The organism is Polymorphospora sp. NPDC051019, from assembly GCF_040683055.1.
GTDB classification, from domain to species: domain Bacteria; phylum Actinomycetota; class Actinomycetes; order Mycobacteriales; family Micromonosporaceae; genus Polymorphospora; species Polymorphospora lycopeni.
The window spans coordinates 57672-113542 of record NZ_JBFBCH010000008.1 but is presented as its reverse complement, the minus strand read 5'-3'; the positions used below and the strand labels follow the sequence as shown (position 1 = coordinate 113542).

The window sequence follows — 55871 nt, the reverse complement described above, 5'->3', positions numbered from 1 at the left end:
GGTGTCGATGGCCACCGTGACGTCGCCGAGAACGAGATACCCGAGCACGTCGTCGTCGAGCCGTACGACGGCCACGCCGGCCGACGGGGTGCCGGGGTGGGTCAGGTCGCACCCACGATGCCGGTCCGCGGTGGCACGGATCCCGTCGGCGAGCGCGTCGTCGAGGCGTAGGCGCCGGTCGGCCGCCAGACCGGCGACCGTCGACCCGAGAGACGCGGCGTACCAGGCGACCCCGTGCGAGCAGCCGGTTCCGGTGCGGGCGGTCGCCCCGTCGAGTACGACCATGAACCGGTCGGCCGCAAAGGCCCAGTCCTCGTTCGGGGTTCGGGAGGCGCCTGCCTCCGAGGCGACGTCTACTCGCACAGACAGCATCCTTCGCCGTGACACGACCGGACCACAACCTCAGTGCGGCGCTCACGTCTGAAAGGGGGGTGGGGTCACGGATACCTAATCCGGTCCCGAGGTATACAGGGGACCTTCCCACCCACCCCCCATAGCCGCGCTCTCCACAAGGGTTGCTCAGACCGGCTCACTGTCGACACCGTAGATCAGGGGTACGACAACTCGGCTCCGTCGTGACAGCCCGAGGCAAAATCGGTGGGTCGTCGACCAGAAGTACGTCAGCATGATCAGCCGGCTCGGCCGAGCACGCCCCGACCCGTCACCGACCAAACCGGAAGGTGTGCCCCCTTGTCCACGTTCAGCGTCACCGCCGAACCACTCACCATCCACCCCCACGACAACGCCGACGCCCTCGAACTCGCCCAGGTCGGGCTCTACCGTGCCGTCGTCGCCAAGGGCGCTTACCGGACCGGCGACTACGCCGTCTACATCCCCGAAGCCGCCGTACTCCCCGCGCCGCTGATCGCCGAACTCGGCCTCACCGGGAAACTCGCCGGAGCCAACCACGACCGGGTCAAGGCCGTACGGCTTCGGGGCGAGCTTTCGCAGGGCATCGTCTGCCGCCCCGCCGCGGTCGCCGGCGAGGACCTCGAAGCCCACCACCGCGCCGGCACCGACTTCGCCGACCTGCTCGGGATCACCAAGTACGTACCGTCGATTCCCACGCACATGGCCGGCGAGATGACCGCCGCTTCCGACCTGATCCGCTGGGTCGAGGTCGAGAACATCCGCCGCTACCCGGACATGTTCACGCCCGGCGAACCCGTCGTCGCCACCGAGAAGATCCACGGAACCGCCTGCCTCACCACCGTCACCGCGGCCGGCGCCGCGCACGTCACCTCGAAGGGCTTCGGCCACCAGCACCTCGCCATCGTCGAGTCCGACTCCAACCTCTACTGGCGCGCGGTCCGCGCCCATGCCGTCGCCGAGGTCGCCGCCGACCTGGTCGCGAAGTTCAGCGCGTCCCGGGTCGGCATCTTCGGCGAGGTGTTCGGCAAGGGAGTCCAGGATCTCGGGTACGGAGCCGACGCCGGCCGGGTTCCGGGCTACGCCGCCTTCGACATCGCGGTGGAGACGCCGGGCGACGGCCTCGTGTGGCTCGCCCCGGCCGAGGTCGCCGACCTGCTCGACGGCCGGCTGCCGATGGTGCCGACCCTCTACGCGGGTCCCTACGACGAGGCGGCGCTGATCGCGCTCGCCGACGGGACGACGGTTCTCGGCGACGGCACCCACATCCGGGAGGGGATCGTGGTGCGGCCGGCCGCCCGGCGGGAGTCTGTGTCTTCTCGGATGATCGGCAAGCTGGTGTCGCCGGCGTACCTGACCCGCAAGGGTGGCACGGAATACGAGTAGCGCCGTGGTTGCCGTTCCGGCCGGGGTGGACCGTACGGCTTAGGGTGCGAACATGACCTTGAGCCCTGCCGCCGCCTCGTCCTCGAACGCGAACGCCCTGCTCGCCGAGACCGTGCGGGCGACGGAGGCCGATCCGCTCGACGCCGCGTACCTGGAAGGTCTGTGCCGTGAGATCGACGGCCGGATCACCCGCGGCGACGCGATGATCGGAATCCTGCCGGTCCAGGCGTACGACGTACTGGTCCGTGGCTATGTCGCCGCGGCGCTGGCCGGCCGGACGGAGGTGTGGACGCTGCTGGGGCAGCGGCTGCTCGACCTGCCGTTCGGGCGGCCACCGGCCCTGCCGTCGCCGCACCCGTTCCCGGCCGGCGAGGACGAGATCCTGGACGCCGCCCTGCGTTGCTTCGCCGAGGCCGCCCGGCACGGCAGTCGCCAGGGCGCGTACCGGTTCGCCGCCGCTGGCCGGCCGGCGGTGCGGCGGGTCGGGCCGTACGCGCTGACGCTGCTGGAACCGCTGCTGGCCGACGACCCGACCGGGGAGGCGAGCTACTGGTCCGGCATCACGCACTACCTGCTGGGCAACGGCGGGACCGCGCTCGGGTACCACGAACGGGCCGCCGCCGCCGGAAACGCCGACGCGATGTTCGAACTGCACGTCCTGTACGGAACCGGGGACACGGTGCCGCGCGACGACGTGGCGGCCCGGCAGTGGCTGATGCGGGCCGCCGATCGGGAGCACCCGCGAGCCCTCTACAACATCGCGGCCGGTCATGCCACCGGCCAGGGATTTCCCCGGGATGAGGAGGCCGCGGCCGGCTGGTACGAGCGGGCGGCGATAGCCGGGAGCCCTCGGGCCGCCGCCACCCTGGGCGTGATGTGCCTGCTCGGCTCCGGAGTCACCACCGACCCGGCCCGTGCCGCGAGGTGGCTCGACCAGGCCGAGGAGCAGGGTTTCGACGTCAGCGGCTGGCTGGAACAACTCGGCCTGAGCCGCCCTGCCTGAACGGGAGCGGCTTCCGGGTGCCGGATTCGCCACCGATCGACACGGAGAGGTTTCTTGGGCGAACACCTGCAGGCACGTGACCTGGAGGAAATGGTCAGCCGATCCAACGGTCAGGACTGGTCGGTCTCCTGGCACCCGGGCGCCAGCGCCCCGGCCGGCCGGTCGCACGGCACCGCCGGAATCTGCGTCACCGCGGATGCCCGACTGGTGCTCATCAGCCACGACGGCGCGCACTGGGGCTTTCCCGCCGGTCGACCCGAGGGCGACGAAACTCCACTGGAGACGCTGCGGCGGGAAGTACTCGAGGAGGCCTGCGCCGTGGTCGGAGACGCGCGCCAGCTCGGCTACTCCCGCAGCCGGTGCCTTCGCGGGCACGAGCGAGGGCTGGTGCTGGTCCGGTCGTACTGGTGGGCGGAGGTCGACCTTCTCGCGTGGCGGCCGCGGTTCGAGATCACGCACCGCCGGATCATTCCAGTGACGGAGGCGACGGACGTGGTTCGCGACCCCGACGAGGCGGCCACCCGGATCGCGCTGCGGGCGCTGGACGAAGCCGGCCTCGGGTAGTGCCGCCCTCTTTCGTTCGCGGTCGGTGCCGGGATCGGACGGATCCGAGCAATCGATCATCGGGAGCGTGGTGAGGGCGGTTCGGCCCCACATGGGGTGTCGGCCGGAACTCCCTGTCTTCCACCACGGTCCAGCAGGTCGTACGGTCGGCTCGTGGATGTCTTCCTACTTTGGCATGTTCGACATGCCCCCTTTACCGACGGTAGACCGACTCGGCACCGGGATGAGGACGGACAGTTGGGGTGGGACGAGCAGGATGGCGATGACCTGAAGATGCTCGGCGTCTATTCCACGGAGCAGAAGGCTCAGGAACGCATCGTCCTCGCACGATCACTTCCTGGTTTCCGCGAGGAGCCCAACTGCTTCCTCGTCGACCGGCACACGATCGACGAAGCCCGGTGGGACGATGGCTTCGTCACCGCTCTCCGCAATGAGCGAGATTCAACCGGCATACGGCGATGACTGGTTACAGACGATTCGAACAAACGTGGGGCGGCCCCGATCCAGCTCACATAGATTTGAGCCCGCCCTCTGCCCGCCAGATCTGAATCTGGTAACGCTCCCTGTTCGAGCCAGATGCCGGTACGGCCGTCAGAGTTGATTCATGTGGCTGCGAGGGGTAAGGGTTTCGGTCTCGCCACGATACCCGGCCCTGGTACCAGCCGGGTCCGGCGCCCAGGGCTCCGAGTTCGATCGCGGGCATAGTGGGCTGGTCGATGAAGACCTCGCCACTGGGGCATTCGAGAAGGAAGGTCTGACCGCCATCCCAGTCGGCTCGAACCGGACCATTCTCCGCTGGATCAGAATCCCATACCTGGAACTCCACCTCGACCACGACTTCCGCTTGGGCGCAATACACCAACAACTGCGAGGTGTCGGTCGCGACAATGGACTCTCGAGCATGCCGGAAGAGGGCGTGTGCGGCACTGAGTTCGGGCTCCTGCAGCCAGTCTCGGAGACTGAAGTGCTGGTACAACGGCAGAATCTCATGCCGCACCTGTTGGATTCTTACCGCACTCATGCCCCAACCTCACCACGGATGCCCCAAAGGCTGGCTGCCCGAGGCGGCGACCAGGCACTTCGAGTCGCCGTCGATTTCGGCGAGCCAAAGTTCGTAGGCCTGGGGAGTCATGTCCACGACGACACCCTACTGGTAATGAACTTCGCCGTTGGGTGCCCGTCGCGATCCCGTCGGCTGGTTCCTCATCTGAACGGCCTGTTTCAGCTCACCAGGGGCAATTTAGTTTGCCGAGTCATCACCTGTCCGCTAGCGTCTAGGACGCACCTCCGATACGAAGACCGGAGATACCTATCTGGCACGAAATGTGCCTCGGTCGCTCAGTTCTCGGAGGGGCACGTACGGGGCGCGCTGGCGGCCAGCCTGTGCGCAGGGTGGGGTTACTTCCATTTCAAGGAGGAACTGCGAGTTCGAGTCTCGCCGACTGACCTGGTCAGGCGTAGTTCAAGTGGTAGAACGCCTAACGTACCTCGTCCGCTTGGTTCTCGGCTGGCCCCCAGTGCGCCCCGCACAACGCCTCTCCTCTGCGAAGAGAAGGGGCGCTCTTCATCCGTGAGGACGGCGACCTCTCGCTTGTAAGTTCTGGGTGCGCTGCGTCCGGCCGGCACTGTCCTCGTCCGCAGCCTCTGGGAACGGTCCACCGATGGCTTTCCGAGGCTGTCCTCGTCTTGACGGGTTGCTGTCGGCAGCAACCCGCATACATGAGTGATGCGACGAACCAATCCGGCCACTCCGGCGATGCGCGGGACGTGTTCTCACGGTTCTGTACCGTGATACTTGATCATAAAAAGGGCTCGGGCATACGAGTTCACTGGCCGCCAGGCCATCACGCCTGGCACCGGAGGACTACGAGCGGACCGGAGGGGATTTGAACCCCCGGTGGGGCATGGCACGCCAGCGGCCCCACACGCCTTCGAGCCGCCGCGCGTGCACGGCATCCGGCATCTCAGCGCTGCAATAACCCGACTCTGCCACCGGTCCACCGACAGTCTGCCCTGACACTGTCAGAGGCGGCCACGGTCACTCCTGTCGCGACTGGGGCTCGGACGATCGCCGCCCCCTGCCGGAGTTCTGCACCCTCGGCGGAGTCCAGGGCGCAACCTCCTACATCACCTGCTCGGTCGTGCAGCCGGCCACGGTGTACGTCCTCCGCAGCAATGAGAACATCTTCGGCGGGTACCTTCCCGGTCCAGGGATCTGGTCCCTGACGGCCACTCCATGTTGGGCCACGCATCACTCCCTGGTCTGACCGGATCTTCGGACGGAACGGGCGGCCACCCAGTCGGGTGGCCGCCCACGCGCACGCGGTATGGATTCCGGACCTGCTCGGCACTGTGCGCCGGTCCACGACGTGTTCGGTTCGCGCCTGCATCTGCGTCCGGACGGCCAGTCGTCGTGCCCCGCAGGCAGCCACCTCGATCCACCATCATCAGGTGACGGCCCTGCACCCGTCACTGGCTGCGATCGGGGCGCCGTACGAATGGGGCCAGCCGCTCCCCCTCCTTGAGGTCCTCCCGCCAGTAGCGGTAGACGAGCCCTGTCACGATCCCGACCGAGGCCGCCGCGACGACACAGGGAAGAACTCCATGAGTGCCCTCGGCGTCAACGTCGAACGCCACGACCACCGGTGGTTCCTCACCGACGTAGCGGCGTACGGTCTCACGCTCGTCGGGGGTGGGCTCCCGGAACCGGGGGCCAGAGAAGCGGGTCGGGCAGGCCAGGTAGTCGACGTCCGTGAAGACCAATTCCAGACCGTGGTGGTACGTCAGGTCGTACCCGGCGGCGAGCCGCAACTCCGACCCGTTCCACCCGAGCACCTCCCAGTCCCACCACGAGCCTTCCGGCAACCGCACGACCGTCACGGCCACGATGGTCCCACGGCCCGGAGGTCACCCCCGGCCAGCGACCTGCACCGGGTGGCTGACCTGGACCTGCCTCGGCCACTCGCCTGCCGACTCAGGCAAACCGAGTTCACCGACGGCCAGGACGAGTTGGATTGGGAACTCCGTGTCCCACTGGCCCAGGCCGACGCGGACGTTCGACCGCGGCGGGGTCAGGTGTCGGCGTCCGCAACGAAATCGACCAGGACACCGGCGAGCGGCGGCAGCGTGCCGACCTGGACCGACGAGACCAGCAACCCCACCATTTTCTGGCGCAGACGTACGCTCGCTCTTCAGCTGAGCGCAACCTGCGTGGAGGTCGACCATGAAGCTGCCGCCCGGCGCCACCGGCTTCAATCCGCCACCCGGACAGCGGGCGGACCTCAGGACCTTCACCGCTGTCTGCCACCACGCCGCCCGCACCATCGACGCAGCCGTCACCGGCATCACTGCGGCCGGCGTCACGCCGAACCACCACACGATCACCATCACCCACGGCCAGCACCACATCGCGGTGATGCGGCACCTCACCCTGCCGTTCATCGCCTTCGCCCATCCCCGAGCCAGCGGCGACGCCACCACCACCTTCGTCGACCATCCCGGCCTCGCCGCCGCCATCACCGACCTGACCGACGCCCACGTCCTCACCGGTGAGCAGCTGCGGACTCCACTGTCACAGGTCGACCTGGACGGGCTCGACGCCGGCGAGCACGACCAGATCAGCTACTGGAAGCCGACCACCGTCGGCGAGCTGCTGTTCAACTTCTGGGACTGACCTATTACACCGGACCGCTCCGGCCAGGCTGATTACACCAGCGCCGCCGGCACCCGCACTGCGCCGATAGTAAGGACTAGCCGCCCGAACCAATCGGTCACTGCGATCTCACGCGTACGGCTTCGGCCCGCGAATGCGTAGCCAGGCGTGCACCCTGGTGGCGATCGAGGAACTCGGTGAGGTCGTCCGACGGCGTGACTTCCGCCAGGACAGGGTCTTCAGGCCGCGAGGAGAACGCCGCCAGCAGCGCCGCCCGAAGCTCATCGTCGAGTACCGGCAGGACGTACGGCGCCGAGGTGCTCCGGTCGAACTCCTCGGGACAGGTACCTCGCAGAAACATCAGGTCGAAGACGCGACGAGCGGGACCGTCCGGCTCCGTGACCTCGAAGGTCGTCAGGATCGTGCCGAGGCGAACGCCGGGCGCGGTTTCCGCGAGGTCGTCCAGGATGGGGGTCTCATGGCCGTTCCACCAGCGTCGCACCTCGTCATCAGGAACGTCATCGACGATCGCGACCAGCCACAGATCCTGGACCCATCCATCCACCCGCTCAGTGTGACGAACCGCCGGTTGCCGCAGTCCGCTGCTGCACGGACAGCAAAAGGGCCACCTTCTTCGATGAAAGGTGGCCCTGATCTGCGTGGGGGAACTGACGCCAACCGACTACCGTCAACCCATGCTCGATCCCGCAACGGTCTTCGACGGTTCCGGCCCGCTGGAGGACCCGCTCACCGACGATGTTCTGCGGACGGTGGAAGCACAGCTTGGACGCCATCTACCCACCGCGTACGTCGACCTTGCCCGTCGACACAACGGCGGCTCGTTCGCCCGTGACGCCCACCCTGCACCCAGCCGAACCTCCTGGGCCGAGGACCATGTTGGCGTGTACACACTGGCGGCAATCGGCCGAACCGCTCGGTTCAGTCTTTGCGGCGAGGTCGGCAGCGCGTTCTGGGTAGCGGAATGGGACTACCCCGACATCGGCATCTACATCGCCGACTGCCCGTCGGCGGGTCATGACATGATCGCCCTCGACTACCGCTCGCCCGGTGAGCCGGCCGTCGTACACGTCGACCAGCAGTGGAACTACCAGATCACGATCCTCGCCCCCGACTTCGAGACTTTCGTGACGGGCCTGGTCGACGAATCCGAGTACGACGTTGACAACTGATCGCCGGGTCCACGATGGTGCAGGGGCGTCGGTCAGCCGTTGAGCGGAACCTAGACGGTGGCATAACCTGCAGCGACATGCCCGACCGCTGGTCACGCCCCACCTTCGACTCACGTCACTCGCCGCATCTTGCCGACGTTTCACTCTGTCTTGTGCACCGCGCGTGCCCGGACGACTCCTTTCCCCCCAGGCAACCAGCACCGCTGCGCGAACTGCTGTTCCGTGGCCCTTGACGTGGGGACGCGGGTCCACCGTCGTCCTTGTCTATTCACTGGCGTCCGTACCCGTTGTCACGGGACCTCCGCACGCGAGGCGTGCGACCGGCGCCCTGGATAGACCCTCGCCGGACCCGGATGCACGGGCATGCACCGGATGGGACCTACCCCCTTCGACCTGAAGGAATGATCATGAGCCACCGACTGGCGCCTACCTGGGCTGCGGGCCAAACATTCCGCTCTTGTCCATGAATGTCCGGCACCGTTCGCACCTGTCGTCACCCAACTCGTCGCTCAGCCTTATCGTGACGGTCAGCTTGGGAATGGTGCCTTGCGTCGACCTGGCGAGCGGCTTGGTCTATGCGCTGGGCAGCCGCGCCGCTGGTCGAGCAAGATCGATCGCTGAGGTTTGAACTGTGCCACGTGCCGGTGTTAACCGCTGCATCGGGCACGGCAACCATTACGACGTACGCCGTCAGCCGATGGCCCGATCTCCCAGCCAGGTTCCGACGGTCAGGCACGTAGCCAACTCGGGCGGTATCGTTTCCTGTCTCAGGACCCACTCATCGCCGAACGACGCCACGACCAGGTCGCAGTGGTCGAACCTCAGCAGGACCCCGCCCAAGGCCGGACGCGTCGCGTAGCCCCGGACGAGAGCAGCGTCTAGCAGCCGATGACCCGGCAGCAGCGCCAGCAGGTCTGGCTTCTGCGCCGGCCCAACGCGCGTCTCACCGTACTCTCCCATGTCGTACGCCGCGTACGGCGCGCTGAACTCGAGAAGCAGCAGCTCGCCGCACCCATGCGCCATGAGCGGCGGCACTTCCTGAAAGTGCAGCCAGAAATGCAACAAGCTCTCCGCATCACCGCCACGCCGGCCGTCGTGCCAGTGCCGAGCCTCCGTGACCGCGACTAGGTCACGACCGATGACCCGGTGCATCAACTCGACGGCTCCAACGGGCTCACCCATGCCCAGCACGCTACTGGGCAAGCTCGACCTGCAGACCAGGCACGGAGACCTGTTCGTCCCGAGAGTGATCAGCCGCCGACGAGTTGGGCAAGTAGCCGGGGTGAGCTGCCGGAGCAGTCAACCATCGTCCGTGGGCGTCCGGCGGCGGCCGCCCCGCTCGTCACCCAGTTAGTCACCCAGCAACGCGGCGGCCCTGCGCCCGAACAGAAATATGACCGCCGCCGACAGGAGGAAGGCAGAGGCGACAACAAGCACAAGGAGACCTATGGGGTTGCTGTCCGACACCGAGCCGCCGACGGCTACGGCCGCAAAGCCCAGAGCCGTAAGCAGGTATTGAACGGCCAGCAATCTTGGGTGACGCATCCGGCGTCCGGGCCAGAGAACTACCACTGGGTTGCGGCGGCTCCGGAGAAACAAGACAGCGGCCATACTGCCGTTCAACAGGACGACCAAGCCGAGCACAATGAGTTCCATGGCTCGAAGCGGGGGCATGAGCATGACGTTACAACGCACATCCACCCTGCTCTAGCCGGCGCCAGCAAGGCCCGCGCTCACCTGCCATCCCGTCTGCCGCCGACCCGCCCGTCTGGAGAGCGGGCCGCCGCCGGGTCGCCACGTCAAGCGGACCTTGACGCGCGTACGGACGCTGGCGGGCCGGGCGGTGGTCTGCTCGGCTTGCCCGGGTCGTCGGCTGGCGGGATGGCCCTGCGCACCCACCCACGGACCGCAACGCGCGGACGGAGCCCCGGCCATCCTGGAGTCGTTGCGCGCCCGCCGGAGGCGCAGTGACCGCGCCCCGTCCGCCGCCGCGACCTGCCGCGAGGACCCGGCGTGCCCTTCCCTGCGCCGCGCTGCTCGGGCGCGGCACGACCGCCTGCCGGCCCCCATGAACCTCAACCGTTCTCGGCGCTATCGTCTGCGACGGCTCGGACTTTCCGCTCTCCGCGCCAGCCGCCGGGCGTGTTGCCTGGCGGTGTGGAGCGACAGCGAAGCGTCGGACGCGCGCCCAGGCGGCAGGAATCCGACCTCGCATTCACCACCCGACATGGCACACCGATCGAGCCACGCAACTTCCAGCGTTTCTGGCAGTCGCGGTGCATCAAGGCCGGGCTACGGCCGATCACCGTCCACAAGGCGCGAGGTACCTGCGCGACGCTACTGGCAGACCTCGAAGTGCCCCTCCACAGGCTGCGACTCACAGGCAACTCATGATCTTGCCTGGAGATCAACAAAAGGCCGGTCAGGATCAATCCCGACCGGCCTTTCACCTGCCTATATAGAGTGTGGGCGATACTGGGATCGAACCAGTGACCTCTTCGGTGTGAACGAAGCGCTCTCCCGCTGAGCTAATCGCCCTCAGCGCGCATGACTGTACCCGATGCCGCCACCCCGGCGCACATCCGGGGCGGCGGGTCGTCAGTTGGTCGCGAGGTACTTCAGGACGGTGGCCACCAGGTCGATGCCGAGGCCGAGCTTGACCGACAGCCAGACGACGACGCTGACGAAGAGGAAGCAGGCGAGCGCGATCGCCCCTCTCACCAACAGCGACTGTCGAGTCACCCAGCGCGTCCAGGCGGTGACGTGCCTGCGGGTGAAGGCGAGCAGGCGGCGGGCCCAGTGGAACTCGACGGCCCAGATCGCGAGGCCGCCGATGACGATGAGCCAGCCGGGGCCGGGCAGCGGTACGAGGATCAGCCCGATGATGACCACGATGGCGCCGGTGACGCCGACGCCGATGCGCAGTGCGGCGCGTCCGGTGGGATTGGACCGGATCAGGTCGAGGGTGGTGCGCAGCCGTCCGCGCCGGGCGGGCGGGTCGTCGTCAACGGCGACGGTGGTGGGTTCCGGCGCGACACCGGGTGACGGGGGCGCGCCGCCGGGCTGGCGGTCACCGCCTTCCTGACGCGGCACCGCATACCTCCACTCGTCGTCGTGTCCCACACGTTTCCCCGCGCCGGTCGGGCCGGCACCTTGTACGGGTGACCGATCGGTGATCTGCCCTGGGGTCGTGTGCTCGATCGAGGATTGTTCCGCAGTCATTTCGCTCCCCAGTGCACCACGGCCCGTCACTCAACAGGACAACTGGACGTTACCGGAGTGAGTCGACGTCTGAACCACCCGACGCCGGGCGGGACCGAGTGCTTAGGCAGAACCGGACATCGTACAAGGATTTTCGCATTCTTGTGATATTTCGGAACCGCCTTCCCACTACTGGGTGAGATCAGCGTATGGCGGAGCGTAACCAGGAGTATCACCTGAGTATGGGAAACGCGAGGCACGCGCGCCTCGCAGCGGTGCCGGGGGGAGTTCGTCCATGAGTGTCATCCGACCGACGACCGTCGAGGTCGAAACGTCGTTGCGGCTCGTCGCGCCTGATGCCACCGCATTGCCGGTGCGTGCCAGTCTGCGCTACGACCCAGCGGACCCGTACGCGGTCCACGTCCTGTTCCACGCCGAGTCCGCCGGCGGCGAGGCGGTGAGCTGGTCTTTTGCCCGAGAGTTGCTCGTCACCGGCCTCGACGAGCCGGCCGGGATCGGCGACGTGCGGGTCTGGCCCTGGGCCACCCCGCGGGGTGACTTCGCCGCGCTCGCCCTGTCTTCACCTGATGGGAACGCACTGTTTGAAGTGCCCCGAAGTGTCCTGGTCCGGTTCCTGCGCCGGACGTACGTCGTCGTACCGCGTGGCCGGGAAACCGAGCACCTGGACGTCGACACGGCGGTCAACCGGTTGCTCGCCGGCCGCTGAGCGCACCACCCGGTCCCCGGAAGACCGGACAAACGGAGCGCCGCGCGGATCTGCCGAATCCGTGCGGCGCCTTTCTGCCAGCCAACTGCCAGAAATCCAGCTAACTGCCAGAAATCCAGCAATCGGTCAGAAGAAAATGGTTTGCCCCGTCGGACCACGGGTAATCCGGGCCAGCGACACGGCGGTCCGTCCGCCGGTCGCGACTGGAAACGGGGGTTCGGCGGTGCGCCGTACCCCCGTCTTCCGTTTCCCGGGGTGCGAACCCGCCCTGGTACGGCTACCGTCGGCGAGATGGTCCGTTTCGGTCAGTCCGACGGCGGCACGCGCTCGACCGCCCCGCTCCCCGGCCCGGCCGGGATCACCACAACTACCCTGCGTGAGCTTCGTTCCAACGGGGCGTACCCGCTGCCGGTGCTGCTCGACCGGCACATGCTGACCCTGGTCACGGTCGGCCACGGCAGCCACGACGTCGACTTCGAGACCCACCCCTGCCGGCCGGGCACGCTGCTACTGGCCCGGCCCGGCCAGGTGATCCGCCTCGGCGACCAGCCCGGACTCGACGCGGTCGTCGTCTACTGGCGGGACGGCACGGTCCACGTCGACGACCCGTACGGGCCGAGCCGGTGGCAGCTCGCCGGCGAGGACGAGGACGCGGTGATCAACGAGGTGAGCCAGCTCGTGGTCGACTGCCAGCGCAACCGCTCCGGTGAGCGGGCCGCCGCGCTGCTGCGCCACCAGCTCACCGTGCTGCTGCTGCGGATCGCGCTGCTCCCGACCGGCGGCGACACCGGCCCGGCCGGCACCGTGATCCCGGCGGGCACCGCCGCGCCGGACTGGACCGTGGCGCCGGAGACCGCGGGCGCGGGGACGTTCGAGCGGCTGCGGGCGGAGGTCGAGCGGTCGTACGCGCAGACCCGCCGGGTGGAGGACTACGCCCGGCGGCTGGACTGCTCGGTGCGTACCCTGACCCGGGCCTGCCTGGCGGCGACCGGCCGCAGCGCGAAACAGGTGGTGGACGACCGGGTGGCCCTGGAGGCCCGGCGGCTGCTCGCGGCCACCGACCTGCCGATCGCCGACATCGGCCGGCGGCTCGGTTTTCCGGAGCCGACGAACTTCGGGCGGTTCTTCCAGCGGGAGGTCGGTCGCAGCCCGGGTGTGTTCCGCGGCGGGCTGCGCCGGCCGGCGGCGGTACGGGTGCCGGGGCAGCGTCGACCGCTGTCGGCCGCGACCCGCTGGGATCCCGTGCCGTGACGGGGTGCGGGTAACCGGCATGATGGTCGCGTGCAGATCTCCGCGCGTGGCGACTACGCGGTCAGGGCGGCGCTCGCCCTGGCGGCTGCCCACCCTTCGCTGATGTCCGCCCAGGCAATCGCCCAGGACCAGGACATGCCTCGCAAGTTTCTCGAAGCGGTGCTCGCCGACCTGCGCCGCAGCGGGATCGTGCGGGCCCAGCGGGGCGCCGAGGGCGGCTACACCCTGGCGCACCCTCCGCGTGACATCACCGTCGGCGCGATCCTGCGCGCCGTCGACGGCCCGCTGGCGGGTGTACGCGGGCTACGGCCCGAGGAGACCCGCTACGAGGGGCCGGCCGAGAACCTGCCCCGGCTGTGGGTCGCGGTGCGGGCGGCGATCCGCGAGGTGGTCGACGAGGTCAGCCTCGCCGAGCTGGTCAGCGGCAAGATGCCGGCCCACGTACGCAAGCTCACCACCCGGCCGGACGCCTGGGAGCCCCGCTGACCGACGGCCGCGTCGGTCACAGCAGGTTGACGCCCGGCCCTTCGGCGAGGCTGGCGTATCGCCCGGCGTGGTAGACCAGCGGGTCGCCGTCGAGGTCGTGCCGACCGACGATCGGCTGGGCGACCACGATCGTGTGGTCGCCGGCCGGTATGCGCTGCACCGGGCGGCAGAGCAGCCAGGCCAGCGCGCCGTCGATGATCGGCACGTCGTGCGGCCCGCGGTGCCAGCCGGTGTGGGTGGCGAAGCGGTCGATGCCGCTGGTGGCGAAGATCCGGGCGACCTCCTCCTGTCCCTCGGCGAGCAGGTGCACGGCCAGGTGGCCGGCCCGGTCGACGGTGGGCCAGCTCGACGAGTCGCGGCCGAGGCAGAACGACACCAGGGGCGGGTCGAGGGAGACCGAGGTGAACGAGGTGGCGGTGAATCCGGCGGGTGGGTCGCCGGCGGCCGTCACGACGGTGACGGACGCGGCCTGGCGGCGCAGGACGGAACGGAACAGATCGGCGTCGACGCGAGCGAGGTCGGCAGCGGTCACGGGATCTCCTCTTGTCCAAGGCGGATCATCTCGGCCCGCTGCGGCATGCCACTCATGCTGCCGCCGGCCGACGGGCACCGTCAACGGCCATCCAGATGGTGGGATTCAACTCCATGAGGCGACCATAATCAAGCCCTGACAGGCGACTCATGACCCAATCTCCTACATGCTAGATAGGTTTTGGAATTGATCGATGCCACACTGTCCAGCATGGCGCACGAAGCGGCGTTTGACCGTTCGACCGAAAGGGAAACTTCGATCCAGCCCCGGTTGAGCAGTCGAATCCGAAGGGAGCACAGCCATGGGCCTGATGTTCCGCAAGCGCAAGAAGTACGGACCGATCATTCTCAACTTCACCGAGAACGGCTTCTCGTCGTGGAGCGTCAAGATCGGCCGATGGTCCTGGAACTCCCGGGCCAGGGCACACCGCGTGGACCTGCCCGGCCCGCTGTCCTGGAAGCAGGACAAGGCCCGCAGTAGATGATCGAAGCCCGGTGAACGGGGTGCCGGCGTCCGCCGGCACCCCGTTTCCGTTTCCGCGTACGCGCCGGCCACCGCGACCGACAATCCGGGCATGGCCCCTCGACCACTGCTCACCCACCCCGCGCTCACCTGCGCCCTGATCGTGGCGATCTTCTACCTGGTGCCGGTCGAGCCCGACGCCGGCGGCGCCCGGCTGGTCGTACGCGGCGCCGCGTCGGCGGTCGTCCTGCTGCTGGTGGCCTGGCTCGTCGGAGCGCAGATCCGCCGGCAGATCGCCGACCCGCGACCCGCCGGTGGCGCCGCCGGACTCGCCGTCGCACTCGTCGGTGGCCTGGTGATCTTCGCGCTCGCCGACTACATCATCGCCATCTCCGGCCCCGACCAGTTCGCCAGCCTGCGGACCAAGACCGACGCGCTCTACTTCGCGCTGGCCACCCTCGCCACCGTCGGATACGGCGACGTGCACCCCACCGGCCAACTCGCCCGGGCGGTGGTGATGGTGCAGATGGCGTTCAACCTGGTCGTGCTCGCCACCGGCGCGTCGATCTTCATCGACCTGATCACCGACCGGATCAGGAAGAAGTCGAAATGACCACGTCACCGGCCAGCCGGCCGTCACGCGGCTCGCGGCCGACCGCCCCGGCGGCCAGCAGGTCGGCGAGCACCCGGTCGGTGTCACCGGACCGGTAGATCGTGGCGGTGGCGGTGAACCGGCGCAGGTCGGTGACGCTCGCCCGCCGTACCCGGTCGAGGTGGGCGACCAGCGCGCGGCGCAGTGGCGCCAGGTCCGGGCCGGGCGTGACGTCGACCGGCGCCGCGTCGGGGTCGTCCGGGTCGCGGTAGCGCACCCCGCCGGCCCCGTCGACCGCCCACAACGCCTCCTTGAACGCGTCGAGCGCCCGGCCGAGCCGGGTGGCGTAGACGACGAGCCACCGCCCGTCCCCGTCCGGCGGGACCAACTCGACGGCGGTGACCAGCGGGAAGCCGGCCGCGGCCAGCGCCGCCCGGTGGTCGTACCCGGCGCTGGCCGCCGGGCCGAGGACCATGAGCAGCTCCCCCGGCCGGCCGCCGGCCACCGCGGCGAGCGTCGCCGGCCCGGGCGCCGGCCCGGTCGGGGCGTCCAGGTACGTCAGCACGGGCGCGCCGGCGGCCGCCGCGGCCTTCAGCGCGACCGGCACCCGGTCGGGACCACCAGGTACGCCGTGCACCGCCATCCCGGGCGACGGCGCGTCGAGCCGGGCGACGACGTCGACCGCGTGATCGGCGACCACGACGACGGTGAGCTGCCGGCCACGCAGCAGGTGGGCGGCTTCCCCGCAGGCGCGCAGCGCCGCCTCGGGGGTGCCGTCGGGGTCACCGCCGTACGCCTGCACGAGGGTCGCCCGGCGGGACCGGTGCAGCGCGTCGGGCAGCCAGTGGCCGAGTTGACGGATGAGCAGGTGACCGGTGACGGCGCGAAGCGGCATGCGTCGGTTCTACCCGCCCGGCAGCGGACCCGACCGACGCGGGGTCCGGTGCCGGGCGACGGGCGGTAACGGCGGCGGGCGGCGTCCGGGTCAGGCCGGTACGGAGATGCCGACGCCGCCGCGGGTCTGGCCGCCGTACCGCCGCTTCTCGCGCCCGAGGTCGAGCGGGCGGATCCGCCGGCGGGCGTCGAGGGCCTCCTGGTCGAGCAGGTCCTTCGGGATCAGCCAGACGATCTCGAACTCCAGCCCGTCGGGGTCCTTGCCGTACAGGCTCTTGGTGGTCCCGTGGTCGGAGCTGCCGACCAGGGCGTCCGCCCCGACCAGCCGGACCATGGTGGCCTCGAGCTCGTCGAGGGTGTCGACCTCCCAGGCCAGGTGGTAGAGGCCGACCGTGCCGCGGCCGGCCGGCGACGCGGCGGCGCCCGGCCCGACCTCGAACAGGCCCAGGTCGTGGTCGTTGGTGGAGCCCGGGGCCTGGAGGAAGGCGGCCCCGGCGAACCCGTCCGGGGTCATCGGGACCGGACGGAAGCCGAGCACGTCGCGGTAGAAGGCGACGCTGCGGGAAAGTTCACTGACGAACAGGACGGCGTGGTTGAGACGGTGGATGCCCATGGACTCGACGGTAGCCGAGTTTAGTTGAGAGTTCAATCAGTTCGGGTATGATCGTGGTCATGACCCGCTGGCTGGACCCCGACGAGCAGCGCACCTGGCGCGCGTTCCTCACCGCCTCCCGCGCACTGATGGAAACCCTCGACCGCGAACTGCAGCGCGACGCCGGCATGCCGCACGCGTACTACGAGATCCTGGTCCGACTCTCCGAGGCGCCCGACCGGCGGCTACGGATGAGCGAACTCGCCGACGCCAGCGGCTCGTCCCGCAGCCGGCTTTCGCACGCCGTCGCCAGGCTGGAGGAGGCCGGCTGGGTACGCCGGGACAACTGCCCCACCGACCGGCGCGGACAGATCGCCGTCCTCACCGACCACGGCTTCGAGGTGCTGGCCGCCGCCGCCCACGGCCACGTCGAAGGCGTCCGCACCCACCTGTTCGACCCGCTCACCCCGGCCCAGGTCGACCAGTTGCGCCGGATCAGCGAGGCGCTCATCGACCACCTCCAACCGGATCGGACGGCTTAATGACCAAAGAACCCGCCTTCGCCCCCTTGTACTGAACGTTGCCGTACACGCACGATGGGGCGTGTCAATCGGGCTGGGGGAAATCACCACACGCGCACACGACCTCGTCGCCGCCGGCGACCTGGCCGGCGCCCGGGATCTGCTCGCCGGAGCACTCGTCGGCGCCGATCCCAGCCCCGCCAACGCCTCGGACGACCTGGCCGAGGCCGCCGGCCTGCACGCGCGGCTGCTGCTCACCCTCGGCGACCCGCGCGCCGCCAGGCCGTGGGCCGCGTTCGCGTACGCCGCCGTCGGCCGCCTGCACGGTGCGCACGACGAGCGCACCGTCGGCGCCGCCGCCACCCTGGCCGCCGTACTCCACCGGGTCGGCAGCCAGGCCCGCGCCGCCCACCTCTACCGCGATGTGATCGCCGAACTGACCTCGATCGACGGACCCGAGTCACTGCGGGTGCTGGCCGCCCACGCCGACCTGGCCACCGTCGAATACGCCCGGGGCGAGTGCGAGGTCGCCCGCAACCGCCTCGAGGACGCCTGGTCGCTGCACCGGGAGGTGTACGGCGACACCCACCCGAGCGGGATCAAGATGCTCGCCCGGCTCGGCGCGATGCAGCGCGACTGCGGACGGTTCACCGAGGCCAACGACAACCTCGCCCTGGCCCAGGAACTGTGCCGGGAGAGCCTGCCGCCCGACCATCCGCTCGCCGTGCAGGTGGCGGCCCTGGCCCGGGCCACCGCCACCCCCGACCACCTCTGCGCCACTCCCCCACCCCCACCCTCTCCCCCCGCCCCCGCACCCGCCCCGCCCTCGGGGCGCGATCAAGGACTTGTTGCGGGCGACACGCCGGGAGAGAGCCACGACTCCTCCTTGGTCGACGAGCCGATCCCGACCGGTGGGGATGCCGGGCCGCCGCCGTGGGAGGAACGCCCGGACCCCGGGCCGGATCGGCCGGACACCGGGCAGGACCGGCCGGAGGGGTCCGGTTTCCCGGACGAACCCGACGCCCCGGAACGCCCGGACCTCGCCGACCCGCCGGCCGACCGATGGTGGCCGCCCGAGCCGGGTGAGCCCGACGAGCGCCCGGAGCCGGCAACCGCCGGCACCGACCGGGACCGGGACGACGCCCCGACCGGACCGGCGACCTACGACGACCGGGCCTGGTACCACGACCCGGCCGGCCCGGGGTCGGAGCAGCCCTGGCGCGACGATCCCACCGGTACGGACACCGGCTACGACGACCGGGCCTGGTCCGACGACCCGCTCGGCGCCGGCAACCGGCCCGGCGAGGAAGCCCACGCCAACGGCGTGCACCCCGATCCGCTGTCCGACCGCGGCTGGCCGGACCTCGACCGCCCCGACCCCGACCGGACGGACGCCGGCCACCTCGACCGCGACTGGACGGCCACCGACCCCCTCGACCGGCCTGACCCCGACCGCGCCGCCGCCGGCCGGCCGGCCACCGAACCCACCGACGGTGGCTGGCCGGACGCGAACCACACCGCCCCGGGCTGGCCGGACGCCCGCCACCCCGAGGACGCCTGGGCAGCCACCGACCGTCCCGAACCCGAACGCCCCGGCCCCGACCGCCCCGACTCCACCTGGTCGGACCCCGGCCCCATCAAACCCGACTGGCCCGAAGCCGACCGGTACCAAGCCGACCGGGACGACGCTGCCCCGTACCAAGCCGACCGAGACCAGGCCGACCGGTACGACACCGACCGCCCCGACGACCGGTATCCCGACGCCGACAACCGGGCCGTCCGGTACGACGCCGCGCCTGACCAGCCGTGGAACGCGGAGCAGCCCTGGGACGACCCGGCCGACCGCGGCACCGGGTATCCGGAGCGGGGGTACGCCGAGCCGACGTACCCGGAACCGGACGCGGCCCGGCGCCCGGACCTCACCAAACGGGCCTGGCCGGACCAGGAGCCGGCCTGGCGTGAGCCCGGGCCGACCGGTCAGGAGGCCTGGCCGGAGCGGGAGCCGGCGCTGCCGCCGGACGTGCCCGACTTCGCGCCGACCGGCCCCGACCGCGGACAGTTCACGGCCGGCGGCGCGCCGGCCGGCGACGCCCACCCGGGGGTGCACGAGCTACGCCGTACCCCGACGACCGACCTGGCCGTGCGCCAGCGCGGCGACCTGCCGGTACGTCGCCGCAACGCGCTGCCGGTCCCGGTGCGGCGGCCGCCGGCACCCCCGCCGGACCGGCGTCTGGTGCCGGTGATCCTGGCCGGGCTGGTCGTCGTCGCCCTCGGCGCGGTCGCGGTGATCGCCGGGTTCGCGCTCGCCGACCGTCGTGAGCCGGCCCCGGACGCCGGTGGCCAGCCGGTCCCGCCGGCGACCGGTGCCCCCGGGCCGACGTCGCCGGCCGCGCCGCCGCCGGCCGAGCCCGGTACCCCGCCGGGCGGGGTGACGGTGACCGACAACCGCGACAGCGTGACGCTGACGTGGACGTACCCGCCGGGCGCGGAGGGGCCGGTCGTGGTGTCGGCGGGTCGCACCGGGCAGGAGCCGCGGGCGTTCCAGGATCTGGCGCCGGGCACGTCGAGCTACGTCGTGTACGGGCTGGACTCCAGCGTCGACTACTGCTTCGTGGTCGCGGTCGTCTACTCCACGGACCTGGTCGGGCGCTCCGAGCCGGTCTGCACGGAACGCGGCTGACGGTCAGCCGGGGGCTGCCGGCAGGCGTACCTCGACCCGCAGCCCGGGCCGGGCCGGGTCCGGCCGGGCGTCGGTGAGCCGCACGGTGCCGCCGTGCTGGCGGACGAGTTCGCGCACGATCGCGAGGCCGAGTCCGGCGCCGCCGGCGTCGCGGGCCCGCGCGTCGTCGAGCCGGGTGAACCGGTCGAAGACCCGGTCGCGGTCGGCGGCCGGGATGCCGGGTCCGTCGTCGGTGACCATGACCACCTGGTACGGCGGTTCGGGGTACGCCGACACGACCACCTCGCCGTGGGCGTGCCGTACGGCGTTGTCGACGAGGTTGGCGACGACCCGGCCGAGCTGGTCCGGGGCACCGACCGTCCACAGCGGATCGTCCGGCGGTTCGACCCGGACCGGCGGCGACGGGTGGCGGCCGGCCGCCTCTCCGATCAGTTCGCCGAGTTCGACCGGCCCGACCCGGGCCGGTCGCGGGCCGGCGTCGTCGACGCGGGCCAGCAGCAGCAGGTCGTCGACCAGCCGGCTGAGCCGCTCGGTGTCGGCGAGCAGGTCGTCGGCGACCGCCGGCCAGTCGCTGCGCGGTCCGAGGCGCTGGGCGACCTCGAGCTGGGTGCGCATGTTCGCCAGCGGGCTGCGCAGTTCGTGGGCGGCGTCGGCGACGAAGGCGCGTTGCCGGCCGCGGGCCGCTTCGAGCCGGTCGAGCATCCCGTTGAGGGTCACCGCCAGCCGGTGGATCTCGTCGTGCGACTCCGGCACCGGCAGCTGGCCCGGGCGGGCGCCGCCGGTGATCTCCTCCGCGCCGGCCCGCAGGGCCTCGACCGGGCGCAGGGTCGCCCCGATGACCCGCCAGGCGACGACCGCGAGCAGCGCCAGCAGCAGCGGGAACCCGATCATCAGGCTGGTCTTGAGCAGGTCGACGCTGTGGGCGACGTCGGCCATCGACTTGCCGACCAGCACCGTCTGCGGGTGGTCGGCGGGCCCGGCCCGGATCGCGACGACGCGTACCGGGCCGTGCAGGCCGAGCCGGTCGCCGGGGATGAACACCGGCCCGTCGTCGAGGGCCCGGTCGAGTTCGTCGCCGAACAGCATCGGGACCAGCCGGTCGGCGTCGATCGAGGCGGACCGGACGCGGCGCTGCGGGTCGATGACCTGGACCTTGACGGTGGTGCCGACGACCGGCAGCGGGTCGGGCAGGGCGTCCTCGGTGACCAGCATGGCGACCGCCTCGGCGATGCGGCGGGCCTCGTTGTCGGCGCTGCGTTCCAGGGCGTAGGCCAGCGTGCCGACGAGTGCGATCCCGCCCAGGAGGAGCCCGGCGGTCAGCCCCGCCACGGCGACGACCATGAGGCGGCCGCGCAGGCCGGCCGGCAGCAGGCGGCGCCACCCGCCGCGCGGCGCGGCAGCGGTAGCGGGCGCCCGGCCCGGTGGCGGACCGGCGGTCCCGGCCCCGCCCGCCGGTCCGTCGGGGCCACCGGTCGCCGGCCCGGCCGGTGCCGTGCGGGGCGGGCTGGTGGTCATGTCGCCAGCCGGTAGCCCGCGCCCCGGACGGTCTCCAGCAGGTCCCGGCCGATCTTGCGGCGCAGGTAGCCGACGTAGACCTCGACCGCGTTCGGGGCGGTCTCCACCCCGGCGTCCCACACGTGGTCGAGCAGTTCGGTCTTGGAGACGACCTGCCCGGCCCGGCGCATCAGGTATTCCAGGAGCGCGTACTCGCGGGCGGTCAGCCCGACCTCGGAATCGCCGCGGGTCACCCGGCGGCGGGCCGGGTCGAGGCTGAGTTCACCGGCGGTGAGTACGGCCGGCCGTTGCGGGGCGCCCCGGCGCAGCAGCGCCCGCAGCCGGGCCAGCAGGACGACGTACGAGAAGGGTTTGGTCAGGTAGTCGTCGGCGCCGCAGTCGAGGCCGTCGGCCTGGTCGTACTCGCCGTCCTTGGCCGACAGCATGAGGACCGGCAGCCAGTGCTCCTCGGCGCGCAGTTGCCGGACCACCCGGTAGCCGGACAGGCCGGGCAGCATGACGTCGAGGATCATCGCGTCGTAGCCGCCGTGCCGGGCCAGGTCGAGACCGCTCGGCCCGTCGGCGGCGACGTCGACCACGAACCCCTCGGCCTGCAGGCCACGCTGCAGCGCGGTAGCGAGCCGCGCCTCGTCTTCCACCACCAGCAACCGCACGCCGTCAAGCGTGCCATCCCGGCTCCCGGTCAACCATGCCCCTTCTCAGCCCGGGCACAGCTCGGCGTCCGGTTTCTCAGCCGTCTCACAGGGCATTCGGGGCACGATGGGTGCCAGGAGGTACACAACATGTCACTGTTCCAGTCCCGTCCCGCGCTGCGCTGGCTCGTCCCCACCAGTGCCGCCGTGGTCGTCCTGGGCGGCGGCGCGGCGATCGGCACGCTCGCGGCCGCGTCCGAACCGAACCTGCCGCCACGCGACGCGGCCCAACTCCTGGTCGACCTGCAGACCGCCCGCCTGGACGGCCTGTCCGGCACCGTGCTGCAACGGGCCGACCTCGGCCTGCCGCCGGCGCTGGAGACGCTGGCCGGCAACAGCTCCGAACTCGCGGCGCTGGCGACCGGCCGGCACACGCTGCGGGTCTGGTACGCCGGGCCGGACCAGGCCCGGATCGCCCTGGTCGGCACGCTCGGCGAGACCGACGTGATCCGCAACGGCTCCGACGCCTGGGTCTGGTCGAGCCAGAAGAAGGAGGCCGTCCACTACAAGCTCGACCCGGGCAAGAAGGAGGAGTCGCCGGAGCTGCCCGGCGGGCTGCCGGCCACCCCGGAAGAGGCCGCCGACAAGGCGCTGGCCGCCATCGACCCGACCACCGAGGTACGGGTCGGCCGGTCGGCGACGATCGCCGGGCGGGACGCGTACGAGCTGATTCTCGCCCCGCGCGACAAGGCGTCGCTGGTCGAGGAGATCCGGATCGCGATCGACGCCGAGGAGAAGGTGCCGCTGCGGTTCGAGGTGTTCGCCGAGGGCGTCGAGGAGCCGGCGTTCGAGGTCGCGTTCACCCAGGTCGACTTCAACCGGCCGGCGCCGGAGCAGTTCGTGTTCAACCCGCCGCCGGGCACGAAGGTGACCGAGAGTGACGCCAAGGGTGCCGGCCCGGACGGTGCGCCGTTCGGCGGGCACCGGCCGGACGGCGAGTCCGCCGAACCCGGCACGGCGCCGGAGCAGCGGCCGGAGACCCGTACGGTCGGCACCGGCTGGACGACGGTACTGGTCGGGACCATGCCCGAGTCGGCGCCCGGGGCACCCGGCACGCCCGGCGCGGGCGGCGAGCCCGGCGCCGACCTGGCCCAGCTCGCCGGCATGCTCGACCAGTTCCCGGCGGTCAGCGGTGACTGGGGCAGCGGGCGGCTCTTCTCGACCCACCTGTTCAACGTGCTGCTCACCGACGACGGCCGGGTGATCGGCGGCCTGGTGACGCCGGAACGCCTCTACGAGGTGGCGGCGCAGACGAAGTAGCCCGACCTCGGGGATGGGCACCGGCGGCGCCGGGGGTGCGGTGTGGACCGCGTCCCCGGCGCCGCGGTCGTGTGCGCCCGGCGCCATGCGGCCGGCCGGACCGCCCGGCGGCGTGCCGGCCGGCGGCGTGCCGGCCCGGCCGGTCGCGGGACGACGCCCGGGCTGGTAAACCTGCGGGTATGGCAGACGTCAGTGGCGGCGGGGTCAGCGCCGACGAGGTGCTGCGGCTGGCCGGGGGGCTGGCCGGCGTCGAGCAGCACCAGTCGCGCGACGACGTGGCGTTCCGGGTCCGGGGCAAGGGTTTCGCCTACCTGTCCGACGACGGCGAGACGCTGGTGGTGAAGGCGACCCGCGACGAGCAGGCGGCGCTGGTGCTGGACAACCCGGTGGCGTACGAGCGGTCGCACTGCTCGGGCCGGTTCGGGTGGGTGCTGGTGCGGCTGGCGCACGTGCCACCGGACGAGCTGGCCGAACTGGTCACCGAGGCGTGGCTGCTCACCGCGCCGCGCAAGCTGACCGCCGGCCGGCCGGACGTCGCCGCCGGCTAGGGCCGCCACCGGCCGGGCGTCGCTGGCGGCCAGGGCCGCCCACCAGCCGGCTCAGTCCACCTCGTGTACGGCGTAGCGCGGTTCGTCGTCGGGTTCGAAGCCGGTCACCGCCCGGATCACGGCGAAGACGAAGTCCTCGTCGGGACCCCACTCCGGAAACTCGATCCCTGACTCGACCGGCAGCGGCTCGCCGTCGTCCTGGACCGGCTCGCCGTCCTGGAAGACGATCTGGCGGACGAGTTTCCCGTCCTCGACGTACCAGAAGCCGTAGGTGCTGCTGACGCTGGCGAAGATGACGCCGACGACGCGGGTGCCGGGGGCGGCCAGCCCGTCGCGTCCGGGTTCGGGGGCGAACGGCATCACCCGCAGTTCGGGGTCCCAGAGCTGGGCCCAGCCGGCGTCTTCGCGTACGTAGAGGCGCCCGCCGGGGAATGCGGAGCCCGCCTCGTCCAGGCCGACGAGTTCGCCGGTCGGCCGGTGGCGCAGGTCGTCGGGCGCCAGTTCGAGCAGCCGGTCGGTGGTCCAGCCGGCGGCGAAGATCGCGGTCGTGTTCCAGCCCATCGCGCCATCCTCCCCGGCCGGCGCAAGTCGGTGCTGTTTAGGGCGCCGCCGGCTCTGGGTACGAATGGTCAGGCATCGCCGGACATGACGGTCCAGAGTGGACGCGGCGACTCGTACGACCTGGGAGGCTCTCGTGCGCGGAGGATCGATAGTCGGTGTGCTGCTGCTGATCTGGGTGCTGATCGGCGTGGTGGCGGCTGGTCAGCGCGGCTACTTCGACGGTGACGACGCCAACTGTGCCAAGGCCGGCACGGTGGTGGTCACCGCGATCGCCGGCCCGCTGAACTACATGGGTGCCAACCCGAAGATCGAGTGTGAGGTCCCGCAGCCGTCGCAGTGACGGCGCGACCCCGGCGTACCGGCCCGCACCGCGACCCGCGGTGCGGGCCGGCGCCGGGTGCGGGCCGGCGCCGGGTGCGGGCCGGCGCCGTATGCGGGCCGGCGCCGTATGCGGGCCGGCGTCGGGTGCGGCTACCGGACGGCGTCGGCGAGGTCGGCCAGGGTGAGCCGGGCGTGGACGTACAACAGCCTCTCCAGCGCGCCGACGGTCGGCACCTCGCCGACGACCTCGACCCCCTCGCCGGTGCCGGGCCGCCGGCGGTGCGCCAGCCGGTAGACGTGCCGGCCACGGATCAGCTCGACCGTCACCCGCCACTGCCCGCAGCACCGGCACACCAACCCCGTCACCCGGCCGACGATAGCTCTGACCTGCGGAAACTGCCGCCACTCGGCAAGATCGTCGTGATCAGGGAACGGACACCGGGACACGCTGGCGACACGCGGGGCCTATTCCCTGATCACCGGGATCAGGGAGCGGGACAGGGCGGCGGGCAACTGGCGGCGGCGGTGGATGCCCAGCTTGTGGTACGCCCGCTCCAGCAGGTTCGTGACGGTGCGGACGGAGATGTTCAGGGCCTGCGCGATGGCGGCGTTGGTCAGGCCGGAGGCGGCCAGCTCGCACACCTCCCGCTCCCGGGGCGTCAGCGGGTCGGCCGCCGGCCCGCCGGCCCACGGCGGGTACGGGCCGGCGCTGCGCCGGGCGAGGTCGGCGAGCCGCCGCTCGGCGTCCCGGCCGGCCCGCCCGCCACCGGTCACGGCCGCCGCCGCCTCGTACGCCAGCCCCAGGTAGCCGCGCCCGGCGAACCCGTCGGCGACCTCGCACAGCGCGGGCGCGTCGGCGGCGGCCAGCGCGTCGGCGTGGTCGGCGAACAGGTCGAACAGCGGGCTGTCGCACTGCCGCGCCGCGGCGCGCAGCCGGGCCGCGCCCCGGGTCGACGGGCGCAGCCGGACCTGGAAGTACGCGCACTCGACGGCGGTCGTCAGCCGGGCCGCGTCGAGGTAGCGGTCGGCGAGCCGGTCGGCGAGGTCGGCCGCGTACGCCAGGCGGCCGGAGTGGGCCAGTGCCCGGATCTGGCTGAACTCGACGCGGTCGCGCAGGCCGAGGTCGTCGGGGATGCCGGCCAGGCCACGGTCCAGTTCCCGGTACGCCTCGTCGGGTCGGCCGAGGGTGGCGACGCAGACGGCGTACTCGCAGGACACGAAGACCCGTACCGGGAACGGGGTGTGTTCGTCGGCCAGGGCCCGGGCCTCGCGCAGCGCCGGCAGGGCCTCGGCCGGGCGCCCCGCCCACATCGCGCACAGGCCGCGCGCGTGGCCGACGACGGCGACCTCGACCGGCTGGCCGCGCCGGACCGCCTCGGCGTAGTAGCGGTCGGCGAGCCGGGTCGCCTCGGCCAGCCGGCCGGCGAGGACGAGCGCCTGCACGTGGCAGGCGGCGGCCGAGCCGCGCATCGCCGGCCAGCGGGCCGGCAGGGCGAGGCCGCCGTCGGCGAAGCGGTCGGCGGCCAGGGCCGGCTGGCCACGGAACGTCAGCAGGTAGGCGTTCATCGTCGTCGCGGCGTCGGCGACCAGCGGGTTGAGGGCGCGGGACCGGCCCGCGGCCGGCGCCGGGCCGGCGTCGGAGGCCGGCCGGGGGCGGTCGCCCGGTCCGGCGGCGGTGGCCCGGGTCGCGCCGCGGGTGAACAGCGACACCGCCAGCTCGGCGATCTCGAGATCGTCGCCGGCCGGCCCCGCGGCGGTTCCGGCCGCCACCCGGGCCCGAAGCACCTCGGCGTGGGCGTCGGCCGGGCGGCTGAGTCCCCAGAACAGGTTCAACGACCGGAGCGCGGCCAACTCGGCGTCCCGGTCGACCGCGCCGAGCAGCCGTTCGGTCTCGGTGGCCCGGCCCTGCGCCATCAGGGCCTGGGCGCGCAGTCCGACGCCGCGTGGGCCGGGGACGTGGTGGGCCAGGTCCTCGGCCAGGACCGGATCACCGGCGCCCAGCGCCCGTACGGCGGCGATCCCGGGTCCGATCCCCCGTCGCGGCAGGTCGGCCTCCAGCCGCCACCACACCGCGCTCGCGATGTCGACGCCGCGCGTGCCGGCCCGGCCGGCGGCGCGGACCAGGTCGCGGTACATCTGCCGGCGCCGGAGCTGGCCGAGGCCGGCGAGGGCGAGCTGCCGGTACAGCGGGTGGGCCATCGTCACCGTCCGGGGCCGGGCCCCGGGCTCGACGGCGACGGCACCGGAGGGGACGACCGCGCCGCGACCGGCGACGGCGGCCACCGCGTCGGCGCCGACGAGGTCGACCAGGATCCGTTCCGGCAGCCGGCCGGCGAGCGCGACGTAGCGCAGCGCGGTCAGGTCGGGGCCGTCGAAGGTGCCGAGGTCGGTGCTGGCGAGGTCGCGTACCCGGGGCTCGTCGCCGAGCCGGCCGCGCCAGGACCAGACGCCGTGGGAGCGGGTCAGCCCGCCGGTCTCCAGTCCGATGTCGAGCATCCGCCGCAGCAGTCGGGGGTTGCCCCGGGTGGCCCGCCACAGCAGGTCGGCGGTGCGGCCGTCGACCCGGCCGAGGACGCGGTCGAGCAGTTCGGAGGTGACGGCCCGGCCGAGGCTGGGCAGCTCCAGCCGGGGCAATGGCCGGTCGGTGAGCGCCGCCGGCAGTCCGGTGACCCGGCCGGCGGTCAGCAGCAGCCGTACGTCGGCGACGGCGCGAAGGTCGGCGAGAATCGCGGCGGAGGCGTCGTCGAGGTGGTCGGCGTCGTCGATGCCGACCACGACGGGCCGGTCGTGGGGCAGTTCGTCGCGCAGCCGCCTGCCGGGCGACAGCCAGTCGGGGGCGTCGTGCCGGCGCAGCCCGGCGACGCCGACGCCGGGGATGTGCCGGGTGGCGTCGGCCGCCGCGCCGCGCAGCACCAGCAGGCCGCGGTCGGCGCACCGGTCGAGCAGGAGTTCGGCGAGCCGGGTCTTGCCGACCCCGGGTTCGCCGGTGACGATCAGACCGGGGCCGTCCGGTGCGGTGAGCGTCCGCTCGCCGTACCCGGCCTCGGTGTCGCGGCCGAGGACCGGCCAGTCGGGTCCGGCACCGCCGGTGTCCGTACGCTCAGGCGCGATCACGGTCGGCGACGAAGTCATTGAGTACGAAATACTCATGATCCTCCTTGGAACCGGCAGGGATCGTGTCGTACGAGCGGATGGGCCATGCCAGCCACGACATCAGGTCGGGAAGGAAGCCGGGTGGAAAAGCAATGGAAGCTCCGCTCCGGCTGGCCCTTCGTGGCCCGGGCGGCCGAGGTCGACGCGGCGGCCGCCCGGCTGGCCCGGGTGGGCGAGCCGGGGGTGCTGCTGACCGGCGCGGCCGGCGTCGGCAAGTCCCGGCTGCTGGCCGAGATCGTCGACCGGTGCCGGGCGGACGGGTCGTACGTGCTGGTCGCCGGGGCGGGCGGGCGGCCGTTCCCCCCGGCCGCAGGGTCGGCGGGCGAGACGCCGTGGCCGGCCGGCGCCGACGTGGCGGACACCTTCGGTACGGCTGCCCGGGAGCTGCGCGCCGCCGCGGCCGGCCGCCGCTGCGTGCTGGCGGTCGACGACGTCCACCGGCTCGACGCCACCTCGGTCGCGCTGGTGCAGCACCTGGCGGTCACCGCTGGCGTACGGATCCTGGCCGCGACCCGTACCGGGCACCTGGCGGCCGGCGCCGTGCCGGCGCTGCGGCAGCGGCCGTTCGTGCGGGCCATGACCGTCGGGGCGCTCCCCCGCGACGCGGTCGCCGACTGTGTCGAGCAGGCCCTGGACGGGCCGGTCGACGGGCTGACCACCGACCGGCTGTGGCGGGCCACCCGGGGCAACCCGCTGTTCCTGCGGCACCTGCTGGACACCGGTGTGGCCACCGGGGCGCTGCGGCGTACCGCCGGGGTGTGGCGGTGGGCGGGGGCGATGCGGGCCGGCCGGGAGCTGCGGGACCTGGTGCTCGACCTGCTCGGCGCGTCGTCGCCGGCCGAGGCGGCCGCGCTGGCGTACGTCGCGCACGCCGAGCCGGTCGCTCTCGGGGTGCTGGAGACGCTGGTCGACGCCGCCGTCCTGGAGGAGCTGGAACTGCGGGCCCTGATCGCCGTGGAACGCGACGGCGAACGGCTCGTGGTGCGAATCGGTCACCCACTGTTCGGCGAGGTGCTGCGGGCCGGGGCCGACGCCCCCGCCCGGTCGCGGATCTACCGCGAGCTGGCCCGGGCCGCGCGGGGCCGGGCCACCGGACCGCGGACGGTCGCCTGGCGGCTCGCGGCCGGTGACCGGATCACCGACGCCGAGGTGCTCGGCGCCGCCGAGGACGCCCTGGCCGGCTGCGACGCGGCGCTGGCGGCGACGCTGGCCCGGCACGTCGACGGCCCGGCCGGCGCGGAGCTGCTCGGGCGGGCCCTGGTCGCCCAGGACCGGGCGGTGGAGGCCGAGGAACAGCTCGGCCGCCACCCACTGCCGAACCGTCCTGGCCAGGTGGTGGTCCGGGCACTGAACCTGTTGTGGAACCGGCGCCGGCCGGCCGATGCCGCGAAGCTGGTGCGCGGCTGCACCGGGGACGGAGCCCCGGCGCTGCGGGTCGCACGGCTGGCGATGGCGGCGTTCGGTGGCGCACCGATGCCGGGCCCGGCCGAGATGGCGGACCTGGTGGTCGTCGACCCGGTGGTGGCCAGCGTCGTCGACCCGCTGCGGGCGTTCCTGCTGATCCACGCGGGTCGCCCGGCGTACGTCGCCGACGCCTTCCCCGCCGACCGGGTGGGCGCGCCCCGGCCGTGGTCGTCGATGCGCGGCGCCGCCGTCGCCTGCCGGGTGCAGGCGCTGCAGCTCACCGGCCGGCTCGACGAGGCGACGGACGCCGCCGGCGCCGGCTACCGGGCGGCGGTCGCCGGCGCGGTGCCGGCCGAGGCGGCACTGCTCGCCGCGGAACTGGGTGCGTGCGAGATGTGGGCGGGGCGACCCGGGCGGGCGCTGCCACACCTGCGGGAGGCCCGGGCGCTGCTGGACGAGGACGCGCCGGTCGCGGTGCAGATCCGCGTCCTCGCCGGGTACGCGACCGGCCTGGCCGCCACCGGGCACCCGGACCGGGCCGCCACGGTGCTGGCCGAGGTCGGCCGCCGGGTGCCCACGTCGTCGGCCACCGACGGGGTGCTGCGGCTGGCGGCGGTGCAGGTCGACGCGTGGAGCGGCCGGCGGGCGGCGGCCGAGGAGGCCGCCCGGCTCGGTACGGCGTACCGGCTGGCGGGCCGGCCGACCGAGGCGGCACAGGCGTACTACCTCGCGGCCCGGCTGCGCCCGTCGCCGCTGGTCGCGGCGGCGCTCGCCGAGGTGGTCGCCGGCTGCGACAGCGACCTGTTCCAGGTGTTCGCGCGGCATGCCGACGCCGCCGCGACGGGTGACCTGGACGGGTTGCGGGCGGTCGCCGCCGAGCTGGACGGCCGTGGCTACCGGGGGCTGGCGCTGGAGGCGGTGTCGACCGCGGCGGCGCTGGCCACCGCCGCCGGCCACGGCCGGGTCGCGGCGGGGCTGCGGGCCGAGGTCGGCCGGCTGCACCGGCACTGCGACGGCAACCGTCCACCCTGGACCCAGGTGGCCGGGCCGTCGGCGGCGCTGACCGGCCGGGAACGGCAGACCTGCGAGCTGGCCGCCGCCGGCCTGCCCGACGACGTCATCGCCGGGCGGCTGGGGCTGTCGCGGCGCACCGTCGCCAACCACCTGCACCGCGCGTACGGCAAGCTCGGGGTGCGCGGCCGGCGGGACCTGCCGGCCGCGCTCGGCCTGCCCAGCCCCGGCCTTCGGGTCGACCCGCTCTGGGAGACGGCGGGCTGACCCCGGCCGGCCCCGGGCTGGGCGGCCGGGCGTCGCGGCCCGTGGGAGGTCACGGGCCGCGACGCCGGCATCAGTGACAGCCCACCGGGCCGCCGGCGTCGAGGACCGCGCCGTCGACGTCGACGAACTGCCACGAGTAGCTGTCGACCCCCAGGTCCAGCCTGAGTACGCCGTTGACCCGCAGCCGCACCTCGCTGTTGGCCCGTACGGTGCCGAACTCGCGCGGGGTGGCGCCCCCGGTGCCGACCACGAACTCACGGATTCCCGCCGGCGACCCGACCGCGTCCGGGGTCTGCGGCGCGAACCGCTCGTAGGAGTGGTCGTGCCCGTTGAGGACCACGTCGGCGCCGGCGGCGTGCAGCGCGTCCCAGAACGGCCGCATGTTGGGGAAGTTGCCGTGCGTGCCGCCGGAGCTGAACATGGGCCGGTGCCAGAAGGCGAGCACGCACCGCTTCGTGTTCGCCGCCAGGTCGGCCCGCAGCCAGGCGACCTGCGGGCCGCCGGCCGACCGCTCGTACTCCGAGTTCAGCGACACGACGTGCCAGTTGCCGAGGTCGAAGCTGTACCAGCTGGTGCCGGCCGGCCGGGCCAGGTCGCCGAAGTACTCGAAATAGCCCTGCGCGCCGTCGCCGAGGATGTATTCGTGGTTGCCCGGCGTGGGCCGGGTCCGGTCCTTCAGGCGGCCCCAGCTCGGCTCGTAGTACGCCCGGTACTCCTCGATGGTGCCGTCGTTGTTCTGGTTGTCGCCGAGCACGAGGACGGCGTCCGGGTCGATCGCCAGCGCCCGTTCCGACGTGCGCCAGTGGGCGCACGAGGTGCCGGTGCAGCGGGTGGCGATGTCGCCGGCCGCGACGACGACGTGCCCGCCGCCCGGGCCCGGGTCCGGGTCGGCGACGAGGGCGGCGACCTCGGCCACGCTGGCCCAGCCGTTGCCCTCGGCACTGTTCCACCAGGCCAGCCGTACGAAGCGGGCGCCGGTCGGGGCCGCGAACGGGGAACTCTCGAACCCGGCGGTGGTGCCGGTGCTGCGGCCGGCCCACACCTTGGTGAAGGCGGTGCCGTCGGTGGAGGTGTAGACGGTGAAGTCGTTCCACCGCAGGTCGCCGCGGTGCCAGGCGACCCTGACCCCGCACAGGTCGCGGGCGGCGCCGAGGTCGAGGGTCAGGGCGGCGCCGAAGCCCTGGCCCGACCAGCGGGTGCCGAGGTCGCCGTCGACGGCGTGCGCCGGCGGGTTCGCCGCCTCGTGGGTGCTGGCGGTGGCGGTGGCCGGCACGGCGGTGCCGCAGCCGGGGATGGCCGGCACCACGTCGGACGGTACGTCGGCGGCGGTCGCGGCCCCGCCGACCAGTGCCGTCGCGGCGACCAGGAGCCCGGCGAGCGCGCCCCGGCCGGCCCGGGCCACGCCGGGGTGGCGCCGGGCCGCGCCGCGTCGCGGCCAGGGGGTGTCGGTCGTCCGGGTCATGGGCCGAGCACCGCCGCCTCGGTGATGCTGGCCCAGCCGTTGCCCTCGGCGTTGTTCCACCAGGAGACGCGGACGAACCGGGCGTCGCGCGGGGTGAAACGTTCCGTCTCCGGCGCGGTCGTCGCGCCGGTGCTGCGGCCCTCCCATGCCTTGGTGTAGGTGACGCCGTCGGTGGAGGTGTAGACGGTGTAGTCGTTCCACCGCAGGTCGCCGCGGTGCCAGGCGACGGTGGTGCCACAGAGGCGCCGGACGGTGCCGAGGTCGAGGGTCAGCGCGGCGCCGAAACCGTTCCCCGACCAGCGGGTGCCGAGGCTGCCGTCGACGGCCTGCGCCGGCGGGTTCGCCGCCTCGTGGGTGCTCGCCGAGACCCCGGCGACCGGCACCGCGCCCGCGCAGCCGCCGGACCCGCCGGGGGCCACGTCGGCGTACGTCGCCCGTTCGTCGCCGACGCGTACCTCGTCGTGGAACATGACGCGGCGGTCGACGGTGGAGGCCCGGTCGGAGAAGGCCCAGTCCCACTTGTAGATGCCGAGCTTGAAGTACGGCGATCTCGGGCCGCCGCCGTGCACCGGACCGGTCCGGGAGACCACCTGGACCCCGTCCCGCCACACCTCCAGCAGGCCGGCGCCGTCGGTGCGCCACCGCACGTGGAAGACCCAGTCGGTCCAGCCCCCGGTGCGGTACGGCCCGAGGTCGATGAACTCGCCCTGGAAGTCGATCTGCCAGCGGCCCTTGCCGGTCAGCAGCGCCAGCGGCGGCGATCCGCCGGGGCAGCCGCTGTCGCACTGGTGCCACTGGGTGACGATCTCCGACGAGGTGTCGTACGCCCAGGTCGGGTCGAGGTTGATGCTGAAGCCGTACCAGCGCTCGGCGTTCGCCGGCTGCGCGTCGGGCTGGTTGATCTCGGCGCGCCTGCTGCCCGCGGCCGGGCTCGGGTCGGTGCGGTTCAGTTCGAACCGCACCGCGTGCCCGCCCGCGCGGGCCGGTGCGGTGACCATGGTCGCCCCGTGGTCGGTGACGAACTGCTTGTAGAACCCGGCCGGGGGTGTGGCCGGCAGGGTGCGGTCGGCCGGGTTCTCCCAGTCGAGGGTGCGCAGGACGCCGGCCGGGTCGGCGCCCGCCGGCTGGGCCGCCACCACGGCGACCGCCAGCCCCAGCGCCGCGGCGACCGTGGCGGCCAGGGGTCTGTTACGGATCGATGCCATACGTCGCTCCCGTCGGATCGGCAGGGATCGGCAGGGATCGGGCGGGGCCGGATTTGTCCGGCACCGCCCGAACCCTTGGCAGCGTCGTACAGTGGATCGACAACCGTCATGAGTAACAGATGCTCAGGCCGGCCGCTCTCAGCTCGCGGTGCAGGTCACCGCCGGTACGCCGTTGGTGCCGGTCCAGGAGCCGATGAAGCCGAAGTTGGCCGTGCCACCGGCGGGCAGGCTGCCGTTGTACGCCACGTTGCGGGCGGTCACCGCCGCGCCACTGCTGGTCAGGTTGGTGTTCCAGGACTGGCTGACCGACTGGCCGTCGCCGAACCGCCAGGTGACCGTCCAGCCGGCGATCGGCGCCGCGCCGGCGGTCACCTTCACGTCGCCCTGGAAACCGCCCTGCCACTGCCCGACGATGCTGTAGGCGGCCGTGCAGCTCTTGCCACCCGGCGGCGGGGTGGTCGGCGGAGGCGTGGTCGGCGGCGGGGTCGTGGGCGGAGGCGTCGTCGGCGGAGGCGTCGTGGGCGGCGGCGTGGTCGGCTGGACGCCGCCGTAGACGGTCGCCTCGCGTGACGTGGTCCGGATGCCATTCGCCCCGTTGAAGATCCGCTGCCCCCACGAGGTGAGCGCGTTGACGTTGAAGTTCGTCACCATGTCGAGGTATTCGACGCCGCCCCCGTTGCCGCTCCACGACCAGCCGATGTAGCCGATCCCGTGGGTCGTGGTGTACGACATGATCGTGTCTTCGTCGGGGTTGCCGTCGGAGTGGTTGAACCCGAACTCGCCGACGACGATCGGCAGCCCGGCGGTCCGGAACCGGCCCAGGTAGTCGGTGACCTCGGCGGCGGTGTCGAAGACGCCGTACATGTGCACCGAGAAGACGGTGTTGCGGTCGGGGTCGCTGGCGAAGACCGCCGCCGCGTTGTCGCGCATGGTGAACTGCCAGTCCTGACCCCAGTTCGGGGCGTCGACCATGATCTGGTGGTCGAAGCCGGCGTCGCGCAGCCGGTTGATCGCGCTGGAGGTCGCCTGCACCCAGCCCGGCGTCACCGGGTTGTTGCCGATCGGCTCGTTGCCGATGTTGACGATGATGTACTTCTCCTGGCCGGCCAGCACGTCCCGCAGGCTGATCCAGTAGTCGACCGCCCGGTCCAGGGTCACCGCGCCGGCCTGTTCGCCGTACCCGGTGGTGTCGTGGTTCTCCAGCACGCAGATGAGCTTGTTCTGCTTGCACAGGGCGACCACGTTGGCGACGTCGGCCGGCCCGTTGGCGGCCCAGCGGCCACCGCTGAGGACCACCCGGACGGTGTTGGCACCCAGCGACTTGATGTTGGCGAACGAACTGGTCTGATGCGTGTACCAGGCGTGCGGGTGACTCACGCCCCGCATGATGAACTGGTTGCCGTTGGACTCGTAGATCTTGCCGCCGCTGACGTAGAAGCCGGTGGCGGCGTGCGCGTTCGGCACGAAGACGAACAGGGCGGCGAGGGTGGCGAGCAGCGTCGCACCGGCGACGGTTAGTCGTGTTTTCATGACCTGCCTCAGGAAGTGCCCATGGCGGGCGAAGACGTCGGGACTGGCAGTCGCTGCCCGACAACTGCCAACCGGCTCCCTGCGGCTCGCATCAGACTAGGCACGTACATCAATCAAGTCAACCGGTTAAGTGCCCGTCGACGTTACCCGGACCGCACACCGGGTAAGCCGGCGCGTCCGCGAAGCCCCGGAGGCCAACAGATGCGAGCAGTCACCTGGCACGGCAAGCGCGACGTACGGGTGGAGACGGTGCCCGACCCGGCGATCCAGCAGCCCACCGACGCCATCATCCGGGTCACCTCCACCGGCATCTGCGGCTCCGACCTGCACCTGTACGAGGTCATGGGCCCCTTCATGGGCGAGGGCGACATCCTCGGCCACGAACCGATGGGCGTGGTCGAGGAGGTCGGCGACGAGATCACCAACCTCGCCCCCGGCGACCGGGTGGTCGTCCCGTTCCAGATCGCCTGCGGCCACTGCTACATGTGCGGCCTCGGCCTGCCGACCCAGTGCGAGGTCACCCAGGTCCGCAACACCGGCATGGGCGCCGCCCTCTTCGGCTTCTCCAAGCTCTACGGCGAGATCCCGGGTGGGCAGGCCGAACTACTGCGGGTGCCGCAGGCCCAGTACGGCCCGATCAAGGTCCCCGACGGCCCGCCCGACGACCGGTTCGTCTACCTGTCCGACGTCCTCCCGACCGCCTGGCAGGCGGTCGAGTACGCGGCGATACCGCCCGGCGGCAGCCTCGTCGTGCTCGGCCTCGGCCCGGTCGGCGACATGTGCACCCGCATCGCCCGGCACCGCGGCGCCGGCCAGGTGATCGGCGTCGACCTGGTCCCCGCACGCGTCGACCGGGTCCGCCGCAACGGCATCGACGTACTCGACCTGCAGGACTATGACGAGGGCATCGCCGACGCCATCCGGGAACGCACCGACGGCCGTGGCCCCGACTCGGTCGTCGACGCGGTCGGCATGGAGGCGCACGGCGACCCGATGGGCACGGTCGCCCAGCGGATGTCCGGCACCCTGCCCGACTCGATCGGCTCCCGGCTGATGGCCCGCGCCGGCCGGGACCGGCTCGCCGCCCTGCACCTGGCCAGCGACATCGTCCGGCGCGGCGGCACCATCTCGGTCATCGGCGACTACGGCGGCACCGCCGACCCGCTGCCGCTGCTCACCCTCTTCGACAAGCAGGTGACGCTGCGGATGGGGCAGGCCAACGTGCGGCGCTGGTCCGACGACATCATGCCGCTGGTCACCGCCGACAACGACCCGCTCGGCGTGGACAACTTCGCCACCCACCGGCTGCCCCTGGCCGACGCCCCCAGGGGCTACGAGATGTTCCAGAAGAAGGAGGACGGAGTAGTGAAGGTGTTGTTGCGCCCATGACGACGACGAACCCGCCCGACCCGACCCCGGCGCCGCGTACCGTGCCGCCGCCCGCCCCGGACCGGCCGGTCCGCGCCACGGCCGGGGACCGGCCCGTACGCCGCACGCTGCGCCGCGAGCCCGGCCTGCGCCGGCGCCGGATCTGACAACCCGGGTACGGCGCACAGGTTTGCCACGGCCACGACCGGTTACCACGGTCGGCAAGAATGCCGTGGAAGGGATCCGCATGGTCGCCGTGGGCTACACCCTCATGTCCGAACAGACCGCGCCGAAGCAACTCGTCGACTACGCGGTGCGCAGCGAGCACGCCGGCTTCGACCACGCCGTCGTCTCCGACCACTACTACCCGTGGCTGGAGTCCCAGGGCCACTCACCCTACGCCTGGTCGGTGCTGGGCGCGATCGCCCACGCCACCCAGCGCATCGAACTGATGTCGTTCGTGACCTGCCCGATCCGCCGCTACCACCCGGCGGTCGTGGCGCAGAAGGCGGCGACCGTCGGGGTGCTCTCCGACGGCCGGTTCACCCTCGGGCTCGGCGCCGGCGAGAACCTCAACGAGCACGTCGTCGGGGCGTGGCCGCACGTACGGCAGCGGCACGAGATGTTCGAGGAGGCGTTGCAGATCATCCCGCCGCTACTCGACGGCGAGACGCTGTCGTACTCCGGCGAGTACTACGACGTGCCCGAGGCGTACCTGTGGGACCGGCCGGCGGACCGGGTGCCGATCGCGGTGGCCGCCTCCGGCCCGGCGTCGTGCGAACTCGCCGGCTCGTACGCCGACGGTCTCATCGCCACCGAGCCCGACCCCGAGGTCATCGCCCTGTTCGACGACGCCGGCGGGGCCGGCAAGCCCCGGTACGGGCAGGTCGCGATCTGCTACGGCCCGGACGAGGAGGAGTGCCGCCGGATCGTGCACGACCAGTTCCGCTGGTTCGGCCTCGGCTGGAAGGTCAACGCCGACCTGCCCGGCCCGGAGTCGTTCGAGAGCGCGACCCGGTTCGTCCGGGAAGAGGACGTCGCGTCCTCCATCCCGTGCGGGCCCGACCTCGAACGGCACGTCACCGCGTTCAAGCGGTTCGTCGACGCCGGCTTCACCCACGTGGCGGTGGTCCAGGTCGGCGGGGCGAGCCAGCCGATGTTCCTCGACTGGGCGGAGCGGGAGCTCGTGCCGCGACTGCGGGAGCTGTGATGCGGATCGGAAACGTCGAGATACGCCCGCTCGGCGGCGGGCTGGGCTGCCTGCTGATGATCCTGTTCTCGGTGCTCGCGTCGATCGTGCTGACCGTGCTGGTCAACATGCTGTTCTAGGCGTCGGCCGGCGGCCGGGGTCCCGCCCGACCGCCACACCGGTCGGCCCGGCCGGCGGACGGGCCGGTCAGCGGCCCGATCTCGGATCGGGGCGGCGCAGGCCGAGCGCGACCAGCACGCCACGGGCGGTGGCGGCGGCCGGCCGCCAGATCGTGTCGCGCACCCAGCGGCCGGCCGGGACGACGGTCGCCCGCCACAGCCAGCCGACCGCCCGCGCGACCGGCACCACCGTGTGCCGCCACAGCCACCGCAGCGCGAGCCCGACCGGTCGCAGCAGCAGCCGGTAGACGAGGCCGAGCACCACGCCGACGGCCCGCCAGGCCCAGACCACGGCCGCCCACAGCACGGCGGCGACGAGGACGACGCCCGGACGGACCGCCCGCCACCCGGCCCGCAGCCCTCGACCGATCCAGCGGGCCACGGCGAGCAGCGCCCGGCCGACGGCCCGCAGTGCCGGCCGGAACACCCGGAACAGCCACCGGATCGGCACGACCAGCAGATAGCGGCCGAGCCAGCCCAGCGGCCGCCACAGCAGGTTGACGAACAGCCAGCACAGCGGGCGCCAGACGACCCGGTCGAGGAACCAGCCGAGCGGGCGCAGCAGGTAGCGGTAGAGGAACCGGCCGACCGGGCTGAGCACGAACCGGCCGAACGCGACCAGCGCCGCCCAGCCCAGCCGCACCGGTACGACGAACACCAGGGCGAGCAGCCGGACCGGCCACCGGATCCAGGCGGGCACCTCCGGGTCGGGGGTGGCCCGGACGGGCGGGCGGGGGCTACGGCGGCGGGTCACGTCAGCACGATAGTCAGGCCGTACCAGGGTCGTGCGACCAAGATCGGATAGCCGACCGGCGGCGTCCTGCCCGCCCGACGCTCCTGTGGTGCGGCGGTGCGTGGTGATCGTTAGTTGTTCCGCTGTTGTCCGTACGGCGTGTCGAACTGCTGGGCAGCAGACGATCACAGGTGCCTCTGCTCCTGCGGTGTGCCAAGTGGTTGATGGTGGGATTTCGAGGCGCCGGTAGAGCTGAGGCGGGGACGGGTGCCTCGCGGCTTCGGCCTGTAGTGCTCGGATGCGTCGGCTCACCACTGACGAACCGACCCGCCATGCGCAGTCAGCCGACCGGGGACAGGTCGAGGTCGGCGATCACGGGATAGTGGTCGGAGGCCCATTCGGTGTCGCCGCCGGTGACGACTCGACACTCCTGGGCCATCTCCGCCACCGGTGCCGTGCCGAGGATGTAGTCCAGCCGCATGCCGGAGAACTCCGCGCCACCACCGCGCGTCGTCGGCGCCGTATGCGTCACCTCGCCCGTCCCGGCCAGGCGGAAGAGGTCGACGAACCCGGCCCGGTCGAGCGCGGCGACCGCCCGGGTATCGACCGCGCCACGGGTCAGGTGCCGCCCCCGGTACGCCGGCGGCAGGCGCTCGATCCGCTCCCGGTGGTCGGTCCACGGGTCGAGCGAGTTGAGGTCGCCCATCAGCAGCACCATCGGGACCCCACCGGTCCCCCGCCGGGGGCGGGCCGGCGCGGTGAGCCAGCCGGCCTCACGCAGCCGCCACCCGCCGGAGTACGGCTGGAGGTGGGTGCCGAGTACGGTCAGCGGGCCGCGGTCGGTGGCGACGGTGACCCGGGCGGCGGCGTGGTGGAACGGCCGGTGCACCGAACCGGCCGCCACGATCCGGGCCGGCGGGCGGACCAGGACCGCGACCGGCTGGCCGGACACCGACCGGGCCAGGTGCCCGGTCATCCCCCAACTCTCGGCCAGCCCGGCGAGCCGGCGCCGGTCGAAGCCGCGCAGTTCCTGCAGGGCGAGCAGGTCGGGACGTATCCGGTCGACGACGGCCGCGACCCCGGCGAGCCGGGACTGGTCGGCGCCGTCGTACCCGCCGGTCCTGATGTTGTAGGTCATCGCCCGCACGGCCATGCCTCCACCGTCGCACGCCGGCCCGGCCCGGGTCCCCCGACCCGCGCGCCGCGCTAGCGGCTGCCGGCGGTCTCCAGTTCGGCGGAGACGGTGTCGTCGTCGGGCAGGGTCGCCGGCTCGTTGCCGGCGTGCACGTCGGCGTTGGGGCGGACCACCCAGTAGAGCAGCCCGATCCACAGCCCGGTCAGCAGCATCGCGCCGACGAAGTCGCTCGGGTGGTGCATGCCCCGGTACATCCGCGACACCGCGACCCCGACCGGCATGATCACGGCGGCGGCCACCGCGAGCCAGCGCAGCACCCGGCCCGTACGCGGCCAGACCAGCACGGCGATGGCGACCCACAGGCACATGGTCGCGGCGATGTGGCCGGACGGGAACGACGCCGTCGGCATCGGGCCGTCGAGGTTCTCCACCGGCGGCCGGGGCCGGTCGACGGCGCGGGCGGTGGCGAGGAAGAGGGTCAGCTCGCCGAACATGGTCAGGGCCACGAAGACCACCGGCCGCCAGCGCCGCCAGACGGCGAGCACCAGCGGGCAGAAGACCAGCGAGACGAGCAGGATGGCGTGGGTGTCGCCGGCCTTGCTCCACCAGTGGCTGAAGTCGTCGAGTGCCGGGGTGCGGTGGTCGGCGAACCACTGCGGGACGGCGGTGTCGATCCGGTCGACGAAGGTGTCGTCGGCGTGGTAGCTGACCAGCATCCCGAACCCGAACAGGACACCGAAGACCAGCACCCAGCCGGTGATGATCTCGGCGATGCCCAGCCGGGCCTTCGGCAGGATCTTCTCCTCGTCGGGGGCGGGGGCGATCTCGTGTGCCGCCTCGGGTTCGAGGCCCTCGATCAGGTGCGGCACCCGCTGGCCGACCTCCAGTCGCCACAACCGGAAGGCGTACGCGGTGACGCCGAGCCAGGCCAGCCCGAGCAGCCAGCCGGCGATCACGTCACTGACGAAGTGCACACCCAGCGCGACGCGGGTGAACCCGATCAGGAAGACGACGGTGGCCACGACCGCGATCGCCGGCCGGCGCCAGCGCGGCGCCAGCGCGGGCAGGAAGACCAGCAGCAGCGCGCCGTACGCGACGATGGAGCCGAGCGCGTGTCCACTGGGGAAGCTGTTGCCGGCCGAGCCGGCGAGCGTCACCTCGACGGCGGGACGCAGCCGGCCGACGAGCAGTTTCAGGGCCGGGTCGAGGAACAGGGCGCCGGCACCGGCGACCACCAGGTAGATCGCCAGCCGGGGCTGGCGGCGGATGAGCAGGCCGACGACGGCCACCGAGACCAGCCAGAGCATGATCGGCCGGCCGCCGAGGTCGGTGATCGCCCGCAGTACGGTGACCAGCGGCCCCTGCTCGGAGATGACCCGGTTGAGTTCGGCGGCGGTGCCGTGGTCGAGGTCGTACAGCGGTCCGAACTCGACCCGGACCAGCATCAGCAGCAACCCGAACCCGAGTCCGCAGCCGACGACGAGGAGCAGCCCGGCGAGGCTGCGACCGGCGAAGTGTTCCAGCGGCCGTAACGGGACCCGCCTGGTCGGTTCGAGTTCGGTGCCCACGCCTACCTCCCTGGGATGCCTGGCAGCCCGATACCCGATCGGGCCGCCCGGTACACCGGGGGCACATCGACGTGCGCCTAAGGGGTGGTCGTTTCGACCGGCCGCTGCCCGTCCGGCCGATCACGGTCGGGCCGATCACGGTCGGGCTGGTCGCGGTCGGGTTCCCAGCGGTCGGGGTGGGCCGGGTCCGGGGAGCCGACCCGCAACGCCTCCAGTTGGGCGGCGAACGACAGGCCGAGGAACAGCGCGATCCCGGTCAGGTTGGCCCACAGCAGCAGCGCCATCATGCCGGTCAGGGCGCCGTACGTCTGACCGAACGCGTCGCTGACCCGCACGTAGACGCCGAGCAGGGCGCTGGCCAGCCACCACAGGGCGGTGGCGAGGCCGGCGCCGAAGAACAGCCAGGACAGGCCGGGCTGGCGGCGGCGTGGCGCGTAGCGGAACAGGGCCGCGACGGCGACGACGATCAGCACCAGGCTCAGCGGCCAGCGGACCACGTTCCAGACCGTGTTGGCGAGTTCGCCCCAGGCGTAGTGGCGCTGCACCGAGTCGCCGAAAGCCCGCCCGGCGACCAGGACCAGGAAGCCGGCCAGGGCGGGCAGCTCGGCGCCGACGGCGAGGGTGGCGGCGCGGACGTACTTGCGCAGCGCCGGCCGGTCGCGTTCGACGCCGTAGATCCGGTTGGCGCCGCGTTCGATCTGCGCCATCGCGGTGGTGAGGGCGAACAGGCCGGTGAACATGCCCAGGGTGAGGGCGACCTCGCCGACGTCCTCGGTGCGGTCGTCGTCGGTGAGCAGCTCGCGGACCATCTCGACGCTGGCGCCCGGGGTCAGCGCGGTCACCGTGTCGGCGACGACCTGCCCGCCGGACTCGACGCCGAGGTCGGTGATCAGGCCGGCGAGGGCGATCAGGAACGGCACCACGGCCAGGCACAGTTGCAGGGCCAGGGCGCGGGAGTGGCTGAACCCGTCGCCGTAGCGGAACCGGATGAACGCGTCGCGCAGCAGGTGCCAGCCGCCGTGCCGGCGCAGCGTGTGCCAGGCGTCGTCGGCCGACAGTTCCTCGTCGGCCATGCACCGCGTCTCGGGTACGAGCCGGGTGCTGCTCACCGCCGGTCCTGGGCCCGTTCGACGAGTTTCTCGCCGCGCTCGCCGGCGGCGTCGGCGTCGACGGTCAGGTCGGGGGCGTCCTCCGGGCGGGGTACGCACAGCCACAGCGCCGCCGGCCGGACGGTGGCCTCGAGGGTGCGGCCGGGTTCGATCAGGTCTCCGTCGAGTTCGCGGGGCTGCTCGCGGTTGCTGGTGATCGACACCTGCCGGCCGCGGTAGACCTGCATCCTGGGCACCCGGCCCCGGCGGCGGACCAGCGCCCAGCCCATCGCGAGCCAGTGCCGGATGGTGCGCGGGGTCAGCACGGCGACGTCGAGCAGCCCGTCGTCGGGTTCGGCGTTCGGCAGCAGGGTGACACCGCCCTGGAGCCGGCCGACGTTGGCGACCAGTACGGTGCGGGCCCGGGTCCGTACCGGTGGCCGGTCGTCGACGCGGATCTGCACCCGCATCGGGCGGTCCCGCAGGTGCCGGGCCGCGCCGACGACGTACGCCGGCCAGCCGATGCGGGCCTTGGTCTTCTCCGAGGTGGCGGCGAGCATCTTCGCGTCGAATCCCATGCCGGCCATCACCACGAAGTAGCGGTCGCCGAGCTGGCCGACGTCGAGCTGGCGCAGGCCACGCTCGACGGCGACCTCGATGCCGGCGGCGAGGTCGGTCGACAGGCCGAGGTTGGCCGCGAGCAGGTTGCCGGTGCCGGCCGGCAGGATGGCCAGGGCCACGTCGGTGCCGACGAGCCCGGCGACGCAGGACATCACGGTGCCGTCGCCGCCGCAGGCGAAGACGACCTCGACGCCGGCTTCGACGGCCTGCCGGGTCTGGCCCTCGCCGGGGTCGTCGACGGTGGTCTCCAGCCACATCGGTTCGGCCCAGCCGGCCCGCGCCAGCGCGCCGTCGACGGTGGCGCGCAGTTCGTCCAGGTCGGCGACCTTGGCCGGGTTGACCACGACCGCGGAGCGTACCGCCTCAGTTCGCCGGTTCACGGCGCCAGTGTGCAGCACGCGGCGCCGGCCGGCGAGCGGAAGCGGCGGTGACGATGCCCGCACCGGAAACCGGTTTCGCCGCGCCCGCAACGGGGGACGACAACGGCACGGGGCCGGCACGCCATGGCGTGCCGGCCCCTCTGCGCGGTGTTGCGGTTATGAGGTGACCAGGGTCAGGCCGTAGGCGCTGAGGATCTCGCGCAGCGGCTGGAAGAACGTGGTGCCGCCGGTGGTGCAGTTGCCGGAGCCGCCGGACGTCACGCCCTGGGCCTGGTTGCCGCTGAGCCACGAGCCGCCGGAGTCGCCGCCCTGGGCGCAGGCGTTGGTGCGGGTGAGGCCGCCGACCGTGCCCTGCGGGTAGCTCACCGTCTGGTTCTTGGCCTGGACGGTGCCGCAGCGCCATCCGGTGGTGGAGCCGGAGCGGCAGATCGAGGCGCCGACGGCGGACTCGGTCGAGCCGCGCACCGCGACGTTGGTGCCGTTGTAGCGGTTGACGATGCCGCGCGGGGTCCAGTTGCTGTTGGTACGGACCCAGCCGTAGTCGTTGCCGGGGAACGAGGAGCCGGCGATGGTGCCCATCGCGACCCGGTTGTAGCCACTGACCGCCTGGCCGGCCCGGCCGCAGTGGCCGGCGGTGACGAAGCCGCCGACGACGGAGAAGCCGACCGAGCAGCGCCCGGTGCCGATGTAGTAGGCGTCGCCGCCGCGTACGTCGTAGTAGGGCTGCGGAGCCTGGGCGGTGGCGTCGACGCGTACCCGGTCGGCCTTGACGCCGCTGGCCGCGACGAAGCCGGCCGCCTCGGCGGCGGCGCCGGGCAACGCCTCCACGACGACGGTGTTGGTGGTGACGTCGACGTACCAGCCGGTGACCGACTTCGGCGCTCCGGTGCCGTGCGCGTCGAGGCCGTCCTTGACCGCGGTCAGCGCGGCCTCGCTGGCGGCGACGACGCGCGGGGTGGCGCCGGCGGCGCGGACCCGCTCGGCCGCGGCGGCGTCGGTGACGCCGACGACGACCTCGTTGCCGGCGGCGAGCCAGGTGCCGCCGTAGCTGGCGCCGAGCGTGCCGCGCAGCGACTGCTCGGTGCGGGCGGCCTTGGCGTCGGCGGCGAGCCTGGCCTCGGCCTGCGGGGCGGTGAGGCCGAGGTCGCGCTGCATGGCGGCGAGGATCTCGACCGAGACCGCGTCCGCGGCGGGGGCGTCGACCGGCGCGGCGAGCGCGGGTTGGTGGAGGGTGGCCAGGAAGCCGGCGGCGAGTACGCCGGCCGCCGCGGCCGAGGCGATCTTGCGAGGCATTGACGGGTCCCTTCGTCGGGGGTGAGGAATGCACGCAGCACCGTTTCCGCTGGCCGGAGCGGTGTTGCGACGCCGTCAGGTGCCATAAACGTAGACCGAATCAATCGATGCGAATACATATGTTTCGCGTCATACGATCATCGCCGGCCGGTGCCGGCGGGACATTGACGCGGCACCGCCGACCCCCATAGCATCGATCTCCATCGTGGCGGCTCGACGTGCGTGAGCACCGGCCGCGTGCCCCGGGAGCCGGCACGCGGCACCGAGCCCCTCCACGGCATGCCCGGGCCATGCCGGACTCCACCGCGCACTGAGCACGCCCGGGCAGCCGTGCCGGACCGCGCGCACCCGCACCGACCCAGAAAGGCCACCACATGCGCGCATTACGGATGCGCCGGGCGACGTACGCCCCGATCGGCTTCCTGGCACTGGCGCTCACCGCCTCACTCGCCGTCGCCGTACCGCTGGTCACCGCCCCGCAGGCGCAGGCCAGCAGCCCACTCGTCGTCCTCGGCGACGACTTCGAGGACGGCACCAGCCAGGGCTGGACACCCCGCGCCGACGAGACCGTCGCCTCCAGCACCGCCACCGCCCACGCCGGCACCCGCAGCCTCGCCGTCACCGGCCGTACCCGAAGCTGGGAGGGCCCGGTCCGCGACCTGCTCGACGTCGTCGAACTCGGCACCCGCTACACCCTGTCGGTCTGGGTCCGGCTCGCCGCCGGCGAACCGTCCACACAGGCCAGACTGAGCGTCGAACGCCGTACCGACGGCACCCCGACCTACGACCAGGTGGTCGGCAACACCGCGGTCACCTCCGGCGGCTGGGTCAACCTGCGCGGGCAGTACACCCTGGCGACCGACGTCGAGTTCCTCACCACCTACGTCGAGACCGCCAGCGGCACCGCCTCCTTCCACATCGACGACTTCCTCCTGACCGCCGAACCGAGCCTGCCGATCCAGACCGACATCCCGCCGGTCAAGGACGTCGTCGACGAGTTCCCGGTCGGTGCCGCCGTCGGCCCGGCACAACTCATCGGCAACCACGCCCAGCTGCTGCGCCGGCACTTCAACTCGGTCACCGCCGGCAACGCGATGAAGTGGGACGCCACCCAACCCACCGAGGGGACCTTCCGGTTCACCGACGCCGACCGCATCGTCGCCTTCGCCCGGACGAACGGCATGGAGGTACGCGGCCACACCCTGGTCTGGCACCAGCAGACCCCGGACTGGGTGTTCAAGGACGCCGCCGGCAACGACATGACCGCCACCCCGGCCAACAAGGCCCTGCTGCTGTCCCGCCTGGAGGACCACATCCGCGGCGTCGCCGGCCACTACGCCGGCGACATCAGCGCCTGGGACGTCGTCAACGAGGTCATCGACGAGAACCAGTCCGACGGGATGCGGCGCAGCCGCTGGTTCGAGATCACCGGCCTGGACTACATCCGGACCGCCTTCCGCGTGGCCCGCCAGGTCGACCCGACCGCCAAGCTCTACATCAACGACTACAACACCAACGTGCCGAGCAAGCGCGACAAGCTCTACAACCTCGTCGCCCAACTCAAGGCCGAGGGCGTGCCGGTCGACGGCGTCGGCCACCAGATGCACGTCAACATCGACTGGCCGTCGATCAGCGAGACCGAGGCGATGCTGACCAAGTTCGTCCCGCTCGGCGTCGACCAGCAGATCACCGAGATGGACATCAGCATCTACACCAACAACTCCGAGTCGTTCCCGACCCCGCCCCGCGACCGGCTGCTCAAGCAGGCCTACCGCTACCGCGACCTGTTCGACCTCTACCGGCGCTACGCCAGCGAGATCACCTCGGTGACGCTGTGGGGCCTCGCCGACGACGACACCTGGCTCGACACGTTCCCGGTCACCCGTAACGACGCCCCGCTGCTGTTCGACGAGCGGCTGCAGGCCAAGCCGGCGTACTGGGGCGTGGTCGACCCCTCGAAGATCGAGACGACGCCGAGCCCGACGCCGACGACTCCCCCGCCCACCACGCCCCCGCCGACGACTCCGCCGCCCACGACCCCTCCGCCGACGACTCCTCCGCCCACGACGCCCCCGCCGACCACCGGACCGCCGCCCGGCACCATCTGCCAGGTGACGTACGCGGTCGCCGGGCAGTGGCCCGGCGGCTTCCAGGGCGACGTACGGCTCACCGTGACCGGCGCCCCGGTCAACGGCTGGACGCTGCGCTGGACGTTCGGCGGCGGCCAGCAGATCAGCCAGGCATGGGGCGGCAACCACACCCAGAGCGGCGCGAACGTGGCCGTGACGAACGCCGCCTGGAACGGCACCATCACCCCCGGCACGCCCGTCAACATCGGGTTCCTGGCGAACTGGACCGGCAGCAATCCGGCCCCGACCGCCTTCACCCTCAACAATCTGCCCTGCACCACCGGCTGACCGCCCCGGTGCCGGCCCGCGAGATCGCGGGCCGGCACCGGCAGGTCACGCCGACGGCCGGGATACGTCGTAGAGCAGGTGCGTCACCCGGTCGCCCGCACGACACGGGCGGGATCGTCGAGAGAGACGACGTCACCGGCGCCCGCCGCGCCGAGAAACGGGCGACCCGGCAGCCACCGCCGCTCCGCTCGCTGATCGCCTGGTTCGCCGTGCCTCCTCGTAGGCTGCACCTCGACACCTGACGGACGGGAGGCTGAGGTGACCGGGACGACGGTGGCCGAGGTGATGGCCGAGTTGGCCGCGCTCGAAGACCCGAGGGCACGCGAGGTGAACGAGAGACACGGCGACGACCACGGGGTGAATCTCGGCATGCTGCGCGCGCTCGCGAAGCGGCTGAAGACCCAGCAGGACCTCGCCCGCCAACTCTGGGCGACGAACGACACCGCGGCGCGCCTGCTGGCACTCCTGATCTGCCGCCCGAAGGCGTTCGAGCGTGCCGAACTGGACGTGATGTTGCGCGAGGCGCGCACCCCCAAGGTACGCGACTGGCTCGTGAACTACGTGGTGAAGAAGAGCCCGTACGCCGAAGAACTGCGCCTGGCGTGGTCCGCCGATCCGGATCCGGTGGTCGCGAGCGCCGGCTGGGCGCTGACCACCGAACGCGTGGCGAAGAAACCCGAGGGCCTCGACCTCTCGGGCCTGCTCGACGTCATCGAGGCGCAGATGAAGGACGCCCCGGACCGCCTGCAGTGGGCGATGAACCACTGCCTGGCCCAGATCGGGATCGAGCACCCCGGGCACCGCACCCGCGCGATCGACATCGGCGAGCGCCTGGAGGTGCTCAAGGACTACCCGACCCCCCGCAACTGCACGTCTCCGTTCGCACCCATCTGGATCGGTGAGATGGTGCGCCGGCAGCACGACAGGTAGGTCGGACCGCACCGGCATCAGGTCGGAAGAACAGCCCGGACCGGCATGCCGGTTCGTCGACACGCCGGTCCGGAAGGTGGTTGCTAGTAGATCCGCGCCCCGTACGCCGCGAGCGCCTCGGTCACGGGCTGGTGGTAGGCGCGGTTCGACCCGCCGCACCCGCCCGTGCTGCCCGAGTGGATGCCGATGGCCGAGTTGTTCGCGAACACCGCGCCGCCGCTGTCGCCGCCGGCCGAGCAGATCGTCGTCTGGATCAGGCCGTACACCGAGCCCTGCGGGTAGTTGACGGTGACGTTGACGCCGGTGACCCGGCCGCGGCGCAGGCCACTGGTGCTGCCGGACAGGCCGACGGTCTCGCCGACCACCGCGTTGCGGGCCGAGGAGATGTCGCGGCGGGTGCCGTCGTACATGTTGACGTCGCCGACCGGGCGGACGGTGGCCCGGACCAGGCCGTAGTCGTTGCCGGGGAAGCTGGTGCCGGCCCGTACGCCGATGTGGGTGGTGCGCGCCGCGTTGGCGTAGAAGTTGGTGTCGAGGTTCGTGCAGTGGCCGGCGGTGAGGAAGTGGTGGACGCTGCCGATGGCCACCGCGAACGCCATGGAGCAGCGCGAGCCGCCCATGTAGATGGCGTCGCCGCCGCCGATCTCGGGGGCGATGCGGCCGGGCACGGTCTCCAGCCGGGCGGCGCCGCCGAGCGCGCGTACCGCCTTTTCGAGTTGCTCCTTGCGGGCGCCGGTGACGGTGCTGTCGGCCTGGACGAGCACCTGGTTGGTCGCGGGGTCGACCTGCCAGGCCGTTCCCGGCACGGCGGCGGTCCGGTCGAGTTGGGCGGTGGCGGCGCGCAGGGTGGCGGCGCTGCGGGTGACGACGCGGGCCTCGGCGCCGGCGGCGCGGACGGTCTCGGCGGCCGCGGCGTCGGTGACGGTGACGACGAGCCGTCCGGCGGCGTCGTGGTAGGCGCCCGCGCTGCGGTCGCCGAGCCGGCCCTGGAGGGCGAGGGCCAGCTTGGCGGTGGCGTCCGCGCGGTCGGCGGACGCCACCTGGGCCGGCGCGGCGCCGGCCGGGGCGACGGGCATGACGACGACGGGTACGGCCAGCAGGAGGGCAGCCAGAATTGCTTTGCGCATGGGTTCTCCCGGTGGGGCGGAGGAAAGATCTGGCAACCATGCAACCATCGGCCGCCGCAATCGTAAACCCATTGGCGGATGCTAATAGAATTATCAGATCCCACGCCCCGACGGCGACCCTGCCGGCGTCCCACTGTCATGGGCAGCCGTTGCCCCGCACGGTGAGCACGCGGCATGCACCGGACCCTGCCGTACGGCAGCCTCGTCGGCAGGGGGCACCGCCCCGAATGGGCTCGACCGGCGCCTCGAACCCGATTATGGGGCTCACGGAATTTGGAATTCCCCACCCACGACGGTCCGCCGCCCACGCAATTCCTCACCGCTCGTTCGCACACAACGGCCCTGGAAAAGAAACTGTCGCCGAGGTGATCGACCTACGAGAGTCGGCTTCCCCCACACGCCCGCTCCATGACCATCGGCACTGTGCCGGCCGGCAACTCAGCCGATGTACTGGAACCGCCGGAGAGTCCGGCACGCAGCGGAAAGAAGGACCGCGTGGTCTTTTGGGCAGGCGCCGCCGGAGCGGCGCTGTTCGTGCTGGTGTTCCTCGTCGACGGCTGGAGCCGGCCGAACTACGCGCCCGTACGCCACCCGGTCAGCGCCCTGGCGCTCGGCGGGCGGGGCTGGATCCAGACCGCGAACTTCGTCGTCTCCGGCTCCGCGATCACGGTTGGTGCGCTCGGAGTGGTGTTCCAGGGGCCGAGCATCCTGCTCGGTGTGGTCATGGCCGTCTTCGGGCTTGCTCTCGTCGCGTCCGGGGTGTTCCGGATGGATCCGATGCTCGGATATCCGCCGGGCGCCCCCGACGGGATACCCGGGGAGCACAGCACCCAGCACCGACTCCACGATCACGCCGGGGCCGTCGTCTTCCTGTCGCTGCCCCTCGCCGCGGCCATCGGCGCGTTCACGCTGCCCGGGACGCCCTGGCGGATCGTCTCGGGCTGTCTCGCCGTCGCCCTGTTCCTCGGATTCGGCCGGTTCGGCTCGGCGTGGGAGGCGGTGTCACCACGCCTCGGCCTCATCCAGCGCGCCGTCATCATCCCGGGATGGGGCTGGCTCGCCGCACTCTTCACCGCACTGGCGCTCGGACTGCACTAGCCGGGCGTCGGGTCGGCCCCGACGTCCTCCACATCAACCGCGTTCACCCGTTCTCCGGTGTCGGACAGGCGCAGGTAAGCCGCGTGGTGCGCGTCTAACCGCCGTAGGACCCCGGTGACCATGCTGACGGCACGGGCGCGCGGGACCGATTCGTCGACCTCGACGTCGAGGTTGCTGCCCAGAACTCCTCCGCCGGCCCCGACGACCTCGAAGCCGTCCAACTCGTCCAGGGCGTCCTCGATGTCGTCCCGATCGCATGGGAGTTCGTCGGTGAAGTAGATGTCGATGTACACCTGACCATCCTCGCCTGCCGCGTCGGGCACTGGTTGGCCTCCGCCCGGTCACCGATCCGGTCCACGCCGTTCAGCCCGGTGCGCGTTCGGTTCCCGCATCCGCCGACGCGGCCCCGGCGGCTTCGCGGCCGGAACGGCGCCGGGCGGCCAGGAAGATCGGCAGGGAGAGCAGTTGTGCGCCGGCCGCGAACACCACCAGCGCGAGGTGGGACCGTTCGTAGAGCAGGCCCGCCGCCACCGCGCCGATCAGCCAGCCCACCCCGTACCCCGCGTAGTAGAGGCCGAACGCCAGGTTGCGGCGTCCCCGGGGCAGGACACCGGCGACGAGGGCGGTGAGCAGGCTGTCCTGGGTCGCCTGCCCGATGCCCCAGAGCGCCATCCCGACGAGCGCGAGGTGCACCGGCAGGAGGAACACGAACGGCGAGAACGCGGCGGTGGCGACCACGGCCACGAGCACCACGGGCAGGCCGACGCGGTCGTAGAGCCGGCCGAGGCCGAGGCTGGCCAGCGCGCCGATGCCGGTGGCCAGGGCGAGGAAGAGCGGCACACTGTCGCGGGTCACCCCGCTTCTCGCCAGGTGAAACGAGATCAGCTCGAAGTTCATCAGGCCCGCCGCGAAGCACGCCCCGGCCGCCAGGTAGAGCCAGTACGACCGGGTGAACCCCTCGGTCGGCACCGGCTGGCGTCGCGGTTCGATCGTGGCGGGCGTGGGAAACCGCATCCGCGCGATCGTCAGCGTGATCAGCGCCAGCACGGCCGGGACGACGAGCAGCGCGTACGCCGTCCGGAACGTCGCCGCGAGAAGGAGCGCTCCGGCGACGACCAGCGGGCCGAGTGTGCGCCCCGTGTGGTCCAGTGCCGTGTTCACCCCGTAGATCCACCCCCGGCCGTACCGGCTGGTGGTGTAGGACAGCATGGCCTGGACGAGCGGCTTGCGTATCCCGCGCCCGATGCCCTGCAACAGGATCAGCGCCGCGGCGACCTGCCAGTATCCGGCGAGGGCCAGCGCCGGTACGGCCAGCAGGTTGAGGCCGTAGCCCACGAAGACCAGTGGCCAGCGCCGGCGTATCCGGTCGGCGAAGTAACCGGAGACACCACGGGTGAGGTAGTTCAGGAACTCGCTGAGCCCGCCGACGATGCTGATCACGGCGGCGCCGGCGCCGACCGACGCGAGGAACAGTCCGTTCATGCTCGCGCCGCCGGAGTAGGCGGTGTCGCCGAAGAGGTCGACCAGCCCCATGAGGAGGACGAACCTGAACGCCGTCGCCCCTGACGAGGCACGACCCGCGCTGTTCACCACGCCTCACCTCACCCGACCATTCGGAGCCTAGGCGGGAGGACGATCAGCGTCGGCGAAACCGGAGGAGAGGACCGGGGCGGCGGCCGGTGCGGGCGACCGGGTCAGCGGGGTCGGTGCGACGATCTCCAGCCCTGCTGTTGCAGTCGTTCGATGCCGTCGAGCAGCAGGTCGAGCGCGAACTCGAACTCGAACTGGTCGTCGCAGCCCTGCCCGACGACCGACTCGTCGTCGTGGGAGGCCGCCGTGGCGATCTCGGCGAGGTGCGGGAAACGGGCCGCGACCTCCGGCGGCATGGGTGCCGGCGGTTCGGGGTCGGTGGCGCCGGACCGGCCGGCGTTTCGGGAGGCGTCGAACAGCTCCTGGCTGAAGCCCAGCATCCGGCTGCCCATCGCGTGCATCACGTGGTGGGCGAGGTCGGCGGACAGGCCGGTCCGCAACGTCGCGACCATCGCGTCGAGGTAGGCGAGGATGGCCGGCGTCGCCATGTTCCGCGCCTCGATCGCGAGGACCGCCCAGGGGTGGCGCAGCAGCACCTGCCGCGCCGAGAGGATCCGGCCGCGGATGGTGGGTTTCCAGTCGGCGCCGGCCACCGGCGGGTCGATCTCGCCGACGACCACGTCGATCATGCCGTCGAGCAGCTCGTCCTTGTTGGCCACGTGCTTGTAGAGGGCCATCGGTACGACGCCCAACTCCTGGGCGAGGTTGCGCATGCTGAGGGACTCGATCCCGGCCTCGTCGGCGAGCGCGACGGCGGCGCGCAGGACGCGGTCCCTGCTCAGCGGCGTCCGACGCAGCGTCTCGACCTGCTCAGCCATCCTCGGTCCTCGTCTTCCGGCGGCGGTTTGAACCATAACCGCCTTGACAGGTGTACGGCGTACACCTACCTTAATTCCAAGAGGTGTACGCCGTACACCCACAGGAGGAGAGAACAAGATGAAAGCGATCGTCCAAGACCGGTACGGCTCCCCGGACACCCTCACGCTCGCCGACGTCGACACCCCGACGCCCGCCCCCGACGAGGTACTCGTGCGGGTCGAGGCCGCCGCCCTCAACGCGTACGACTGGCACGCCATGCGCGGCGACCCCCGCATGGCCCGGCTCGCCATGGGCCGGTCGCGCCCCCGGGCCCGCATCCGCGGCCGCGACTTCGCCGGCCAGGTCGAAGCCGTCGGGAGCGACGTCCGAAACGTACGCCCCGGCGACGCCGTCTTCGGCGACCTCGGCGACGCCAACGGCGCGTTCGCCGAATACGTGTGCGTGCCCGAGACCCTGGTCGCACCCAAGCCGGCCAACCTGACGCCGCGGCAGGCCGCCGCCCTGCCGCTGGCCGGCGTCACCGCGCTGATGGGGCTGCGCGACGCGGGGCAAGTCCAGCCCGGCCAGCACGTCCTCGTCAACGGCGCCTCCGGCGGCGTCGGCACCCTGGCCGTCCAACTGGCCAAGACAATGGGCGCGACCGTGACCGCGGTGTGCAGCACCCGCAACGTCGACCTGGTCCGCTCCCTGGGCGCCGACCACGTCGTCGACTACACCCGCGACGACTTCAGCCGCGGCGCCCGCCGCCACGACGTGGTCTTCGACCTGGTCGGAAACCGCTCACTCACCGCACTCCGGCGGGCGCTGACCCCGACCGGGACGCTGGTGCTCTCCGGCGGCGGCGTCTACCGCGGCGGCAGCCTCCTCGGACCCGTCTGGCTCCTCACCCGCGGGCAACTGCTGGCCCCGTTCGTCCGGCACCGCATCGTCAACCTCGCCACCGCACCCGGCCGGCAACACCTCGACACGCTCCGCGCCCACGCCGAGGCCGGCCACCTCACCCCGGTGATCGACCGCACCTACCCGCTCCACGAGGTACCCGAGGCCATCCGGTACCTCGAAAGCGAACACGCACGGGCGAAAGTGGTCATCACCATCTGAGATGGCGGGCACGGAACAGGTCAGCCGGGCTATAACACCATCCGGGCGGAGTCCACGAGATGCCAGGACAGGATGCCGGCGGCGACCGACGCCGACGCGGTCACCGGGAACACCCACCACGAGATGCTCCGCCGGCGGAGCCACACCAGCACGCAAACCGCCACGACGGCCAGACACACCTGCGTGCCGGCGGACAGCAGCCGGTCCAACTGCCACGGGTCGAACGGCCCGCCCCAGACGACGACGATCTGGAAGATCGCGTACGCGCCCTCGCCGGACAGCAGGCCGAGCGCGGTCCCGGACGCGACCGAGGCGAACCGGGCGCTGCCACGTCGGACGGCCTGCCCCAGCCAGCCCATGACCACGCCCGCGCCGACGGACGCGACGAGCCAGAACGCCGTCGCCCGTGCCACGGAGACGAGTCCGGGCAGCGCCAGCACGGCACCCTCCACTCCGGACGCCTGGACCCCGGCGAGCCAGCGTCGGCTGACGAAGAGGATGAGGGCGTAGTAGGTGACGGTGGACAGGGCGAGGACACCGACACCGACGACGGCCGCCGACCGGTGGCTCCACGCGAGGTAGCCGACGACCAGGGCGACGAGCCCCCACGCCGAGCCGGAACTCACCAGCGGCGTGAGGAACCGCGCCACCTCGATCGGCACCACGTCGGCGACGAACGCCGCCACCCCGAGCGTGACACCCGCGAGGGCGTAGAACAGCGCCGCGCGGCGCAGGGCGGCCCTGTTCCCGGCCGCCACGTCGATGAGGTGCCCCGACGGCATCGGCTACCCCGTCCCGGTGACGGTGGCCGGTGCCACCAGGGTGCGGCGGCCGGAAACGCAGCCGAGCGCGATCAACGCGGCACCGGCGAACTGCCACAGCGCCCACGCCGGGAACGGGATGCCGGTGCCGGGCAGGGCGACGAGATAGTTCCGGTAGACGGCGCTGCTCCGCACGTCGTACACCCGGTGGTCGAACCACCAAGTGTCCATGGCGGCGGCGGACATCGTCAGCGCCGCCGCGGCGAGCAACACCAGGCCGCCGCCCAGCGACAGCCTCGCGGTGCGGCGGGCCGGCCAGCGCCCGGCCAGGGCATGACCGGCCGTGACCACGGCGGCCAGCGCGGCGAGCAGCCCGGGCAGCGCCACGGCGACCAACTGGGCGGGCCGGTCGGTGTCGACGGGCCGTATCCGGGTGCCGACCTCGACGGCGACGTATCCGATGACCAGGGCCGCGCCCACGCCCGCGATCAGGATCGCCGGTGCCGGCCACCGCCGGCTCTTCGCCGCAGTGTCGGGCGGCGCACCGGTGTCGGGCGTCGCACCGGATGGCGCGGCAGCCCGCGTGTGCACCACCACGGCGGCGATCAGCAGGGCGAGGGCCAGCAGCGACTGCCAGCTGTCACCCAGGCCGTCGACGAAGGCGCCGACGTCGGTGGCGGCATCGGCGGCGTCCGGGGCCGGTGCGAGAAACTGGAGTCCGACGCCGGGTCGCGGTGCGGTGGCCCAGTTCCAGGCGGCGTCCAGCACCAGCACCAGCAGGCCGGCGAGCAGGAGCCGGACCGCCGGCCGCCGGCTACCGGCACCGGTGCCGACGTACGCCGCCAGCAGTGCCCAGGCAAGGGTGTCCGCGCCGGGCAGCAGCGGCGAGAACGTGACGAGGCCGACCAGTTGGGCGACCGCGCACAGTACGTACCCGACAAGCAACCATCCCCGTACGGTCACCGCGCGATGATGCCACATCGGACAGACGCGCGGCTCCCACCGGACCGCGGCTCAGTCGGCGGTCAGCGGCAGCAGCACCTGGAAGCGGGTGTCGCCGGGCGCCGACTCCACCCGGATGTCGCCGTGGTGCTTCTTGACCACGATCCGGTATGAGATGTCCAGGCCGAGACCGGTCCCCTCCCCCACCGGTTTCGTGGTGAAGAACGGTTCGAAGATGCGCGGGCGTACGTCGGCGGGAATGCCCGCACCGGTGTCACCGACCTCGACGCAGAGCCACTCGTCGACCCGGACGGTCCGCAGGGTCAGGGTGCCGCCGGTGTCCCGCATCGCGCCGAGCGCGTTGTCGATCAGGTTGGTCCAGACCTGGTTCAGCTCGGCGGCGTACGCCGGGATGGCCGGTAGCGTGCGGTCGTAGTGTTTCTCGACGCGTACGCCGTCGGGCAGTTTGGCGTTGAACATCACCAGGGTGGCGTCGAGCAG

At 72.3% G+C, this 55871-nt stretch carries 54 protein-coding genes, 2 tRNA genes and 2 pseudogenes (2 of these 58 cut by a window edge); 25 read left to right on the top strand and 33 right to left on the bottom strand.

Features of this window, described 5'->3' with window-relative positions; all coding sequences use genetic code 11:
- Nucleotides 1-363, bottom strand: partial view of a hypothetical protein gene (locus AB0M79_RS16805; protein ID WP_364213883.1) — the 5' end (the start) only. Its footprint begins 441 nt before the window's first position; only the first 363 of its 804 coding nucleotides appear in the window; its start codon is at nt 361-363; its stop codon lies off the left edge, out of view.
- Between the two features lie 327 nt (nt 364-690).
- Between AB0M79_RS16805 and AB0M79_RS16800 the strand changes: the two genes are divergently transcribed.
- From AB0M79_RS16800 to AB0M79_RS16785, 4 genes are all read left to right on the top strand, one after another.
- Nucleotides 691-1755: an RNA ligase (ATP) gene (locus AB0M79_RS16800; protein ID WP_364213880.1), complete on the top strand. Its 1065-nt coding sequence runs from the start codon at nt 691-693 to the stop codon at nt 1753-1755.
- Nucleotides 1756-1807: 52 nt separating this feature from the next.
- The gene (locus AB0M79_RS16795) at nt 1808-2758 is read left to right on the top strand and encodes a tetratricopeptide repeat protein (protein WP_364213877.1); all 951 of its coding nucleotides are present in this window, start codon (nt 1808-1810) and stop codon (nt 2756-2758) included.
- A 54-nt stretch (nt 2759-2812) separates the two neighbouring features.
- On the top strand, nt 2813-3322 hold the full coding sequence (locus AB0M79_RS16790; RefSeq protein WP_364213874.1) for an NUDIX domain-containing protein: 510 nt from the start codon (nt 2813-2815) through the stop codon (nt 3320-3322).
- Between the two features lie 153 nt (nt 3323-3475).
- Nucleotides 3476-3784 (top strand): hypothetical protein, encoded by a 309-nt coding sequence (locus AB0M79_RS16785; RefSeq protein WP_364213871.1) that lies wholly within the window; start codon nt 3476-3478, stop codon nt 3782-3784.
- 46 nt (nt 3785-3830) lie between these two features.
- On the opposite strand, the gene AB0M79_RS16780 is transcribed toward AB0M79_RS16785, so the two are convergent.
- The 3 genes from AB0M79_RS16780 to AB0M79_RS16770 all read right to left on the bottom strand — a co-directional run bounded on the left by AB0M79_RS16780 (nt 3831) and on the right by AB0M79_RS16770 (nt 6202).
- The gene (locus tag AB0M79_RS16780) at nt 3831-4343 is read right to left on the bottom strand and encodes a hypothetical protein (protein ID WP_364213868.1); all 513 of its coding nucleotides are present in this window, start codon (nt 4341-4343) and stop codon (nt 3831-3833) included.
- An 850-nt stretch (nt 4344-5193) separates the two neighbouring features.
- A tRNA-OTHER gene (locus AB0M79_RS16775) sits at nt 5194-5321 on the bottom strand.
- A 470-nt stretch (nt 5322-5791) separates the two neighbouring features.
- Nucleotides 5792-6202 (bottom strand): hypothetical protein, encoded by a 411-nt coding sequence (locus AB0M79_RS16770; RefSeq protein WP_364213865.1) that lies wholly within the window; start codon nt 6200-6202, stop codon nt 5792-5794.
- A 343-nt stretch (nt 6203-6545) separates the two neighbouring features.
- Between AB0M79_RS16770 and AB0M79_RS16765 the strand changes: the two genes are divergently transcribed.
- A complete protein-coding gene (locus AB0M79_RS16765) occupies nt 6546-6995 on the top strand; it encodes a hypothetical protein (RefSeq protein WP_364213862.1) in 450 nt (149 codons plus the stop codon).
- Between the two features lie 97 nt (nt 6996-7092).
- Here the strand turns inward: AB0M79_RS16765 and AB0M79_RS16760 are convergent, their stop codons facing one another.
- Entirely contained in the window at nt 7093-7539 is a 447-nt protein-coding gene (locus tag AB0M79_RS16760; RefSeq protein ID WP_364213859.1) for a hypothetical protein, read from the bottom strand.
- A gap of 130 nt (nt 7540-7669) precedes the next feature.
- Here AB0M79_RS16760 and AB0M79_RS16755 point away from each other — a divergent pair, with 130 nt between their 5' ends.
- Nucleotides 7670-8164 (top strand): SMI1/KNR4 family protein, encoded by a 495-nt coding sequence (locus AB0M79_RS16755; protein WP_364214263.1) that lies wholly within the window; start codon nt 7670-7672, stop codon nt 8162-8164.
- Nucleotides 8165-8854: 690 nt separating this feature from the next.
- Here the strand turns inward: AB0M79_RS16755 and AB0M79_RS16750 are convergent.
- Nucleotides 8855-9346, bottom strand: a complete 492-nt coding sequence (locus tag AB0M79_RS16750; RefSeq protein ID WP_364213856.1) for a hypothetical protein — start codon at nt 9344-9346, stop codon at nt 8855-8857.
- Between the two features lie 168 nt (nt 9347-9514).
- Nucleotides 9515-9820, bottom strand: a complete 306-nt coding sequence (locus AB0M79_RS16745; RefSeq protein ID WP_364213853.1) for a hypothetical protein — start codon at nt 9818-9820, stop codon at nt 9515-9517.
- A 543-nt stretch (nt 9821-10363) separates the two neighbouring features.
- Here AB0M79_RS16745 and AB0M79_RS16740 point away from each other — a divergent pair.
- Nucleotides 10364-10522 (top strand): annotated as a pseudogene (locus AB0M79_RS16740) (site-specific integrase); the annotation flags it as partial.
- A gap of 108 nt (nt 10523-10630) precedes the next feature.
- Here the strand turns inward: AB0M79_RS16740 and AB0M79_RS16735 are convergent.
- Nucleotides 10631-10702 (bottom strand) — tRNA-Val (locus tag AB0M79_RS16735).
- A gap of 60 nt (nt 10703-10762) precedes the next feature.
- Complete coding sequence (locus AB0M79_RS16730; RefSeq protein ID WP_364213851.1) at nt 10763-11257, bottom strand: TIGR02611 family protein; 495 nt, start codon at nt 11255-11257, stop codon at nt 10763-10765.
- A gap of 403 nt (nt 11258-11660) precedes the next feature.
- On the opposite strand from AB0M79_RS16730, the gene AB0M79_RS16725 reads away from it, so the two are divergent.
- The 3 genes from AB0M79_RS16725 (at nt 11661) to AB0M79_RS16715 (ending at nt 13829) form a co-directional block, all read left to right on the top strand.
- Complete coding sequence (locus tag AB0M79_RS16725; RefSeq protein WP_357543764.1) at nt 11661-12092, top strand: SsgA family sporulation/cell division regulator; 432 nt, start codon at nt 11661-11663, stop codon at nt 12090-12092.
- A gap of 429 nt (nt 12093-12521) precedes the next feature.
- Nucleotides 12522-13343, top strand: a complete 822-nt coding sequence (locus AB0M79_RS16720) for an AraC family transcriptional regulator (RefSeq protein WP_364214260.1) — start codon at nt 12522-12524, stop codon at nt 13341-13343.
- A 30-nt stretch (nt 13344-13373) separates the two neighbouring features.
- Entirely contained in the window at nt 13374-13829 is a 456-nt protein-coding gene (locus AB0M79_RS16715; protein WP_357543765.1) for an Rrf2 family transcriptional regulator, read from the top strand.
- 16 nt (nt 13830-13845) lie between these two features.
- Here the strand turns inward: AB0M79_RS16715 and AB0M79_RS16710 are convergent, their stop codons facing one another.
- The gene (locus AB0M79_RS16710; RefSeq protein WP_364213846.1) at nt 13846-14361 is read right to left on the bottom strand and encodes a flavin reductase family protein; all 516 of its coding nucleotides are present in this window, start codon (nt 14359-14361) and stop codon (nt 13846-13848) included.
- Nucleotides 14362-14662: 301 nt separating this feature from the next.
- Here AB0M79_RS16710 and AB0M79_RS16705 point away from each other — a divergent pair, with 301 nt between their 5' ends.
- Complete coding sequence (locus AB0M79_RS16705; RefSeq protein WP_357543767.1) at nt 14663-14845, top strand: DUF4236 domain-containing protein; 183 nt, start codon at nt 14663-14665, stop codon at nt 14843-14845.
- Nucleotides 14846-14935: 90 nt separating this feature from the next.
- On the top strand, nt 14936-15436 hold the full coding sequence (locus AB0M79_RS16700; protein WP_364213843.1) for a potassium channel family protein: 501 nt from the start codon (nt 14936-14938) through the stop codon (nt 15434-15436).
- Here the strand turns inward: AB0M79_RS16700 and AB0M79_RS16695 are convergent.
- Together AB0M79_RS16695 and AB0M79_RS16690 are read right to left on the bottom strand one after the other, a co-directional pair.
- A complete protein-coding gene (locus AB0M79_RS16695) occupies nt 15417-16310 on the bottom strand; it encodes a hypothetical protein (RefSeq protein ID WP_364213840.1) in 894 nt (297 codons plus the stop codon). The genes AB0M79_RS16700 and AB0M79_RS16695 overlap by 20 nt on opposite strands.
- Before the next feature lie 90 nt (nt 16311-16400).
- Nucleotides 16401-16922 (bottom strand): VOC family protein, encoded by a 522-nt coding sequence (locus tag AB0M79_RS16690; RefSeq protein ID WP_364213838.1) that lies wholly within the window; start codon nt 16920-16922, stop codon nt 16401-16403.
- Nucleotides 16923-16969: 47 nt separating this feature from the next.
- Between AB0M79_RS16690 and AB0M79_RS16685 the strand changes: the two genes are divergently transcribed.
- Together AB0M79_RS16685 and AB0M79_RS16680 are read left to right on the top strand one after the other, a co-directional pair.
- A complete protein-coding gene (locus tag AB0M79_RS16685) occupies nt 16970-17443 on the top strand; it encodes a MarR family transcriptional regulator (protein WP_364213835.1) in 474 nt (157 codons plus the stop codon).
- A 61-nt stretch (nt 17444-17504) separates the two neighbouring features.
- Nucleotides 17505-18497 (top strand): annotated as a pseudogene (locus AB0M79_RS16680) (tetratricopeptide repeat protein); the annotation flags it as partial.
- 1608 nt (nt 18498-20105) lie between these two features.
- Here the strand turns inward: AB0M79_RS16680 and AB0M79_RS16675 are convergent.
- Both AB0M79_RS16675 and AB0M79_RS16670 read right to left on the bottom strand, forming a co-directional pair.
- A complete protein-coding gene (locus AB0M79_RS16675) occupies nt 20106-21443 on the bottom strand; it encodes a HAMP domain-containing sensor histidine kinase (RefSeq protein ID WP_364214257.1) in 1338 nt (445 codons plus the stop codon).
- 170 nt (nt 21444-21613) lie between these two features.
- The gene (locus tag AB0M79_RS16670; protein WP_364213832.1) at nt 21614-22270 is read right to left on the bottom strand and encodes a response regulator transcription factor; all 657 of its coding nucleotides are present in this window, start codon (nt 22268-22270) and stop codon (nt 21614-21616) included.
- 129 nt (nt 22271-22399) lie between these two features.
- On the opposite strand from AB0M79_RS16670, the gene AB0M79_RS16665 reads away from it, so the two are divergent.
- Together AB0M79_RS16665 and AB0M79_RS16660 are read left to right on the top strand one after the other, a co-directional pair.
- Nucleotides 22400-23569 (top strand): hypothetical protein, encoded by a 1170-nt coding sequence (locus tag AB0M79_RS16665; RefSeq protein WP_364213829.1) that lies wholly within the window; start codon nt 22400-22402, stop codon nt 23567-23569.
- A 179-nt stretch (nt 23570-23748) separates the two neighbouring features.
- Complete coding sequence (locus tag AB0M79_RS16660) at nt 23749-24117, top strand: MmcQ/YjbR family DNA-binding protein (RefSeq protein WP_364213826.1); 369 nt, start codon at nt 23749-23751, stop codon at nt 24115-24117.
- 51 nt (nt 24118-24168) lie between these two features.
- Here AB0M79_RS16660 and AB0M79_RS16655 read toward each other — a convergent pair whose 3' ends face one another.
- Nucleotides 24169-24678 (bottom strand): hypothetical protein, encoded by a 510-nt coding sequence (locus AB0M79_RS16655; protein ID WP_364213824.1) that lies wholly within the window; start codon nt 24676-24678, stop codon nt 24169-24171.
- A gap of 133 nt (nt 24679-24811) precedes the next feature.
- On the opposite strand from AB0M79_RS16655, the gene AB0M79_RS16650 reads away from it, so the two are divergent.
- Nucleotides 24812-25018 carry a hypothetical protein gene (locus AB0M79_RS16650; RefSeq protein WP_364213821.1) on the top strand — a complete coding sequence of 69 codons (207 nt, stop codon included), beginning with the start codon at nt 24812-24814 and terminating at the stop codon, nt 25016-25018.
- Between the two features lie 131 nt (nt 25019-25149).
- Here AB0M79_RS16650 and AB0M79_RS16645 read toward each other — a convergent pair whose 3' ends face one another.
- Nucleotides 25150-25365, bottom strand: a complete 216-nt coding sequence (locus tag AB0M79_RS16645; RefSeq protein ID WP_357543776.1) for a hypothetical protein — start codon at nt 25363-25365, stop codon at nt 25150-25152.
- Nucleotides 25366-25464: 99 nt separating this feature from the next.
- Nucleotides 25465-28113, bottom strand: coding sequence for a LuxR C-terminal-related transcriptional regulator (locus AB0M79_RS16640; protein WP_364213818.1), 2649 nt, complete (start codon nt 28111-28113; stop codon nt 25465-25467).
- A gap of 120 nt (nt 28114-28233) precedes the next feature.
- Here AB0M79_RS16640 and AB0M79_RS16635 point away from each other — a divergent pair, with 120 nt between their 5' ends.
- Nucleotides 28234-30834 carry a helix-turn-helix transcriptional regulator gene (locus AB0M79_RS16635; protein ID WP_364213815.1) on the top strand — a complete coding sequence of 867 codons (2601 nt, stop codon included), beginning with the start codon at nt 28234-28236 and terminating at the stop codon, nt 30832-30834.
- 70 nt (nt 30835-30904) lie between these two features.
- Here AB0M79_RS16635 and AB0M79_RS16630 read toward each other — a convergent pair whose 3' ends face one another.
- The 3 genes from AB0M79_RS16630 to AB0M79_RS16620 all read right to left on the bottom strand — a co-directional run bounded on the left by AB0M79_RS16630 (nt 30905) and on the right by AB0M79_RS16620 (nt 35031).
- The gene (locus tag AB0M79_RS16630; RefSeq protein ID WP_364213812.1) at nt 30905-32296 is read right to left on the bottom strand and encodes a discoidin domain-containing protein; all 1392 of its coding nucleotides are present in this window, start codon (nt 32294-32296) and stop codon (nt 30905-30907) included.
- Nucleotides 32293-33501, bottom strand: a complete 1209-nt coding sequence (locus AB0M79_RS16625; protein ID WP_364213809.1) for a heparin lyase I family protein — start codon at nt 33499-33501, stop codon at nt 32293-32295. The genes AB0M79_RS16630 and AB0M79_RS16625 overlap by 4 nt, the downstream gene beginning before the upstream one ends.
- A 138-nt stretch (nt 33502-33639) precedes the next feature.
- On the bottom strand, nt 33640-35031 hold the full coding sequence (locus AB0M79_RS16620) for a cellulase family glycosylhydrolase (RefSeq protein WP_364213806.1): 1392 nt from the start codon (nt 35029-35031) through the stop codon (nt 33640-33642).
- Between the two features lie 201 nt (nt 35032-35232).
- On the opposite strand from AB0M79_RS16620, the gene AB0M79_RS16615 reads away from it, so the two are divergent.
- The 3 genes from AB0M79_RS16615 (at nt 35233) to AB0M79_RS16605 (ending at nt 37609) form a co-directional block, all read left to right on the top strand.
- Complete coding sequence (locus tag AB0M79_RS16615) at nt 35233-36420, top strand: zinc-dependent alcohol dehydrogenase (RefSeq protein ID WP_364213803.1); 1188 nt, start codon at nt 35233-35235, stop codon at nt 36418-36420.
- Entirely contained in the window at nt 36417-36566 is a 150-nt protein-coding gene (locus AB0M79_RS16610) for a hypothetical protein (RefSeq protein WP_364213800.1), read from the top strand. Before AB0M79_RS16615 ends, AB0M79_RS16610 begins: the two co-directional genes overlap by 4 nt.
- An 80-nt stretch (nt 36567-36646) precedes the next feature.
- Nucleotides 36647-37609 carry a TIGR03557 family F420-dependent LLM class oxidoreductase gene (locus AB0M79_RS16605; protein WP_364214254.1) on the top strand — a complete coding sequence of 321 codons (963 nt, stop codon included), beginning with the start codon at nt 36647-36649 and terminating at the stop codon, nt 37607-37609.
- A gap of 186 nt (nt 37610-37795) precedes the next feature.
- Here the strand turns inward: AB0M79_RS16605 and AB0M79_RS16600 are convergent, their stop codons facing one another.
- The 6 genes from AB0M79_RS16600 to AB0M79_RS16575 form a co-directional block, all read right to left on the bottom strand.
- On the bottom strand, nt 37796-38521 hold the full coding sequence (locus AB0M79_RS16600) for a hypothetical protein (RefSeq protein WP_364213797.1): 726 nt from the start codon (nt 38519-38521) through the stop codon (nt 37796-37798).
- Nucleotides 38522-38840: 319 nt separating this feature from the next.
- Nucleotides 38841-39653: an endonuclease/exonuclease/phosphatase family protein gene (locus AB0M79_RS16595; protein ID WP_364213794.1), complete on the bottom strand. Its 813-nt coding sequence runs from the start codon at nt 39651-39653 to the stop codon at nt 38841-38843.
- A 53-nt stretch (nt 39654-39706) separates the two neighbouring features.
- A complete protein-coding gene (locus AB0M79_RS16590) occupies nt 39707-41203 on the bottom strand; it encodes a phosphatase PAP2 family protein (protein ID WP_364213792.1) in 1497 nt (498 codons plus the stop codon).
- Nucleotides 41204-41280: 77 nt separating this feature from the next.
- Nucleotides 41281-42312 (bottom strand): YihY/virulence factor BrkB family protein, encoded by a 1032-nt coding sequence (locus AB0M79_RS16585; RefSeq protein WP_364213789.1) that lies wholly within the window; start codon nt 42310-42312, stop codon nt 41281-41283.
- Complete coding sequence (locus AB0M79_RS16580; RefSeq protein ID WP_364213786.1) at nt 42309-43292, bottom strand: diacylglycerol kinase family protein; 984 nt, start codon at nt 43290-43292, stop codon at nt 42309-42311. Before AB0M79_RS16580 ends, AB0M79_RS16585 begins: the two co-directional genes overlap by 4 nt.
- Before the next feature lie 156 nt (nt 43293-43448).
- Complete coding sequence (locus AB0M79_RS16575; RefSeq protein ID WP_364213783.1) at nt 43449-44585, bottom strand: S1 family peptidase; 1137 nt, start codon at nt 44583-44585, stop codon at nt 43449-43451.
- 374 nt (nt 44586-44959) lie between these two features.
- Here AB0M79_RS16575 and AB0M79_RS16570 point away from each other — a divergent pair, with 374 nt between their 5' ends.
- Together AB0M79_RS16570 and AB0M79_RS16565 are read left to right on the top strand one after the other, a co-directional pair.
- Entirely contained in the window at nt 44960-47002 is a 2043-nt protein-coding gene (locus AB0M79_RS16570) for an endo-1,4-beta-xylanase (RefSeq protein ID WP_364213780.1), read from the top strand.
- A 258-nt stretch (nt 47003-47260) separates the two neighbouring features.
- The gene (locus AB0M79_RS16565; protein ID WP_364213777.1) at nt 47261-47932 is read left to right on the top strand and encodes a DNA alkylation repair protein; all 672 of its coding nucleotides are present in this window, start codon (nt 47261-47263) and stop codon (nt 47930-47932) included.
- An 83-nt stretch (nt 47933-48015) separates the two neighbouring features.
- Here the strand turns inward: AB0M79_RS16565 and AB0M79_RS16560 are convergent, their stop codons facing one another.
- Nucleotides 48016-49059, bottom strand: coding sequence for a S1 family peptidase (locus tag AB0M79_RS16560; protein WP_364213774.1), 1044 nt, complete (start codon nt 49057-49059; stop codon nt 48016-48018).
- A gap of 495 nt (nt 49060-49554) precedes the next feature.
- On the opposite strand from AB0M79_RS16560, the gene AB0M79_RS16555 reads away from it, so the two are divergent.
- Nucleotides 49555-50157, top strand: a complete 603-nt coding sequence (locus AB0M79_RS16555; protein ID WP_364213771.1) for a DUF998 domain-containing protein — start codon at nt 49555-49557, stop codon at nt 50155-50157.
- Here the strand turns inward: AB0M79_RS16555 and AB0M79_RS16550 are convergent.
- From AB0M79_RS16550 to AB0M79_RS16540, 3 genes are all read right to left on the bottom strand, one after another.
- Entirely contained in the window at nt 50154-50450 is a 297-nt protein-coding gene (locus AB0M79_RS16550; RefSeq protein WP_364213768.1) for a hypothetical protein, read from the bottom strand. The two genes, AB0M79_RS16555 and AB0M79_RS16550, sit on opposite strands and share 4 nt — an antisense overlap.
- A 70-nt stretch (nt 50451-50520) precedes the next feature.
- Entirely contained in the window at nt 50521-51747 is a 1227-nt protein-coding gene (locus AB0M79_RS16545) for an MFS transporter (protein WP_364213765.1), read from the bottom strand.
- Between the two features lie 104 nt (nt 51748-51851).
- Complete coding sequence (locus AB0M79_RS16540) at nt 51852-52565, bottom strand: TetR/AcrR family transcriptional regulator C-terminal domain-containing protein (RefSeq protein ID WP_364213762.1); 714 nt, start codon at nt 52563-52565, stop codon at nt 51852-51854.
- Nucleotides 52566-52683: 118 nt separating this feature from the next.
- Between AB0M79_RS16540 and AB0M79_RS16535 the strand changes: the two genes are divergently transcribed.
- Nucleotides 52684-53667 (top strand): NAD(P)-dependent alcohol dehydrogenase, encoded by a 984-nt coding sequence (locus tag AB0M79_RS16535; protein WP_364213759.1) that lies wholly within the window; start codon nt 52684-52686, stop codon nt 53665-53667.
- Nucleotides 53668-53696: 29 nt separating this feature from the next.
- Here the strand turns inward: AB0M79_RS16535 and AB0M79_RS16530 are convergent, their stop codons facing one another.
- The 3 genes in view from AB0M79_RS16530 to AB0M79_RS16520 are tightly spaced (at most 51 nt apart) and all read right to left on the bottom strand, a layout consistent with a single transcriptional unit that may run on beyond the window.
- Nucleotides 53697-54449, bottom strand: coding sequence for a DUF6518 family protein (locus tag AB0M79_RS16530; RefSeq protein WP_364213756.1), 753 nt, complete (start codon nt 54447-54449; stop codon nt 53697-53699).
- 3 nt (nt 54450-54452) lie between these two features.
- Nucleotides 54453-55391 carry a hypothetical protein gene (locus tag AB0M79_RS16525; protein ID WP_364213753.1) on the bottom strand — a complete coding sequence of 313 codons (939 nt, stop codon included), beginning with the start codon at nt 55389-55391 and terminating at the stop codon, nt 54453-54455.
- Between the two features lie 51 nt (nt 55392-55442).
- On the bottom strand, nt 55443-55871 hold the 3' portion of the coding sequence (locus AB0M79_RS16520; protein ID WP_364213750.1) for an ATP-binding protein. 1017 nt of this gene lie beyond the right edge of the window; only the last 429 of its 1446 coding nucleotides appear in the window; the start codon falls outside the window, past its right edge — the gene reads right to left on this strand; it ends in the stop codon at nt 55443-55445.

Coding starts and splice junctions, on each gene's coding strand:
- AB0M79_RS16745 (WP_364213853.1), bottom strand. CDS start 9,820: ATGGAACTCATTGTGCTCGGCTTGGTCGTCCTGTTGAACGGCAGTATG.
- AB0M79_RS16615 (WP_364213803.1), top strand. CDS start 35,233: ATGCGAGCAGTCACCTGGCACGGCAAGCGCGACGTACGGGTGGAGACG.
- AB0M79_RS16695 (WP_364213840.1), bottom strand. CDS start 16,310: ATGCCGCTTCGCGCCGTCACCGGTCACCTGCTCATCCGTCAACTCGGC.
- AB0M79_RS16605 (WP_364214254.1), top strand. CDS start 36,647: ATGGTCGCCGTGGGCTACACCCTCATGTCCGAACAGACCGCGCCGAAG.
- AB0M79_RS16690 (WP_364213838.1), bottom strand. CDS start 16,922: ATGGGCATCCACCGTCTCAACCACGCCGTCCTGTTCGTCAGTGAACTT.
- AB0M79_RS16560 (WP_364213774.1), bottom strand. CDS start 49,059: ATGCGCAAAGCAATTCTGGCTGCCCTCCTGCTGGCCGTACCCGTCGTC.
- AB0M79_RS16780 (WP_364213868.1), bottom strand. CDS start 4,343: ATGAGTGCGGTAAGAATCCAACAGGTGCGGCATGAGATTCTGCCGTTG.
- AB0M79_RS16660 (WP_364213826.1), top strand. CDS start 23,749: ATGGCAGACGTCAGTGGCGGCGGGGTCAGCGCCGACGAGGTGCTGCGG.
- AB0M79_RS16620 (WP_364213806.1), bottom strand. CDS start 35,031: ATGAAAACACGACTAACCGTCGCCGGTGCGACGCTGCTCGCCACCCTC.
- AB0M79_RS16595 (WP_364213794.1), bottom strand. CDS start 39,653: ATGGCCGTGCGGGCGATGACCTACAACATCAGGACCGGCGGGTACGAC.
- AB0M79_RS16630 (WP_364213812.1), bottom strand. CDS start 32,296: ATGACCCGGACGACCGACACCCCCTGGCCGCGACGCGGCGCGGCCCGG.
- AB0M79_RS16685 (WP_364213835.1), top strand. CDS start 16,970: ATGATCGTGGTCATGACCCGCTGGCTGGACCCCGACGAGCAGCGCACC.
- AB0M79_RS16725 (WP_357543764.1), top strand. CDS start 11,661: ATGAGTGTCATCCGACCGACGACCGTCGAGGTCGAAACGTCGTTGCGG.
- AB0M79_RS16625 (WP_364213809.1), bottom strand. CDS start 33,501: ATGGCATCGATCCGTAACAGACCCCTGGCCGCCACGGTCGCCGCGGCG.
- AB0M79_RS16665 (WP_364213829.1), top strand. CDS start 22,400: ATGTCACTGTTCCAGTCCCGTCCCGCGCTGCGCTGGCTCGTCCCCACC.
- AB0M79_RS16750 (WP_364213856.1), bottom strand. CDS start 9,346: ATGGGTGAGCCCGTTGGAGCCGTCGAGTTGATGCACCGGGTCATCGGT.
- AB0M79_RS16530 (WP_364213756.1), bottom strand. CDS start 54,449: ATGCCGTCGGGGCACCTCATCGACGTGGCGGCCGGGAACAGGGCCGCC.
- AB0M79_RS16700 (WP_364213843.1), top strand. CDS start 14,936: ATGGCCCCTCGACCACTGCTCACCCACCCCGCGCTCACCTGCGCCCTG.
- AB0M79_RS16705 (WP_357543767.1), top strand. CDS start 14,663: ATGGGCCTGATGTTCCGCAAGCGCAAGAAGTACGGACCGATCATTCTC.
- AB0M79_RS16795 (WP_364213877.1), top strand. CDS start 1,808: ATGACCTTGAGCCCTGCCGCCGCCTCGTCCTCGAACGCGAACGCCCTG.
- AB0M79_RS16535 (WP_364213759.1), top strand. CDS start 52,684: ATGAAAGCGATCGTCCAAGACCGGTACGGCTCCCCGGACACCCTCACG.
- AB0M79_RS16675 (WP_364214257.1), bottom strand. CDS start 21,443: ATGGTCGTCGCCGTGGCGGGGCTGACCGCCGGGCTCCTCCTGGGCGGG.
- AB0M79_RS16765 (WP_364213862.1), top strand. CDS start 6,546: ATGAAGCTGCCGCCCGGCGCCACCGGCTTCAATCCGCCACCCGGACAG.
- AB0M79_RS16720 (WP_364214260.1), top strand. CDS start 12,522: ATGCTGACCCTGGTCACGGTCGGCCACGGCAGCCACGACGTCGACTTC.
- AB0M79_RS16755 (WP_364214263.1), top strand. CDS start 7,670: ATGCTCGATCCCGCAACGGTCTTCGACGGTTCCGGCCCGCTGGAGGAC.
- AB0M79_RS16570 (WP_364213780.1), top strand. CDS start 44,960: ATGCGCGCATTACGGATGCGCCGGGCGACGTACGCCCCGATCGGCTTC.
- AB0M79_RS16575 (WP_364213783.1), bottom strand. CDS start 44,585: ATGCCTCGCAAGATCGCCTCGGCCGCGGCGGCCGGCGTACTCGCCGCC.
- AB0M79_RS16540 (WP_364213762.1), bottom strand. CDS start 52,565: ATGGCTGAGCAGGTCGAGACGCTGCGTCGGACGCCGCTGAGCAGGGAC.
- AB0M79_RS16610 (WP_364213800.1), top strand. CDS start 36,417: ATGACGACGACGAACCCGCCCGACCCGACCCCGGCGCCGCGTACCGTG.
- AB0M79_RS16655 (WP_364213824.1), bottom strand. CDS start 24,678: ATGGGCTGGAACACGACCGCGATCTTCGCCGCCGGCTGGACCACCGAC.